Below are 57671 nucleotides of genomic sequence, written 5' to 3'. Positions count from 1 at the left end.
ATTACGTGCAGCGGTTCGTCCTGACGGTGTCCAGCTCTGTCGGTTGACGCGCTTCCTCGCCGCGGAGGTTTCTCGCGGACGCCCGACCGCCGGTACGGGCCGACCCCAGTCGCACAGCGACAGACGGGGGACGGGCCCGCCGTGTCGTGTCGCCGGGTTCAGGTCCCCGGAAGCGAGCCAATCTCAGTGGGTACGACCCAGAAGCGGTTCATCCGCCGCGGCGTGACCAAGGTGTTCTTCCTGGACGCGATCAGCGCGGCGGCGAACGTTCCCAGCCGTACGGAGCTGACCGGCTCCACGGACCTGTCCGATTCCATCGCGGACTTCGCGGGCTGGTCGCTGACCAACACCCCTGTCGACACCCCGGATCTGGGGACGACGCTCACCACGTCCATTCCGGGTGAGGACAAGGCCGACTCCTCGTCGCTGACCTTCTACGAGGACCAGTTGGACGACAGCGTGGAGACGCTGCTGGCGAAGGACACGGAGGGGTTCGTCGTCATCCTCCGCAAGGGCGACATTCCGGCGTCCAAGTCGATGGACGTCTTCCCCGTGCGGGTCGCGAGCCGGGCGCCGGCCTACTCGACGGGTTCGGATCCGGCGAAGTTCACGGTGACCTTCGCGATCAGCGACGAGCCCGTCCTGGACGCGGCCGTGCCGGCGGCGCTGTGATGGGCGGGAGCGGCGGGGCGGTCCCGGCCACGCCGGCCGCGGCGACTCCGATGTCCTGGCCGCCGTACGCGCCGAGCGCGACCTGCCGGTCGACGACAAGGCCGACACCGACGGCAACCCGCACTTCTACGGCGCGGAGTTGATCAACCGGGGCGGCGGCCAGGACCCGTGGCCCGAGGCCCAGGTCGACGCCGCCGCGCGCTGGGCGGCCGCCCTGTGCCGCGCGCACGGCTGGAGCGAGCGGTCGGTGATCGGACACCGCGAGTGGCAGCCCGGCAAGGTCGACCCGAGGGGCTTCACCATGGACGACTTCCGCGCCCGGGTCGCCCGCCACCCGCAGATGCCCGCCCGCAAGCCGGCGCCCCGACCGCAGCCGTACACGCCGCCGCTGTTCCCCACCGGCCTCGCGCCGGGCAAGTCCCGCCCGTCGGCGAAGCCGCTGCAGAGGGCGCTGCGAGCCGTCGGCTACCTGAAGATCAGCGACGGCGACCTCGCCGACACCTACGGCCCGCGCACCCAGGAAGCCGTCGCGAAGTTCCACAACGCGCACCCCCGCTTCCGAGCCCAGGGCAGCCGGCACGACCCGGCGATCGGACCCCGGGGCTGGGCCCACCTCTTCACCCTCGCCTACGGCAGGAAGTGAACGCCCGGTGAGCGCGGACGACATCATCCGCCGCTTCGTCTTCCACCCGGCCGACACCCCCCAACGCCGCCAGGCCCACGAGGACATCCACACCGCGTGCCTGGACCTCGCACTGTCCCTGCACACCGCGCTGCCCGCAGGCGCGGAGAAGCAGGCGGCTCTGTACCGCCTCGAAGAAGTCACGTTCTGGGCGACCGCCTCAATCGCCAGCCAGCCCAAGGAGTAAACGTGCTCTACAACTACCTGCTGTCCCTGGTCAGAACCCTCGCCCCGATCGCCGCCGGCTGGCTCCTCACCCAGGCCCTACGCCTGGGCGTCACCCTGGACAGCGCCACGGCGACATCGTGGCTGACCGCCGCGTTCTCGGCCACCTACTACGCGACCTTCCGCTGGGCGGAGCTCCACCGCAACCACCGCTTCGGCCGGCTTCTGGGGTATGCGACGCCGCCGCAGTACCGACGCGGTGAACCTCAGCGGGCGCCTGGGCTCGGGTGAGGGAGTGTTACGCGTGGGTGCCCCGACGGTGGCGATACCGTCGGGGCGGCGAATGTCAGCCGCATATTCTCGAATCGAAACGGGGCTGACGATCACTCTCGGGCCATCGAGGATGGTGTCAAGAGGTCGCGATCACTAGATCTGACCCAGCTCATGGAACGTTCCGGAGCTGTTGCACGCGCCCTCACTCAGGAATATGTCGGAGGACGTCGGGTAACGACCCTCGCAGATAACCATGACGTATTCACCGGAGGTGCCGATGTCGGAGCCCTGGTAGACCGTGACGTTCGAGAGGGTTCCCACCTCCCCGCTTTCTGCGGCGACGGACGGCTGCGCCGAAACGGCAATCATTGCGGCAGCGCCCGCGACTGCCATTACCATACGCGTGAACCTGGATACAGACATGAGATCCTTCGATTTCGGCCGACGAAATTTAGGCCGAATTCATTTCTGGTTTGCCGAGGTGGGAGGCTTCCACGAGTTGATCATCCTCGCAACTCCATCAATCCCGACGTGATGCACGTCACGTTCTTCCCACTGTTTTTGAATTCTAAGAACCGAAGGAAGGCGACTTGAGTGGATTGGCTCCATGTGGATTGCTATCGAGCGTATGTCTCCGGGGGGCATGAGTGCTCTCTGGCGGCGATGGTCGACCAACTAATTTTCCTTGTAGGGAAATTGGGGGCCGGTCATGGATATCGCCTTGTCGAAACCGGCATGACTGCCGGCCGCCCTGATCGGATTCGAGAACCTCTGCCGTGATCTCGCCACGTGCGATCCGATGGCAGCAGCCGTGGAGCATCACAGTCCCTGCCGACGGACCGACCCGTGGTACGCCGACTTCACGACGTGTGAGGGCGGTGGGCGAGAGGTGACGTGGCCGGCGGATGGGCGGGTGTGTGCGGCCGGGGCGGGCGGATGACGGCAGCGTCGTCGGCGGAGCCCGGGAACACGGTGCCGGGCAGCATGGCCGGACAGGTCCCCCTGCCCCGCCGCCTGCGCGGGTGAAACGCTTCTGGTGGCTGGGTGCATCGAAGGGTACGGAGAGCAAGCACGTCACGTCCTTTACTCCGATCCAAAGGGTTCCCCTTCATGTCTCTTTCCCCGCCCCGCGCCGCCACCGCCCTTGCCATCGGGCTGGTCGCGGTCATCACCACCGCCGTCTCGCCTGCCAGCGCCCTCACCCACGACTGGCAGGACGTCAGTCCGCCGGACAGCACCAACAGCGTGCTGTTCGACGTCGAGAGCGCCAGAGGTGGGACCTGGGCGGTCGGAGGGCGCCGGGACCCGGCCACCCGCCTCTTCGCGCCGGTGGCGCTGCGCTGGACCGGCACAGGCTGGCAGGCGTTCCCGCAGCCCGCCGACCACGGCAGCCTGGAAGACGTCGCCGTCGGCGCGCCCGACGAGGTGTGGGCCCTCGGCACCCGAATCGACGCCGTGAGCAATCAGGGCAGCGCGCTGCTCCAGCACTGGGACGGCACCGCGTGGAGGGAGGTGACGCTGCCGTTCCCGCAAGGCGCGAGCGAGGTGTCACTGTCCGCCGTCGACGTGGACGCGGGCGGCTCGGTCTGGGTGTACGGCGATTACGCCGACACGAGCGGGGACTACCACTCGGCCCTGTTTCGTGGGGAGGCGGATGGAAGCGGCGGTTGGACCTCGCTGCCCGCGAGCACCGGACTCACCTGGGTCTCCCGACTGGAGGCGGGCCCCGGCGGCGTCGTCCACGCCGTCGGCGACGGCGTATCGCGCTTCGACGGCACCTCGTGGACCAAGCAGAGCCTGCCGCCCTCGCTCAACGAAGCGATGTTCGACGGCATCGAGGTAAACGCGGCGAACGAGATCTGGGCCGTCGGCCACGCCAGGGACAACCACCTGTGGCGGCGTCCCGTCATCGTGCGCTACGACGGTGACGCGTGGCGCACCGTGCGTACCCCCATGGAGACCGGTCAGCTCTTCGACATCGTCTTCGACAGCTCCGGCTCCCCGGTGGCAGTGGGCGAAACGTCGAACCCCGCCGTCAACCCCGCCGGGAACTACGTCCTCACCCCCGGCCCCCAGGGCTTCCTCACCCGTACCGAACAACCACCCGGAGCGGCCTACCTGTACGCAGCCGCAACCGACACGACAGGCCGGGTGTGGACCGTCGGCGGCGCGGCGGGGGCGGAGGGAGGCGCCTACCCAGCCGCATACGCAGGCATCCGCCACTAACCCAGCACCTTAAACCGGACACGCCACCGGCCGGAGTGGGGCTGGTCGTAGTCCTACTGTGATCTGACGGAGCTGCTACGGCAGCTCGTCGCAGTACTTCACTTTGAGCGCGATGACGCCGTTCGTGATGGCGCTTGCCACCTCGTCGAGCAGATCGGTGAACTGTCGAAGACCTTCCGGGGATGAGAGTGGCGCCTGCTTGGCTGTCTGTTCTGCCTCGAATCGGACGCGCAGGTTGCTCTAGTTGTCCGCCTCGCGCGCCATGCCGCATACGGTGTCGCGGTTCACTCTGGCATCACCCTGGGACTCCAGAGAACAGATCGACTCCGCGATACGCCTCAGGTTCCGTCCTCCCCGGACGATCTTCCCCATCGCCAGAAGGGTTTCGCCGTTCAACGAGGTCGCGGCTAGGAGCGCGTCATCGGACCGGCCCGTGCTTTGCAGCCCCCAGAAGGAGGCGTCGAAGGCGCGGAGGATGGTGTCGATACCGTTGTCGCTCGAACGTCGCGACCACTCGATGGGGTGGGTGCGGCGTCCTGCCGCGTTGGCGCCAGGCAGCTGGAGACGCAAATGACCATCAGCAACGACAAGATGATCCGACGCATGAGGCCCCCCAAGGACTTGCGGCCGTACCTGTGACACCTGGGTTGCTTCGAGCGCGAGGCCGAAGTGCTGGCCATGGTTCCCGGCGCGTACACAGCCCGCGTCTTCGACTCCGGAGTGGACACCGGACCGCCCCTCCTGGCCATGGAACTCCTCGACGGCCGCCCCCTCGACGGCCGCCCCCTCGACGCCCACCTGCGCGAACAAGGCCCGATCCACGCCCCGCAGGCCCTGCGCGCCCTTGCCCTCGCACTGGCGGCGGCGCTGGGCGCCATCCACCACCTGGGCCTGGTCCACCGGGACCTCAAGCCCGGCACCATCATGCTCACCAGCGACGGCCCGTGCCTTCTCGACTTCGGAATCGCGGCGATCGTGGACCGCACCGGGCTCACCCGCACCGGCGGCACACCGGGAACGCTGACCTACATGGCCCCCGAGCAGTTCGAGGAGAGTCAACCCGGCCCGCCCGCCGGCATCTGGGCGTGGGCCTGCTGCGTGGTCGCCGCCATCCACGGGGACGGTCCGTTCGCCGCGACCAGCATCGGTGCGGCGTACCGCAAGATCACCGAGAGTCGAACCCGCGAGCCGTTCGCGAGGAGATCACCCCGGGCCGGCAGGCCCTGGCGCGACAGCCGACGGCGGGGGGCTCTTCGGATCACCGGAGAGCCCCGACATCTCGGGCGTTACTGCTGGTCGGTGTCCGACGGCTCGTACCAGAGGCTCGCCATCGGGGAGTGCGTGGTCCAACCCAGCGAGGAGTACAGCGCCCGGCCCTCGGGCGTGCCGACCAGGAGGCCCGTCCTCGCGCCGGCCTCGTACGCGGTGTTGTGCAGGGTGCGCATCACCAGGGCGCCGAGGCCCTTGCGCCGGTGCTCGGCGGCGGTCTCGACCTGGTCGACCACGACATGGGCGCCGCTGTGGGCGACCTGTCCGCGGGCGGCGAAATGCCCGTCGCGCGTACGGACCAGCACGCGGCTGACGCCGCCCCGGGTCCAGCCGGTGAGCGTATAGCCGGCCGGTATCCCGGTGCGCTCCGGTGCAAGGTGGCGGGTCATCAGGAAGCCGGGGAGGTCGCGCCGCCAGCCCGGCCCGATCCAGGGCAGCACCGACTTGTCCTCGGCGAACAGCTTCAGCCACGTCCCGGGCGCGCTCGTCGCGGCGACGATCTTGCGTACGTCGGCCTCGGTGGGCTCCGGCAGCACGTGCCGGGCGACGTGCTTGGGCTGTCCGACGTCGATCGTCCATCCCCACGGCTCCTCGACCGGCTCCGAGCTGCCGCGCGAGACGATCCAGCCGTCGATCCACATCCGCACGAGTTCGCTGATCCTGGTGCCCGGCATTGCCGCCGCCCCCCGAATGGTAATGGGTGATAATCCATAGTGAACCTTACATGCTGGGGGTGGGCCTGACCAGAGGAGTCGCGCCGGAGCAGGGTCGCATCGCGTGGACGAAGCCACGAGGACGACCCCGCCCACGCGGAGGGTGCCTTCATCAACTCCTTGCGCTCTTGCGCTCTTTCGCTCGCAGGGGTCTGACAATTGAAGGGGCCGACGGCGCGCCGCACGGCCGACCGGCGGCGACTGTGGAAATCGCTGTCCGGTCACCGGGGTGCGGTGGTAGACAGTCGGCGTGGAAAAGAATCTTGAGTTCCCTGACCTGCTGCGTCTGATCGATGAACGGTCGACCGCCTTCCGCGCCGCGGTCGCCGCCGCGCCCGGTCTCGACGCACAGGTGCCGAGCTGCCCCGGGTGGACGCTGTTCGATCTGGTGAAGCACCTGGGTGGGGGAGACCGTTTCTGGGCCGCCATCGTCGGTGCGGGGCCCGCCGACGCGCCCCCGGCCGAGGCCGCCGCTGCGCGTGCCGCGCTGGAAGTGCCGCGGGAGCGTGAGGCCCTGCTTGCCTGGCTGGCCGCGTCGACGCAGCTTCTGCTGAGCGCCCTGCGCGAGGCGGGACCGGAGAGCGGTTGCTGGACGTGGTGGCCCGCGTCGCAGTCACCGCAGACCTCCGGCGGTGTCGCCCGGCACCGGGTCCAGGAGACCGCGGTGCACACGTACGACGTCCAGCTCACCGGGGGCACCCCGCAGCCGCTGCCGGTCGAGGTGGCACTCGACGGTGTGGAGGAGTTCCTGTTCACCGTCTGCGCAACGCGGAGCCCCTGGCCGCACAAGCCCACGGCCTTCGACTTCCACGCCACCGAGGGCCGCTCCTGGCGCCTCACGGTCGACGGCGACGGCGCCCGTTGCATCCGCATCCCCGCGCCCACTGCCGCGACCGGCGAGGACCCGGACGCAGCCGGCGCCTCCGTCCAGGGCACGGCCAGCGAGTTGGTCATCTACCTGTACGACCGTATTCCGGCCGCCTCCCTGCACGTTGGCGGAGACGCCGGGCTGTTCGACCTGCTCCGCGCCTGGGAACCGGAGGACTAGTGCTGCGTCAGGCAACGTTTGCCCTGTCGATGACGGTGCGTAGGCGCCGGTTGTCGGCGTGGTCGGTGCCGTCGGGGGTGGAGTAGCGCAGGGTGGTGAACTGGGCCTCGGTCCGGTTGAGCCGGGAGGAGTTCGTCGGGGTGTAGGCGATCTCCACGTTGTTCGCCGCGGCCCAGGTACCCACGCGTTGGCGCCGCTTGGTGGTCAGGTGGGGGGAGAAGTTGTCGCAGACGATCGCGATGCGGACCTCGGGCGGGTAGAGGCTGCGCAGGTAGCGGCAGGACTCCAGGAGCTGGGTGTGCTTCTTGACCGGCTTGATGTGGTCATAGAGCCGGTCTTGGGTCAGGTCCAGGGCGGCGGACAGGTGCCGCACTGCGCCGTAGCGGTGGTAGGTCGCCCGGCGCCTGCGGCGGGGCTCCCGCTCGGAAGCCTTGTGCCGGCCGCCGCGTTCGGCCCACTGCCGCCCGGGGTGGGGCATCAGGTTGAGGGGGGCGAACTCGTCCATGCAGAAGATGACTTCAGGCTCGTCTGCCTCGGGTACGACCTCGCCGTCGGCTGTCGCGTAGGGGTGTTCGACGCGGGCCTTCTTGACCGCGTAGTCGGGGTCGCGGGAGGACGTCCAGGTCTTCAGGCGTTGAAAGGAGACGCCTTCCTCGCGGAGCAGGATGCGCAGGCCCTCGTGGCTGATGTCGTCGACCACCCCCTCGGCGACCAGGAAGTCCGCCAGCTTGGTCAGGCTCCAGGTCGAGAGCGGCAGGTCGTGCTCGGTCGGTCTCGACTTCGCGATCTTCTTGATCTCGCGGCGCTCGGGCAGCGTGAAGACCTTGGGCCGGCCACCCTTGTACTTCGGGTAGAGCGAGGCGAAGCCGTCGGCGTTGAAGTTGCGGATCACGTCGCGGACCCGGTCGTCGCTGGTGAACGACACCTCGGCGATCTTCGCCACCGGCATGCCCTGCGCGGACAGGAGCACCGTCTGGGCCCGCCGCCAGGTCAGCACCGACCCGGTGCCCCTGCGGATGATCCGCAGCAGTTTCCGCCCCTCTTCGTCATCGATCTCGCGTACACGCACACGTTCAGCCACCCGAGCATTGTGATCGCGTGATGCCGCCCGAGAAACCCCCCGCCACGGCCGCCGACCGCCTTCCAGAACCACCTGGACCAGCACCAGATCCCCCGGCCCTGCCCCTTCCCGTCGCGTCCCGCACGCCCGGCAGGTCACTCACGTACTCCTGCGAGCTCCACCGGCCTGTGCCGCAGCGAGAGCCCCGCCGGGGCCACTGAGGCGAGCACCGCCAGCACGGCGCAGACACCCACCGCGGCGCCCAGAGTGCTCCAGGGCAGCACGATCGGGGACCATACGTGGAGGATGCCGAGGGCGCCCCAGATCCCGACCAGATTCAGGCCGGCCACCAGGAGGCCGAGCACCGCGCCCACCGCCACGACCATCAGGGACTCCGCCGCCACGACCCGCAGCACCTGTGCCTTGGTCGCGCCGGCAAGCCGCAGCACCGCGAGATCGCGCACCCGGTCGGAGGTCGCCATCACCAGGGTGTTGGCGAGCGCGATCGCCGTATAGAGGAGGGCGATGCCGAGAACCAGGATGAAGCCGACGCGCGTCGTCGAGTTGGTCTGCGGGTAAGTGGCCCGCACCCATTGGTCCTTGGTGTAAACGGAGCCGCCCGTCTCCTTGACGGCCGAACGCAGTCCCGCCGCCACCGCGGCCGGGTCCGCCCCGCTGTCGAGCTTCACGCCCACCTCGTCGACGCTCGCGCCCGGCGCGTTGCGCGGAGTGACGTAGACGCCGTTGTCGCCGGTGCCGATGTGCATCACCGCGGCGATCCGCAGCGACTTCTTGCTGCCGTCGCCCAACCAGACGTCCACGCTCTGCCCGACGGTGTGCTGCGCCCACTCCTCATTGACGATGATCGAGTCGTCGTCGAGGTCGCTCACCCTGCCCGCGGCCAGCGGGAGGCGGGTGGTGCGGGCGAGCATGGCGGGGTCCGCCGCCCGGGCATCGCTCCTGATCAGCGCCACGCCTTCCTCCAGTACGAACACGGCACTCTCCGCGCTGGCCGAGATCCGGGCTCCGGGGACCTCTCGCATCCGCCGCAGCGCCGCCGCGTCGAAGCCCGCGTCGCCGCCGCCGGAGACCATGAAGTCGGCGGTGTTCTGCTGCCGCGCTTCGGCGGCCTTCGCCGCGTTCAGCGTGGCCGTGGCCCCGAGCAGTGACCCCGCCAGGGCCACGGTGACCAGGACGGGTGCCGCGATGGCGGCGGTGCGCCGCACTCCGGCGGCCGCGTTCTCCCGGACCAGCATGCCGCCGGCGCCCGGCAGCTGAGCCGGCAGCCAGGCGATCAACCTGGTCAGCGGACGCACCAGGACCGGCGCGAGCAGTGCGCACGCGGTGATCAGAAGCATCGGGCGGCTGATGTACGTCTTGCGGTGCAGCAGATCGACCGGTTCGGTGAACAGCGTGAAGGCCAGCATCCCCAGACCGGTCAGCAGCAGCCCCGCGCCGAAGATCCACCGCCCCCAGGTCATCGTCCTGGCGTCCACGGATGCCTCGCGCAGTGCCTCCGCGGGGCCGGTCCGGCCGGCCCGCCAGGATGCGGCGACCACGCCGCAGAGCGCCACCAGCAGACCCGTCCAGAAGGCCATGTGGTACGGCCAGGTGTAGTCGCCGATCTTGAACCAGCGCGGTGCGATACCGCCGTCCACCACCCACTGGGCCAGCTTCGGCGCACCGTACGCGCCGAGCACACAGCCGGCGGCCGAGGCGAGCACCCCGACCAGCAGGGCCTCCGCGAAGACCATCCGGCGGATCTGTCCCGGTGTGGCGCCGGCGGTGCGCAGCAGACCGAACTCGCGGCGCCGTTGGGCCACCGCGAACGCGAAGGTCGAGGCCACCACGAACACCGAGACGAACCCGGTGACACCGCCGGCCGTGCCGAACATCGCGTTCATGGCCACCAGCGCCTCACTGTCGCGGTCCGGGGCGGCGTCGGCCAGCCTGCGGTCGTCGCCCGTGAGGACCCGCACCCCCTCGGTGCCGGCCGCCTTGCCGCGTACGGCCGCTGCGTCCGCATCCACCACGAGGCGGTCGGTCCGGGGCGAGAGCTGGGCGGCCCGGGCATCGGTGTAGAAGACGGCGTCCTCGAAGCCGAGCCCCGCGACGGTCCCGACGACCTTCACCGTGCCCGTGGCCGTCCTCAACTCCTGCCCGGGAGCAGCCCAGTCGCCGGTGGTCACCACTTCGTCGACGGCCCGGGGCGCACGCCCCTGGGCGATCCTGTACGGAGCGAACGCGGCTGTCGACCAGGGATGACCCACCAGGTCACCGGGGGCGCCATCGGCCCGCACCGTGAACGAGCGGTCCTCGACCGTACGGCCGAGTTCGCCCAACTCCTCGACCAGGGACGGGGGTACGGGCCGCGGATGAGCCAGCTTCTTGACCCGGTCGCCGATCGGTGAGGGCACCCGCAGAGTGTCCGCCCCCTCGACGACCACCGGTGCGGCGGCGAACCGCTCGGGCTCGCGCTGGGGTGCGTCGAGGGACGAGGCCAGGGCGAGACCCATGACCGCGATCAGCGCGACCCCGAGCGCGAGTGCGATGAAGCTGCCGACGAAGGTGACCCAGCGGGTCCGCAGGGTGTGCAGGGCGATGCTCAGCACGGCACGGTCTCCAGCTTCGTCATACGGGCGGCGATGTCCTCGGCCGAGGCGCCGACGAGTTCGCCGTTGACCCGGCCGTCGACCAGGAACACGATGCGGTCGGCATGGGAGGCGGCCACCGGGTCATGGGTGACCATGATGATCGTCTGGCCCTCGTTGTCGACCATGCCGCGCAGCATGGTCAGCACCTCGCGACTGGTCCCCGAGTCCAGCGCGCCGGTCGGCTCGTCGGCGAAGAGCACCTCGGGGCGCGTGATCAGCGCCCGGGCGAGGGCGACCCGCTGCTGCTGGCCGCCGGACATCTCCGAGGGCCGGTGTCCGGCCCGCTCACCCAGCCCGACCTGCTGCAGCACCTCGCGCACCCTGCGCCTCGGGGGCCTGCGGCCCGCGAGGCGCAGAGGCAGCGCCACGTTCTGTTCGGCGGTCAGCGAAGGCAGCAGATTGAACGCCTGGAACACGAAGCCGATGTGCTCGCGGCGCAACAGCGTCAGCTTGGTCTCGCTCAGCTTCGTCAGCTCGGTCCCGCCCACCGTGACCGAGCCCGAAGTGGGCCGGTCGAGGCCGGCCGCGCACTGCAGCAGCGTCGACTTGCCGGAGCCGGAAGGTCCCATGACAGCGGTGAAGGTGCCCCGGGGAAAGGAGAGCGAGACCTGGTCCAGGGCGGTCACCGCGCCGCCACCTGACCCGTAATGCCTACTCACAGAGCGCAACTGGATCGCATCGTTACTCATATGTCCACTCAATCAGTGTCGGCCCTCCTGTGCGGCAGGGCAGGACGGAGTCTTCGGGGTATGCCTGGCCATACCCTCCGGGTCGGTTCACTGATGGCCGCCCCGTACATGCTGGCAACGTCCTGCCCGGGCAGGACGTTGCGAGGCCGCCGTCCGGGCTCAACAGCGCGCGCCCACCAGCGAGCGGGCGAACACCAGCACCACCTCGTGGAAGCGGTACTGCGGCAGCCCCGACGCGTCCACGCCCGCCATCTCCAGCAGGGAGACATCGGTCAGCCGCTCCAGGAAGTCCTCCGCCGCCTGCTCCGGGATGCCGACGAGCCGCCCCGCCGCGACCGCGGGGAACACCCCGCGGCCGAGCGCCGTCAACTCGGCGAGGAGGTCATGCTCCCGGGCGCTGAATCCGCGCATCGAGGACAGCACCGACCGCCGTACGTCGAGGTCGCCGAAGCGCAGTTCGTGCAGACGTGTCTCCTCCGTCGCGAGCCGGTCCGCCAGCCGCTTCGCCGACCAGTGCGGTCGGGAGGCGAGCCTGGCGCCGGCGACCCGCAGGGCCAGCGGCAGCCCCCCGCAGGCATCCGCGATGGCGGTGGCGGCCTCGGGCTCGACCGCGATCCGCCGCAGGCCGGCGACCGCCGCGAGCAGGGCGAGGGACTCGCCCCGTGCCATCGGTTCGCACGCCAGGGTGTGCGAACCGGACACGGCGCAGAGCCGGGCCCGCGCGGTGACGAGCACCGCGACCGTGGCACTGCCCGGCAGCAGGGGGTCGAGCTGGAGGTCGCCCGCCGCGTTGTCCAGGAGGATCAGCAGCCGTACGAGAATCTCGGCCGGGTCCTTGGGCGTGCCGTCCGCGTGGCACAGGTTCGCGTACAGCTGCCCGTCCGGGAAGTGCCGGGCGGCGGCGTGCGCGGCGTGCAGGGCGAGCGCCCCCCCGCAGCAGCTCGTGCGCGTCCTCGTAGCGCCGCTCGGCCAGCGCCGTTTGGCCGAGCCGGCCGAGTCGCTCGAACTCCGCGGTGTCCAGGCGCGCGTCGTTGGTGAGGATGAGGTAGCCCGGTGGGCGGCGGACCAACTGCACGTCGGGACCGAGGACTTTGCGCAGCCGCGAGATGTACGTGTAGATCTGCGCGCCCATCGTCGCGGGCGGCTCCCACCCCCACAACAGCGCACTCAGCCGGTCGTCGGTGACGATCCCGCCGCGGGCGAGCAGCAGGGCGGCGAGCACGGTGTGCACCTTCGACCCCGACATGGAGATGCGCCGCTCGCCCTGTCTGGCTTCCACCGGGCCCAGAAGTTGAAAGTCCATGAGTCCCCCACTCACTGCCGTGTACTGCTGTCGGTAGGGCCGGCGGGATTGCCACAGCCTCCTGTCGAACCATTCTTCGAGTCCGTGACCTGGGAAGTCATCAGCGTCGGATGGCAAGAGGCTGCGGTGGCAAGACACTGCACGGGTGCTCCCGCCGTCACGGACCCGGCCCCAAGCCCATGCCGTAACCGAGGAGCACGAAGGCCGGCGCCCGGGGGGATGGCTCCGGCAGAGAACCGCCTTCTACGGTGAGCCCATGCGCTCACTCAACGTGTGGCAGGCCCTGCCCCGCTCCGGCTACCTGCTCTCCGCCTGGCCCTGGCGGGCCGCCGGCTATCTCCTGAGCAGCGCCCCGGTCGGCATCCTGGTGCTGCTGGCGATCGTGCTCGGTGCGGCGGTCGGCAGCGCTCTGGCCGTCGTGCTCATCGGGCTGCCGCTGCTCGCGCTGCTCGCCCTGTCCGGGCTGCCGGTGGGGGCCCTGGAGCGGCGGCGACTGCGCCTGGTCGACCGGCGGCCCGCGCCCACGCCGCACCGGGTGCCGGACGAGCCGGGGCTGCTGGCCTGGGGGCGTACCCGGTTCCGTGAGCAAGCGACCTGGCGGGAGCTCGGGTACACGCTGGCGTTCGCCACGGTCCTGTGGCCGTTCGATCTGCTGGCGTTCGCCATGGTGCTCGGTGTGCCGGCGGGGCTGGTGGCGACACCGGTCCTGATGGCGACGGTGGGCGACGGCGAGGAGGCGCCCGTACTGAAGATGTGGATGGTGACCAGCTGGCCCGAGGCGTTCGCCGTCGCCGTCGTCGGCCTGCTGCTCTTCGGTGTCAGCGGCTACGTGATCGGCGCCGTGGCGGTGGCCCGCGCCGAACTCGCCCGCCTTCTCATCGTCCCCCAGGAGGCTGACCTGGGGGAGAAGGTCACCGAACTCGCGCGCTCCCGCGTCCGGTTGGTCGACGCCTTCGAAGCGGAGCGCCGCCGGATCGAGCGCGATCTGCACGACGGGGCCCAGCAGCGCATCGTCGCCCTGACCATGGCGCTCGGACTGGCCCGTCTCGACGCCCCGCCCGGCCCTCTCGCCGATCAGCTCGCCAAGGCCCACGACGAGGCCGGCAAGGCACTGGCCGAGCTGCGGGAGCTGATCCAGGGCATCCACCCGAAGGTACTTGCCGACTTCGGGGTGGGTGCGGCCGTCGCCGACGCCGCGGACCGGTCGGTCATCCCGGTGGACGTCTCGGTGGACCTGTCGCAGCGGCTGCCCGAAGCCGTCGAGGCCGCCGCCTACTTCGTGGTCTGCGAGGCGCTGGCGAACGTCGCCAAGCACAGCGGTGCGCGACGCGCCGAGGTGGTCGGCCGGCACGCCGGCGGATGGCTCACCTTCGAGGTACGGGACGACGGGTGCGGCGGGGCGGCGGCCCAACAGGGCAGTGGACTGACAGGACTTGCGGACCGGGTGTCGGTGCTGGATGGCAGACTGACCCTGTCCAGCCCTGCTGGCGGCCCGACCCTGCTGCGTGTGGAGATCCCTTGCGAGCCGACCGAGCGCTCCGTGTAGTCCTCGCTGAGGACAGTGTGCTGCTCCGTGAAGGCCTGATCGGCCTGCTCAGCCGGTTCGGCCACGAGGCGGTCGCGGCGGTCGGCGACGCGCAGGCGCTGGTGGCCGCCGTCGAGGAGCACACCCCCGACATCGTCGTCACCGATGTGCGGATGCCCCCGGACTTCCAGCACGAGGGGCTGCACGCGGCGGTGCGGCTGCGGGAGACGCGGCCCTCGCTGCCGGTCCTGGTGCTGAGCCAGTACGTACAGCGCAGTTACGCCTCCGAGCTCCTCGACTCCGGGGACGGATCCGGTGTCGGCTACCTACTCAAGGACCGGGTCGGCCAGGTCCAGGAGTTCCAGTCGGCACTCCTGGAGGTCGCCGGGGGCGGCACGGTCGTGGACCCGGAGGTCGTCCGACAGCTGCTGCGCCGCCGCCGTGACCCGCTGGAGCGCCTCACGCCCCGTGAGCGCGAGGTGCTGGCCCTGGTGGCCGAGGGCAGGTCCAACACCGCGGTCGCGCGTCAACTCGTGGTCTCCGAGGCGGCGGTGGGCAAACACATCGGCAACATCCTGGCGAAGCTCGACCTCCCGCAGGCGGATGAGACACACCGCCGTGTCCTCGCGGTCCTGGCGTTCCTGCGGGCCTGATCCGATATGGCTGCGCCATAGCCCCCCGCGGCCGGGCTGTGGCCGTCCAGGCCGCGCCCGTCCAGGCCGCGCCCGCCGCACCGCGTCATGATGAAGAAATCAGTGGATACTTCCCCGTCTTTCCGGGCCTGCTCTCCGGAAAGAATCATGCGAGGAATTCCCCGAATCCGAAGAACGGGAACGAGGGGGTTCCCAATGAAAGAGCGACCGATATCCGGACGGTGACGCCCATTCGGCCGACGCGCGTCCACGCGGCAGGGCGAAGGCCCAGACCGAATATTCCGGTGCCGGGCCTTTCGCGGCTGCGGCGGCTGCCTGCGCGCGCCGGGTCAGTCCCAGCTGGGGTCGCCCGGCGGCGGCGTGATGCTGTCCCAGCTGGGGTCGCCGGGTGCTGCCGGAGTCGCCTGCGCAGTCCGGTCGCCAGCCGACTGTGCGACCGTGGCCGCGCCCGCGGCCGGCGCGCCGAGCACCATGGCGATGGCGATGGCGGCGGTGGCGACGAAACCTCTGCGCAGAACGCTGACCTTCATGAAGAGACTCCCTGAATAGTTTTTCCGATACATCGAAGGACACCGGTTCTCCGGAATGTCACTTCGAAATTTCGTGACGCTCTCCGTGTTCCCGGTGAGCGCCTCCCGATGAATAAGATTCTTGTCGCTCGTGGCTCCTGCCACCAGGGTGATCGCATGTCAGGGTGCTGCGGTGGCAGCAGATTGACAGCGGACGACTCAATTCCGATTCGGCGGCCGGAGGCATTCCGCTTCCGCCCGGTGTAGAAGAAGTAGAGGTGAAGGGCCTACATCTGGTTCTGACGTGCACTCCTGAACTCTTCCGAGGAGTACTCAGATGAACCTCGCCACCGAGCCGGCCACCGGCCCGCCGCTGCCCCGGCTCGCCGAAAGGCCGGATCTTGCCACGCGTACCGCACAGGTGCGCAACCGCCACGAGGAAGCACGCCGCGGGCCGGACGAGCAGGCACGGGCCGTCGGCTTCGGCCCCGAACCATCTCGCTGGTGGAGCGGGGGCCCGCACGCTGAGGCCGCACCGGGTGTCCCAGGTCGCACGATCACGTTACGCCGACCAGGCCAAGGCCCCGCAAGCACACATGCCGACCAGCACGAAGCATGCCCCGGTACCGGAACGCGAGTACGGCAACCACCTGTACAGGAGACGCATTGACCACCTCCCCGCACCGCCCCGCGCACCCCTTGTTCACCGTGGAACGCGGCACTCCCGATGCCACCGAACTGGCCGCGCTCACGGCAGTCCTGCTCACCCGCGCGCGACGTGCCCGCCCGTCCACCGCATCCGCACCGGTCCCGCAACGCCCGAACTGGCCCCACCCGTCCTACCGGGGCCCCGGCGCCTGGCGCCGCTGAGAGGCCGACGGGTCCGTGGAGCCGCCGCCCGGGCGCCCCGCCATCGGAGGACTCGACCTCAGCGCCACGCGTACGGGCGGCGGCGCCGAGATCCGGTGTCCCAGTCGCCTACGCCACCGTGGACTGGCGTCCTCTCAGCAAAAGTCCGCCGCGTGGTCCACCGTCCACTCCCGGAAGGACCGGGCCGGGATGCCCGTGATGCGCTCCACCTCATCGTTGACCGGCTCCGGGTTGCCGAGCATCTCCGCCTGGGCCGGCACGATGGCCGCCACCAGCTCTGCCGGATAGCCCGCGGCCCTCATCTGCTCGGCGGCCTCGTCCAGCGAGATCTCCTCGAAGCGCACCGGCCGCCCGATCGCCTCGCCGATCAGGGCCACCTGCCGTTCCTGGGTGACCAGTTCGGGGCCCGTGATCAGGGGGCGGGCGCCGAGCAGGGTGTCGGTCGTCAGCGCCTGGACGGCGACCGCGGCCATGTCCGCCTCGTGGATCAGCGGGCGGGCCAGCCGCGCCAGCGGCGCCCGTACGGTACCGGTGGTACGGACCTCCTGCGCCCAGCCCAGCGTGTTGCCCGCGAACCCGGTGGGCCGCAGCGCCGTCCACTCCAGGCCCGAGGCCTCGATCAGCCGCTCCAACTCCGTGTGGAACATGGTGATCGCCTCGCCGGGCTCCTCCTTCCCGTCCCCGACCCCGGCGGACGACAGGTACACCACCCGTCGAGCGTGCTTCCCGATCACGTCGACCACGTCCGACGCGCCCTGGGCGCTCAGGAACGGCCACACCAGGAAGACCGAATCGACCCCCTCCAGCGCCGCGTCCAGCGACGCGGGATCGCCGAGATCGCCGCGTACCGCCTGCACGCCCTCCGGGAAGTCCGCCTCCCGTCGTACCAGCGCCCGCACGGGCACGTTCGCCGCGTGCAGTCGGGCCACCACCGCGCCGCCGACCTTTCCGGTCGCGCCGGTCACCAGGATCCTGGGCTGCGTCATCGAATCTCCTCATCTCGCCGTTCGATGACACGACTCTCGTACCTCAACCAAGGTTGAGGTCAAGCACCGGCCGGCGGACGGGAGTTGAAGGCGCAACGCTGAGGGGGCGCCGCTCCCCAAGCGGTTCGGATATTCGGTGGTCTGTTCGCCCCCGAGGACACAAGATGGTGCGCATGACTTTGGCCACCCCCGTACTGAACACCGCCCGCCTGCGACTGCGCCCCTTCACCGAGGCTGACGCGGACTCCCTCTTCGCGCTGCACAGCAGCGCCTACGTGATGCGCTACTGGGACTCCCCGCCGTGGACCGAACGGGCCCGCGCCGATCGCTTCATAGCGATGTGCCGGACGATGGCGGAGGAAGGCACCGGGGCGCGGGTGGCCATCGACCGCGCTGTTGACGGGGCCTTCGTCGGCTGGTGCGGTCTGACCGGATGGGACCCGGACTACCGCAGCGCGTCGCTGGGTTACGCCCTCGACGAGGCGATGTGGGGCCAGGGCTACGCGACGGAGGCCGCGCACGCCGTGCTGCGGTGGGCGTTCGACACACTGGACCTGAATCGGGTGCAGGCCGAGGCCGATACGCGCAACGCGGCGTCCGGCCGGGTGCTGGAGAAGGTCGGATTCGTGCGGGAGGGGACGCTGCGGGAGGACTGCATCGTCAACGGCGACGTATCCGACTCGTGGGTGTTCGGGCTGCTCAGGCGCGAGTGGCAGCCGTCGGCGGTGCCGGCTCCAGTCGGCTGAGAACGACTACGGCACCGCGCCGTGGGCGCGGTCTCGGCCACCGTCAGCGCCGGCCCGCCGATCGCCGCCGTGACCGCCACGTACCGCGTTCAGTGCGGTGGGGGCGCCGGGTTCTTCCACGCCGGCGAGGACGCGGCGTACCGGGGAACCGCTCGCGTACGCAGAGCGGCGCGGCCGGTCGTACTCAGCCGGTTCGCTGCATGAGGGCCGTGGCGGCCGAACCGGGCCCCGCGCTCTACACGACGATGCCGGCGGCGCGGGCGGCGTCGAGCCAGCGGGGGTACTCGCCCAGGAGGCGGTCGTAGAGGACGGCGTCGCCCACGGCACGCGGGTCCTTGCCGGCGTGGAAGAACCCGGCGTTGTCGACCGGGCGCCTGCCCGGGACGGCGAGGTCGTCGAGCTTGCGCAGGAAGGCGAACTCGTTGTCGTCGGGGTCGCCGAAGGCGATGAACTGCCAGAACAGCGGCAGGTGCGCGGCCTTGCACACGAACCGCTCGGCGGCCGCCCTGCTGCTCGGCCCGCCGTCGGTCTGGAAGACCACCAGGGCCGGAAGGCGGTCACCGCGCGCGAGGTAGTGGTCCAGGACGGCGTCCATGGCCCAGTGGTAGTTGGTGCGCCCCATGTGGCCCAGCCCCTCGTGGAGGGCCTGGATACGGCCGGGGTAGTTGTGCAGGTCCAACTCGGCGGTGGCGTCGACATCGGTGGAGAAGAACACCACCGGGACGCTGCCGTCGTCGTCCAAGTGCGCGGACAGCCCCAGGACCTGCTCGGCGAGATGCTGCACGGTGCCGTCCTTGTAGTACGGGCGCATCGACCCCGACCGATCCAGCACCAGGTACACGCACGCGCGCTCACCCAGCAGCGCGTTCTTCTCCAAACTGACCCCGGCCTGCTGGAAGTGGTCCACCAGGCCGGGAGCCGCCTGCTGGACCTTGACCAGACTGAGGGCGGAACTCGAAGCGCGCACACTCTCCCCCTACGGGCGTGAAGGCACCGGGAGCGCGAAGAGGCCCCGGCGGGCACGGTCGCCCGCCATCGCGCGCTCGCGACATCCCCGCGGTCGGCCTCCAGCGTACGAAGCGCCCCGCCTCCGCGGAGCCCGTCCTCGGCCGCGGCGACCCCCATCGGATCCGAGAAGGAGTTCTAAGGGTGGTCCCGCACCGGGGCGCCGGGTGCGAAGTGGGCGGCAGCGGCGACCAGTCGGTCCCTGTCGAAGCGCCACCCGGTCACCGCCCGGGAGGTTGCCGCGGCAGCGCGCCTGGTACGCGGGTGAGGTCGGTTGCCCATAGCCGGATCATGGCAACGGCCGGCCGGCAGGGGAAACCCCTGTCCGAAGCCCACTGCCGAAAGTCGTGGTGGCGCTGTGCCGATCGGCACAGGACCTGCCCGGGCTCGCTCGATCGAGGACTCCGCCGGACCACCGCGACCGGGCGCCGGCGCAGGGGAGTGAACCAGTGCAGCACGGCACAGAGGCGCTTGTGCCGCTCCCACCCTTCGCCGAGGTCGAAACCTTCCGGGAACGCATACGTGACGGAAGCAAGGAACCGGCCTCCTGCGTAGGGCCCGATCGCGGGAAGCCCCGCTGCCTGTACGCCCCGTCCCGCTCAGGGGTTTCCCCAACGGCAACGTGGGGAGGTGGCCATGACAGTCCCGCACGCCGTCGTGCGGCACATCCGTACACCGCGTGCACAGCGGATTCTCCACGGGGGCACAGATGGCACATGGCGCGCCGAGCGATGCGGGGCAGCGGATTCTCCACGGGTACGGAAAGGTGCTGGAATCCTTCGTGCCCCGGGCTGTGGGCCTGGACGCACGGGGCAGGGGCGTCGCTCCGGCCTATCCCCGGGGCGGCCCGGTGCTGCGGATCTACGGGGGCCGCGGTACGGGGAAGACCTCCGTGTGCCAGCGGCTCCACGACACCTACGTCAACCGTCTGCACGTGGCCAAGTGGCCGCGCCGCGACGCGGACCCGGCGCTGAGCGCGTCGGGTCCGCAGACAGGGCTGATCGCCGCACGCCCGCTCGCGGCCCTGGCGTGGCTCGTCCACGAACTGAACGCACCGGCGGGCAGGTTCGGGCGGATGGAGTTCCCGCGCTTCACCTACGGACTGCTCGCCGCCGCCACCCTGGAGGACGTCCCGCAGAGCCGGGACGACGATGCGGGCGCCATGCGCCAGCGCCACTTCGTGCAGCTGCAGCGCTCGCTGGAGGAGGCTCTTGACGACAACGCCGACGGGGCCAGCGTGCGGGCCCGTTTCAAGCCCCTGGCCCAGCAGCTGGTTCCGCTGCTGGGCTGGATCGCTCCCGGGCTCACTCCCCTGACGGGGCTGCTCCAGCAGGTGGTCGGCGATGCGTTCGGGGGCGGGGGCGGTGGCGGGCAGCCCGACGCGGCCGCCGTGAGGTGGTGGGACGGGCAGCTCGACGGCATAGCCGGCGCCGGAATCGGCAAGCTCCTGGACTATGTCATGGGCCTGCGCCAGCAACTTCCCGCACAGGCCAGAAACGATCTCGAGCAGCGGCTGGCGGCCGCTTTCCTCGCGGACATGGACGCGCACTACGACCGCAGGCACCTGCGGATATGGCCACTGCCACTGATCATCCTCGACGACACCCACACCCCTACCGGTGAACGCCTGCTCAGCCTGCTCCTGACCGCGTACGCACAGGCCGCCGGACACAACAACGCCCAAGGCGGGCGCGTCAGACGACCGGTGATCGTCTGCGCCGGTCTCGGTCCGCCGAGCCGGGCGGCGAGCGTACGTGACCGGATGCCGCTGGAAGCAGCGGAGATCGACCAGCTCGACTGGCGCAGTCCGGACACCCAGGACGTGAACGCATGGCAGGTGTGGCTCAGGGCGCCGGCCATGGAGGCCGGCGGTATCGCCACCGCGTTGGGCAACCGCGCCCCGCGGGGACTGCCCAACCTGATCGAGCAGATCAGCGCCGGACGCGGGGGTCTGGCATGGCCGTTGATCACGGCGGCCCAGGAGGACCTGCGCCTCAGGGGCTCGGGGAGGCTCAACCAGTGCACGCCGCACGAGTTGGGCCCCACCCTGCTCGCCCTGCCCCCGGCCGGCACCGCGGGCGAGAGGCACGTCGCCGACGTCCTGCTGCACTTCCTCGTCCCTGACCGGGGGCTGATCGAGCCCCTGCTGCCGTGGGCCGTGGCACTGCGCCTCGATGACGTGGCCGACCTTCCGGCACCCGGCGGCGCGCCCCCGGACGGCGTGGAGGGCCGGATACGGGACTTCCTGCGGGAGGAGCACTGGTCCCGGTCCCGATGGGCGGGCGAGGGGGGATTCGTACCCGTGGTCGCCGACCGGGTGCTGCGGGAGCTGCTGCTGCACCGGCTGCGTACCCGGTGCAGCCCGGAGGCCGCCGGTCCGGACGCGGAGGAGGCCCTCACGTACTGGACCCGGCTGCACACCGCTGCCCGCGGGCGCTACAGCGCTTTCGCCCATGACCGCGAGGGCGTCGGGCGCAGCGCCTACCTGCACCACTCGCTGGCGCTCGGTGAGCGCGCGGCGGTCGTCGCCGCGCTGCACGCCATGTTCGAGGAGGGGGACCGTCCGCGCTGGCTGGCCGACCTGCAGTTCATCTGCGCGGCACCGCGGCCGCCGGACGGATACGCGCGACGGCGGCCCGAACCGCCGGACGTCCCCTGCACGGCCTGCCGCGGCCCGCAGCCCGACGCGCGGCACAGCGTTCTGGGACACCTGGTGGACCTGCTGTGGAGCCAGTCGACGCTGGCCTCGCTCTACACCGACGACCCGGAGGGGCCGAACAACCGGCTGCGCAGCTTCCTCGGCAACATCGAGATCGCCTACGACGACGACGCCGCCACGGTCAACGCGACCGCCCTGTGGCCGCACGAGCTCGCCGGCGGACGGCGGGTGCCCCAACTCCCCATCACCGAAAGGGGGCACTGAGGTGCCGACTCCCCAGTTCTGGCCCGCACCGCTCCTTTTCGCCGTGTTCGGCGCACTGCTCGTGGCCGTGGCCCTCGCCGCGTGGCGGCTGTGGAACGCCGGCCTCGTCGACGCGGTACGCAACACCTCGGCACTCGTCTGCCTCGTCCTGGCCGGCGGTGCGATCGGGGGCATCTGCTGGACGTGGCAGCTGCCCGCGTACTGCCAGAGCGGCAACGGGCAACTGGTCGAGGAGGGCGGCGAGTGCGTGGGCATCAGCGACGGCAGCTATACGTTCATCGACGAACTCGCCCCCGTATCGGCCCGTATCGAAGAACTCAACGACCGGGTGGAACAAGGCGACAGGCCGTACGCCACGATCGCGCTGATGATCCCGATGACCCCGGCGAAGGACGACAGGGCCGGCCGGGCCCAGCTCCTGCGCGAGGTCCAGGGCGCCTACCTCGCGCAGTACCGGGCCAACGAGGTGGACAAAGAGGACGTGCCCGTCCGGCTCGTCCTCGCCAATCCGGGGCGCGGCCTCGACCACGGCAGGCAGGTCGCCGACTGGCTCGCCGAGAAGGCCGCCTCCCCCCAGGATCGGCTGCGGGTCGTCTTCGGGTTCAACCTCAGCAAAACGCAGACCGCCGACACCATCAGCCGACTCACCAAGGACATGGGCATACCGGTGGTGGGCGGCCCGATCACCGCCACCGACCTCGCCAACAACGGCAACGGCCGCTATCCGGGCCTGGCGAAGATCGTGCCGTCCAACCGCGACCAGGCCTACGCACTGCACCACCACCTGAGGGAGGACGAGAGCAGGACGTTCCTCATCGAGGACGTCAGCGACAGCGACCTGTACGCGCGCTCCCTGCGCGAGGCGTTCACCGAGGTCACCCGGGGGGCTGCGAGCGGACCGGAGCGCTACAACGCGGACAAGGTGACGAAGAGCGACTTCAAGCTGATGGTCAACAACATCTGCGACTCCGAAGCCCGCACGGTCTACTTCGCCGGCCGCCCGGACGCGATGGCCCAACTCGTCAACGCACTCGGCGCGCGCGGCTGCCGGGACCGGCACCTGCGGCTCGTCACCGTCTCCGGCGCCTCGACGATCGCCCTGGACCCGGACCTGGACTGGGGCGCGCTCACCCGGGGCAAGGGGCTGACCGTCGAATACGCCACCATCACGCACCCGGACGCCTGGAGCAGCTCCCGTACGCCCGCGCCCCCCGCGACCGGCGGCTCACCCGAGTACCTCGCGACCCTGACCGGCCTGCTGGCGGACGACTCCGCGCACCGGCCCGGCGACATCGGCCCCACCGACCTGTCCGACGGGCGCACGATCACCATGTACGACTCGGCGCTGACAGCCATCACCGGCATCGTGAACCGGGTGCGGGAGAAGGGCCACGTACCCGAACTCGCGGACATCGCCGAAGCCTGGAACAGGCTGCACGGCGTCAACCGGGTGCCCGGAGCGAGCGGTTGGATCTGCCTGGACGGCAACGGCACCCCGTACGACAAGGCGGTGGCGATCGTGCGCCTGGTGGCCGGGGGCAACGGCGCTCGTGGCCACCTGGCCTTCCAGGGCGTCGCGTGGCCCACCGGCGCGCCGCTGACCGAGAAGAGGTGCCTGGACACCAAGGGATGACGCCCCTGCCCCTTGCACCCTCAACGCCCGCGCAAGGGTGTGCGCGTCGCCATCGCCGCCGCCATCGGACGCCTCAGCGAGCAGGATCCCCCGCTTCGGCGCAGGCCGTGGCCTCGGCCACGTAGCGCGCCACCGGGCCCAGGGTCAGCATGGCGCCGGCGGCGCCGGCGTGCTCGGCGCGGGCAGGGCGCAGGGCGGCCGCGGCGCGGGCGGCGACGGTGCGCTCGCCGAGGCGTGCGGCGGCGCGGGCGGTCAGGCACCACAGTGCCTCCTGCATGTGGTCGCATGGTGGTTCGGGCGCCGTGCCCAGGGCGGTACGGGCCTCCTCGACCCGGCCTTGGGCGAGCAGTACGAGGGGGCGTGCCCAGGGTCGGTAGGGGCCCCAGTCCAGGTGCGGGTCGGTGGGCGCGGGCCGGTCGTGCAGCAGGCGCAGCCCCAGGAGGGCGAGCGGGAACAGGCCGCGGTGCAGCCCGGGCATTCCGGCCCCCCGGAGGGCGTCCTCGGCGGCGCGGTAGTGCGCTGCGACGGCGGCGGCGGTCGGTCCGCCGGGTTCGGTGCTGCGGGCGGCCGCGGCCCGGGCCCGAAACCACCCGGTGAGGACGGGGACGAGGGGCGCCTCGGTGGCGGCGGCGAGCTGTTCGGCCGCGGTGGCGTGCGAGGCCGCGGCGTCGAGGTCGCCGAGGGCCGAGGCGGACTGCAGGCGCACGAGTCGGCCCAGGACGGCGAAGTTCGCCAGTTCGTGCCGGGTGGCCAGGTCGAGGATCTCGGCGCCGATCCGGTCGCGTGGCGCCGCGAGTCCGGGGCGGGTGAAGGACTGCAGGAACACCCCGTTGAGGGCGAACGCCAGCAGGGCGGGATCGGCCAGGCCGCGGGCCAGCGCCTCGGCCCGGCGTGCCGCCTGCCGCGCGCGCGTGAGCTCGGCCGGGGACAGGTCGGCGCCGCGGCTCTCGACGGCGATCGTGGCCAGGAGGCGGGCGGCCAGGTCGGCGGGGGCGTCGGGGCCCAGCGCGGTGAGGGTGTGCTCGGCGGCCGCGACGACGGCGCGGGACTGCTCGGGGTTGTCGGCCCGGCTCCACAGGGCGGGTACGTCGTAGGCGCCGATGACCCGGGCGGTCAGGGGGAGGTCCCCTGTGCGCCGGGCCGCCTGGATGGCGGCGAGGCGCTCGCGCCGCGAGTGGACGAGGGCGTCGCCGCCCGCCAGCGCGAGGGTACGGGCCAGCTCCACGGTGGTGCGCGGGCCGAGACGGACACCGGGGCCGCTCCACGCGGGGGGCGCGGGCGTGGTGAGGAGGTCCGTCTCCAGGCGCTGGAGGTCGCCACCGGGGTCCAGCCCGAGTTGGTCGGCGAGCATCGTGCGGGCGCGGCGCAGGGTGGCCAGCGCGTCGGCCTGGCGGCCCGCGCGGTGCAGTGCGCGGGCCAGCAGCTCCCAGGCCGGCTCGCGCCACGGGTGTTCGGCGACGTGGGCGCCCAGTTCGGCGACGAGATCGGCTCCCTCCCCGCCGTCCAGGAGGATGCGGGCGCGCAGTTCCACCCCCTCCAGCCTCAGCTCCTCCAGCCGGGTCCGCTCGCGCTGGGCCCATCCGGAGGCGGTCACCTCGGCGTAGGCGGGTCCGCGCCAGAGCGCGAGTGCCGCGGTCAGGTCGCCCACCGCGTCGGGGTGGCGCCGGGCCCGGGCCAGGGTGTCCTGGAAGCGGTGGATGTCCACGTCCTCGCGCGGCAGGCGCAGCGCGTAGCCGGGGCCTTCGGTGAGGAGGAGGCGCGGCGGATCGCGCGGTGGCCGGTCGGGTTCGAGGGCGCGGCGCAGCGCGGCGACGAACGTACGCAGAGCGCCTAGGGCGCGGGGCGGGGGATCGCTCCACAGGTCCTCGACAAGGTGGTCGGTGGTGACCAGGTGCCCCTCGGCGGCGACGAGCCGGGCGAGGACCTCGCGATGGCGCGGTCCGCCCAGGTCAACCACGCTGCCGTCGTCGCGGAAGGCCCGCACGGCACCGAGTACGTCGATTCGCATGCCCCCATCCTGCGCGCCGGGGGCCGGCTGCGCCCAACCGTACTGATCGGCTGCTGATCGCCGTCGTCCACGCTGGTCCGGTCAGCCCCCATCCCCGAAAAGGCGGCCCCCATGACGCTCACCATTCCCGACTTCGTTCCCGGCTTCGACCACGTCCGCCTGCCCGGTGCGGACGGCGTGGAGCTGGCCGCCGCCGTCGGCGGCAGCGGCAGTCCGGTCGTGCTGCTGCACGGTTTCCCCCAGACCCACCTGATGTGGCGGCACGTCGCCGAGCGGCTCGCCGACGGGCACACGGTGATCTGTCCCGACCTGCGGGGCTACGGCGCCAGCGGCAAGCCCGCGGCCACCGGCCCCGACGTGTACGCCAAGCGCACCATGGCCGCCGACGTCGTGACCCTGGCGGCGGCCCTCGGCCACGAGCGCTTCGCCCTCGTCGGCCACGACCGCGGCGCCCTGGTCGCCTTCCGGGCGGGACTGGACCACCCCGAGACCCTCACCCACCTGGGCATCCTCGACATCGTGCCGACCCTCGACATGTGGAACGTCCTGCGCGGCGCCCCGGCGGCGGTCGGCTACCACCTCTTCCTCATGGCGCAGCCCCCAGGGCTGCCGGAGGCGATGATCGCAGGCAGCGCGGACGCGTTCTTCGGCTCGTTCCTCGACGCCTGGGCAAACGACCCCGCCGCCCTGCCGCAGGAGGTCCGCGGCGAGTACCTGCGGGCGAGCGCCGCGGCGGTGGTGTCGATCGTCGCGGACTACCGGGCCTCGGCCGGCATCGACATCACGCACGACCAGGCGGACCTGGACGCCGGATCGCAGCTGGCCATGCCCGTGACGGTCGTCCAGCAGGACTGGGGCGCGCAGCTGGGCTACGACGCCGCCGCGGTGTGGAAGGTGTGGGCACCGGACCTGGACCACCGGCTGACCCGGGCGGGGCACTTCATGGCCGAGGAGGCACCCGAGGAGACCACGGCGGCGATCCGGGACCTGCTGACCCGCTGACCCCAGACCGCCGCGACCCGCCCTTCCCGCACCGCGCCCATGGGCCTACGTCTCCCGCACCGCGCCCATGGGCCTACGACGTCGCGCCGCCCTGGACGCCGTGAAGGACGCGCCCGAGGGCCTGCGGTGAGCAGCCCGATCGTCTACGCCGACGACCCCGGATGGCTCCGCCCCGGACGGCCTGACATCCTCGTTCCCGCCTCCGCAGGCACCCCTTGGACCGCGCACCACCAGGAGGAACCAGTGTCATCCCCGCACCTGCCCACCCCCGAGGAGAAGCTCGCCGACGCGAAGAAGCTGTTGGGCCTCCCGCGTATCGTCGTGATCTGCGGCTCCACCCGCTTCATGGCCGAGATGGCCGAGGCGGAACTGCGGGAGACCAAAGCCGGAAGGATTGTCGTCAAACCGGGCTGTGACATGAAGTCGCCGCACGGACTCTGGTCCGATCCCGGCGAGGCCGAGGCGCTGAAGGCACGACTCGACGAGCTGCACCGGGCGAAGATCCGGCTCGCTGACGAGGTGCTCGTGGTCGGCGACTACATCGGGGACAGCACCCGAGCTGAGATCGCCTACGCCCGGTCGCTGGACAGGCCCGTGCGGTTCACGCACCCCGAAGTCGACCCTGGCGTCTGACGGTCCGCCGCCACCGTCCGGTTGGCTTTCCCGCTTGTCCCCGGGCCGCTCAGCGCCGCGTCGTCGCCAGTGCCACCAGCAGTACGACCACCCGGCCGGCGCAGGTGGTGGTAGAGCCGGCCGGTGGCCGGGTCCGCAGCGACGGGCTCGGCGTGGTCCAGCAGCGCGACGTGGCGGACCTGTACGTACGGGGTCCGGCCGCCCTCGCGCACCAGATCGACTCATCCACACGCCGCAGCCTCGCCACTCGCGCCATGAACCGGCCCGTCAGACGTCCGCACCGGCCGCCCGCACGATGACCTTGCCCCGGTTCTCGCCCCGCAGCATTCCCAGGAACGCGTCCACGATGCTGCCGAAGCCCTCGGACACCGTCTCATCGAGTGTGACGCGTCCGCTCTGCAGGTGCGGCACGACGAACTCGTACAACTCCTCCTGCACCTCACGGTAGTCGCGCACCAGGAAACCCTCCATGCGCAGGCTCTTCTCGACGATGTCGGGAAGGTTGCGCAGGACGTGGGGCGTGCCGGTGCTGTTGTACTGGGCGATGGTGCCGATCCGCACGATCCGCCCGTACTCGCGCAGTGAGGAGATCGCCGCTTCGAGGTGTTCGCCGCCGACGTTGTCCATGTAGAGGTCGATCCCGTCGGGCGCCGCCTTGGCGAGCAACTCGGCCGGCGGGCCCGCGCGGTAGTCGAAGACCTCGTCGTAGCCGACGTGCCCGGTCAGGTAGGCGGCCTTCGCGGCGCTGCCCGTGCTGCCGATCAGCCGTCCCGCGCCCATCAGCCGCGCGAGGCGCCCGGTGGCCGTGCCCACGCCGCCGGCGGCCGCCGAGACGAACACGTCCTGTCCCTCGCGCAGTTCGGCGATGCGGGTGAGACCGACGTAGGCGGTCAGGCCGGTGCCGCCGAGGATGCCCAGGCGTGCGCGCAGCGGTACGCCGTCGAAGCGGGGGACGGTGTGCGCCTCGTCGGGGGTGACGACGCAGTGGGTGCGCCAGCCCCGCCGGTGGAAGACGATCTCGCCCTCGCGCAGCGCCGGAGTGCGGGAGGCGACGACCCGGCCGAGGGTGCGGCCCTCCAGGGGGGCGTTCAGTGCGAACTCCCCGTCCATCATTTCGCGGTGGTAGGGGTCCACCGACCAGTACAGGTTCTCCACCAGCGCCGTTCCCGGGCCGGGTGCCGGCACCGCGGACTCGACGAAGGCGAAGTGCTCGGCGGCGGGGAAGCCGTAGGGGCGGGTGGTCTGGTGCACGGTGAGCGCGGTCTCGGTCATGACGGCGACCGTACGGAGGAATGCGAAGGCGGGGGGAGGGGGTTGTGCTCATGGAACGACCCGATCCATGAAGAGCCCTCATAGAAGCAGGTGGACCCCTGTGGCAGGCGCAGCATCCCAGGCCCCCTCAACCACTGCGGCCGCTCCCGTCGACCTCGCCCCGCACGAGCTGCGCATCCTCGTGGCCGTCGACCGTGAACGCGGCTTCTCCGCGGCCGCCAGAGCCCTCGGACTGACCCAGTCCGCCGTCTCGCACTCCATCCGCGGCACGGAACGCAAGGTCGGAGCGGTCCTCTTCGAACGGGGCCGCAAGGGCGCGACACCCACCGCGGCGGGCGTCGCCGCCGCCGCCCACGCCCGCCGGGTCCTGCGACTCCTGGACACCCTGGCCGCAGAGGCCCGCGGCGCCGCCCGGGGCACGGTCGCCGGCCCGCTGCGTATCGCCGCCTTCCGCAGCGCCGCCCTCTTCCTGCTGCCGCCTGTCCTGGAACGCCTCACCGCCCGCCACCCCGGCATCGAACCGCGGGTGCACGTCGTGCGCGAGCTGGGCGCGGGCACCGCGGGAGAGGTCGCCGAGGGGCGCGCGGACCTGGCCATCGCAACAATCGGCGCCACCTCGCCGGTGCCCACCGGGCTCGTCGGCGACGTGCTCGTCGAGGAGCCCTACTCGCTGGTCTACCCGGCCGGCCACCCCGCCCCGCGCTCCCTGCCGCTGGTGGACTGGCACGAGAACTGCGGCTCCTACACCCGCCGTTGGTGGGCGCGGCAGGACTGGATTCCGAAGGCGACCGTCCTGGCCGAGGACGACGGAGCCGTCCTCTCCCTGGTGAGCAGAGGCCTCGGCATGGCGATCATGCCCGCGCTCTCGCTGACGGAGGCACCGGACGGCATCGAGACCACCGACCTCGGCCCGGACCGCCCGACCCGCTCCGTGGGCTACGTCACCACCCCGGAACTGGCCGCCGGCGCCTCCGTCCGCGCCCTGATCCGCGAGCTCAGAGCACCCCGCCGGTAGGAGGTCGGCGCGGCAGCACCCGAGACCACCCCGAGGAAACGGGCCAGGGACCTGTCCACCAGCCGGGGCTGGGTCGTCCCCGCCGTCCCGAGCCAGGAATCCGTTGACACGGACACGGACACGGACACGGACACGGTCCGCGTCAAGGAGATCGAGGCACAACTGACCGTGGATTCGCGACGGGTCCAGGGCCCCTCCGCTATCGTCGGAGCATGATGGACCCGGCTCCGCTGTCCGCGTGGCCACTGCGGATCGACGGTGCCATGCCGCAGGGATTCGACCACACGTGCGCGGTGTGGCTGCTGGACCGGCGATTGGATGGCGGGCGGGCTCAGGAGCTGGCCTGCCGGGTGCTCGATGTCCACGAGCGGCAGCGGCTGGGGGCACTGCGGCGGGACAGCGACCGCAGGACGTACGCTCTCGCGCATGTCGGGCTGCGGATGCTGCTCGGCGGGGTGTTGGGCGCAGCGCCCCGCGACATCGTGTTCGGCCGGGATGCCTGCCCCGAGTGCGGGGGGCCGCACGGGCGGCCGGCGGTGGCGGACGCGCCGGTGCACTTCTCCCTCTCGCACAGCGAGGGGTACGCCATGATCGCACTCGCCCGGACGCCGGTGGGCGTAGACCTGGAGCGAGTGCCCGGGCGGCAGGTGCTGGAGGTGATCCAGGCCCTGCACCCCGACGAGACAGCGGAGTTGCTCGCCGTGCCCGAGGCGCTGAGGCCGGCTGAGTTCACCCGGGTCTGGACGCGCAAGGAGGCGTATCTCAAGGGTCTCGGCTCGGGACTCGGCCGCTCGCCGGCCCTGGACTACGTCGGCGCCGGACACCCCGACGGGCCCCCGGCCCAGGTGCCGGCCTGGCGGCTCGCGGAGGTCAGCGCTCCGCAGGGGTACTGCGCGGCGTTGGCGACGATGGAGGGAGAGGGCGGCGCTTGATCCTCATGGCGCGGCGCCGCACCATGGCCGGCAGGCGGTGCTGCCCGTGCTTGGGCGCCCCCGCGGCCGCTGCCGTCCCGTCAGATCACGAAGTGCGACTGGAGTACCGGGAGATCGGACTCAAGCTCGACGGGGAGTTCCTTCCGGCTCTTCACGTTCAGTTTGCGGAACACCTTGGTGAGGTGTTGCTCGACCGTACTCACGGTGACGAAGAGTTTCTCGGCTATCTCCCTGTTGGTGTAGCCGAAGCCGGCGAGCACGGCCACGTTGTGCTCGGCGAGGGTGAGGATGTCCGCTGCCGACGGGGGCTTCCCGGCCTCTCCCGCACCGCCTTCGGGCATGGGGGGCGCCGCCGTGTCGTCCTTCTCCGCGGGGGCCTGCTGCGACGCGCCCTGCACACCGCACATCGTGGCCAGCCGCCTCGCCCTGCGCAGCAGCATCCGGGCTCGTTGGAAGCTGCCCGAGGACTTGTGCGCGCTGCCGAGATCGTGCAGTGCCTGAGCCAGTGTCAAACGCGAACCGGTGGCCTGGAGCACCTCGATCGCATCCTTGAGCATGTCGATCCTGTCGCGGGGGGCGACGGTCTGGGCCAGCAGCCGCAGCGAGGCGCCGTAGACGGCAGAGCTGCGCGAGTCCAGGCGGTCGATCTGCTCCTCAAGGCACCTGCGGGCCTTCTCCCGGTTGCGGAGGTGCAGGTACGCCTCGGCCAGGTCGTTGCGCCAGGCGATGAACGCCGGGGCGTCGATGCCCCATGCGGTCATGAGCTCACCGCAGCGGCGGAAGTCCTCAAGCGCGGCCTGCGACCGGCCGCTGGCCAGGTAGTAGTGGCCGCGGGCCTGCAGATAGTGCAGGCCGTACCGGGTCTGGAACGTCGCCTCGGGCACGGGTGTGCGCAGGTGCCGGCGTGCGGCGGCCAGATCACCGCGCGCGGTGGCGGCGCGTACGAGCGTTCCGAGCAGGAAGCCGGCCCCCACGCCCCAGCTGCCCGGGCCGACGAGGTCCAGCGCGTACGTGGCCCTGCGCTCGGCCTCGGCCAGGGCCCCCCGGTGCAGGTCGATCTCGGCCCGGCAGGCGGACAGCACCGCCTGCCACCAGCGCACTTTGCGCTGCTCGGCCTCGTCGATCAGGTCGTCGCACCAGCGCTCGGCCTGCGTCAGCTCCCCGGCGTAGATCAGGGTCTGGAGCACTGTCATGACGGCTTCGAAGGACTGGTCGGACAGCGGCATGTTGTGCAGGAGCTGCTCGGCCAGCCGGCTGCACGCGACGTCGTCGGTGCCCGCCTCCTGCCCGAGGAGGGTGCTGAGCAGCTCGGCGGCCTGGGCCCGGAAGCCGGGAGGCAGGGGTACGCCGCCGGCCCGGGCGGTCCCGAAGTGGCCGTGGCGCGGCAGGAAGTGCGGGTAGGAGTGCCTGAGCCAGTGCCAGGCGCTTCCCAGCGAGCCGTCGGGCCGCTCGCCGGTCGGGCAAGTCGGCTGCCGCAGCTGGTCGATGAGCTTCTCGGCCTCCTGGGTGGCACCGTGCCACATGAGCATGCGCAGCAGTTCCGCGGTCTGCGCCGGACTGAGCAGCCCCTGGCGCTGCGCCTCGATCAGCGGCCCCCAGTGCCGCGCCACCGCCGCCGGGTCGCTGCGCCACATCGCCACGGCGAGCTGCAGCATCAGGTCGGCGCGCGTCTTGCCCTCGGCGGAGGTGCACAGCCCGAACTCGAGGTATCTGACCGCGGCTTCGTCGTTGTCGTCGGCCAGCGCCTCCTCTGCCGCCAGCCCGAGGTAGACGCCGGCCCAGGAGGCGTCGTCACGCCCCGCCGCCATCAGGTGCTCCGCGAACCGGCTGTGCGAGGAGCCGCGGTAGATCCGCAGTGCCGCGTCGTAGTGCAGGTCCGCGAGGACGGCCGGGTCCATGTCGTCGTAGACCGCTGCCCGGGCCACCGGATGCCGGAAACGGCCGTGCACGGTCAGGCCAAGTCTGCTCAGCGTCTGCAGCGCGCGACTGACGTGGTGCGGCGGTGCCCCGGTCAGCAGCGCGATCTGCTGGGCCGAGCCGTCGGTTCCGAGCACGGCAAGGCCCCGTGCCACCTCCAGCACCTCGGGACCGCAGCGGTACAGGCAGGTCAGCACCGCCTGCCGGTAGCCCTCCCCGACCCGCCGCCCCTCCTGGGGGAACTCAAGCGAGTCCATGTAGTCCTCGCTCAGGGCCCGGACCAGGAGCTGGTTGCCGCCGGTGATCCGGTGGGCCTCCTGGGCAAGCTGCGCTGCCGCCGCCGCATCCAGGTGGTTCTCAAGCGCCTCGCGGACGCCGGCGACCGACAGCGGCGCCAGCCGTAAGCGCCGGAAGTGGGTCTGCCTGACGAGCTCGATCCGGTACATGGGGTGGACCGACCAGTCGGAGCAGGACTCCGCGAGCACCACCAGCACACGTCTGGACCTGCTCTGGTTCGCGACGTCGGCCAGACAGCGGATCGAGGGTTCGTCGACAAGGTGGACGTCGTCGACGACGATGGTCAGCAGCTGTTCTCCGGCCAGTTCGAGCAGGGCCGACGCCACGCGCTGGACGACTTCGTCCGTCTTTTCTTCGAGCTCCCCTTCGAGGAGCGACCTCGCCCGCGCTGCCGGACCGGGCCGCTCCTCAAGTAACTGCCGCAGTACGCCGAAGGGTTGGGCGCGGGCCTGGCGCGTCGCGGTGGCGAAGAGGAGGATCCCCCTGTCCTCCTGGCCGTACCGGTCGCCGAACGAGCGCAGGAACGCGGTCTTCCCGCTCGCCACGGTCCCGCTGATCAGGACCAGCCTGCCCTGTCCCGAGGAGCATTCGGCGTAGAGGCTGTCCAGTACTCCGAGCTCGCGTTCCCGTTCGGCGACTAACACGTGCGAAGCACTCCCCATTCCAGGAACCACAAGGCAGGCAGTCCGGTTGTGGTCGACCGGTGGACGGATCAGCCGCCCGATGCGTGGACACCGTGGCCTCGACCAGCCTGCTCGAAGTCCACCATGCCGTCCTGAACACCGATCGCAGTCCGGTTGAACTCCCCGGGTCCCGTATGTCCCGCGTTCACCCGCGACGACGCCTGCGGTGGACGCTCACCGGGCGAACGGAGGCGGGTCTACCGGGGCATCGGAGTCCGAGCGTGCGCGGACCGGATCCCTGGCCTTCCGGGGGCGTGGCCGTCGACCCCCGAACACGGGGGGTCCTCCGGCGGCTGCCTGGGGTTCCCCCTGGTAGGGGGCGCGCGGTGCAGAACACATACGCAACCATTCGTCAAAGCGGTGGGTCGCTCAACCTCTGGGGGAGGCTAGGTGCATGTATGTTCGACACGCAAGATGGCGTCCCCTGCCGTGGCGCGGGGGATCACCCGTCGGTGGTGCTGGGGAGGGTCGTCGTGTCGGCGCCGGAGCCGCGGCGGCGCCCGTCGGCGGCGGACCTACGGCACCCTCGGCTTCCGGCTCACGGTGAAGAGCGTTTCCCCGAACGGGAGTGTGCTCGTGGCTGTGACCGAGAAGCCGTAGGGCTCGTAGTAGCGGATGTTCTTCTCCAGGCACTCACCGTGGGCGGTGAGGCCGTCGGCATCGCAGCGTGCCAGGTGGGTGCGGATGAGCCGGTCGCCCAGGCCGGAGCGCTGGGAGCCCGGTTCGACCGCGAGCTCGGCGAAGTACCAGTGCGGCTCCGCGGGACGTGTCGAGGTCACCGTCCGCATGACGTCGTTCAGCCGGCCTATGCGGCGGCCTGTCAGCTGGAGCATCCGGGGCAGCAGCCGTATCTGCACGGACACCGGAACACGGCGGCGCTCCGGTGGAACCCAGAGCGCGGTGGCGCACAGGGCGCCGTCGCGGACGGCGACGTAGGCGACTCCGTGCGGAAGGAACCAGTTTCGCAGCTGGACGGCGTAGGCGTCGCGCACGCGGCGGTCCCGATGCTCGTCGTCAGGGAACACCCAGTGCAGGATGGGGTCGTCATGGAACGCGCGGCTGAGCACCGTGGCCATGTCCGGGATGTCGCGCGTCTCGGCGCGGCGGATGATGGTGCGGTCGGTGGGAACGCCCTTCTGCCGCACGGCTACTCCCCTTCCGGCGCCGCGGTCGCGGGGAACTCCACGCGCAGCTTGCCGAAGGCGTCGAGGGCGTGGTCCAGGTGATCTCGCGTGTGGGTGGCCATCACTGCCAGCCGCAGCTGGGCACGGCCCTGCGGGACCGCCGGGTGCAGGGCGGCGTTGACGTACACGCCCTTGTCGTACAGGCTCCGCCACATGGTGGCGGTGAGTTCGTCATCGCCCACCGGTACGGCGATGATCGGGGTGGGCAGTTCCTGTCCGCTGTCGAGGCGCAGCGGCTCACGAGCCTCGAAGCCCAGCTCGGCGAGGCCCCGGCGCAGGTAGCCGGCGTTGCTCAGCAGCTGTTGCGCACGCTGTGCGCCCTCCTGCGAGCGTACGATCTCCAGCGATGCCAGCGCCGCCGCGACGGAAGCGGGCGCGGTCGCGGCGGTGAACAGGAAGGCACGCGACTGGACCCGGAGGAAGTCGATGGCATCGGTGGGCCCGGTGATGAACCCCCCGCAGGCGGCCAGGGCCTTGGAGAAGGTGCCCATGCGCAGGTCGACGTCGCCGTCGATCCCCAGCGCCGCACAGCTCCCGGTTCCCTGCGGTCCGAGCACTCCGACGGCATGGGCCTCGTCCACCAGCAGCGGGACCCGTCGCTCGGTGCACAACTGGACCAGCTCGGGCAGCCGGGCGACGTCGCCCTCCATCGAGTAGATGCCGTCGACCACCACCAGCACTCCGCCGCCGTGCGCGATCGCGCGGTCCAGCATGGCCCGGAAGCGGTCCATGCGGTTGTGCTGGAACGGCAGGAAGCGGGCGCCGGACAGGCGCACGCCGTCGAGGATCGAGGCATGGTCGCCGGCGTCGCAGACGACCGCGTCGCCGGGGGAGAGCAGTGCGCTGATGCACCCGACGTTGGCGTCGTAGCCGCTCGGGTAGAGCAGGGCGGCGGCTTCGCCCATCCAGTCGGCGACTTCTTCTTCCAGGCGCAGGTGGAGCGGGGTGGTGCCGTTCATGACGCGGGAGCCGTTCATGGCCGTTCCGTAGGTGCGCAGCGCCTCTTCTGCGGCCTGGGTCACCCGTGGATCGCCGTTGAGGCCGAGATAGTTGCTGGAGCCGAGCATGACGCGCTCGGCTCCGTCCAACCGCACGGCAGGTCCGCCGCGCTCCTCCTGGATCCGGAAATAGGGCAGCCGCTCATCCGCGTCGTGCGGTCTGGCGTACCTGAGGCGGGGGCTGGCCGCAGCCCTTTGGAGAATGTCCTGAATCATGGAATACCCTGTCTTCCGACCAGGCCGGCGATTTATTTCCGTTCACAGCTGACGGGCCTCGCATGCGGGCATGCGAGGCCGGGGTGGTATTCATTCGCAGTGCAGTTTTTCCAGTCGCCGCGGCCCCGTCGATACTCCGCCCCGAAATTTAGGGCTTCCTCTAGTGTCCTGCGATCCGGTCTGTATTGCTTCACGTTGTTTCGAACGAGTTCCTTGACGTCGGCCGCGACGGGGACGGGGCGGATCCTCGCGAGGATCCCGTCGGCAGTACCGGAACATCCCGATAGCTCGCCAATTGCCGTAGTTTGTCCAGCTGGCCAGAGGGGGGATCCATGTCCGGCGCGGCGAGCCGACCGCCAGTGGGCAGCGCCCCCTAGGGGGGTCTGATTACGCATAGGGGGGGGACGAGTGTTGACCCGCGTATATGTCCCTGAATATTTTGGTCGCCGGATGCCGGATCCGACACGGGGAGCTGTCACTACCATGTACGCAGCCAACTCACTTGCACAATTTCCCCTGTCCGCGGAATTGCAGGGGCTGCCGACTCGGTCGGGTTCGGAGATCAGCGGTCGAGAGTACGGTGATGTGCTGCTCACCTTGTTCGAGAGGTCGGGCATCGGCCTCGCGGTCCTCGATCCGGCGCTCCGGGTGCGCGCACTGAACGACGTGTTCACCGAGCACTGCGGGCGCAGCCGCGAGTTCATCAGGGACCGAAGCTTTCTGGAGTTCCTGCACCTCAGTGTGCGGCAGGGCATACTGCGCCATTTCGAGCGGCTCGTCCAGGGGCATCACACGCCGGTAGCGTGCCACTCCCTCGCGATGCGCTTCGAGGAGACGGGCACTCCCGGAAAGCTGGCTGCTTTTCCCGTGGACGACGGCGACGGGAAAGTCCGCATGCTCGTGGTGCAGTTCGCACCCGATCGGGAGGAACTACCGCCAGTGGTCAGGGAGCAGCGAAAGCTGACCGCCCTCACGGCCAGAGTCCTGGAAGGCGTGGCCGCGGGCGACTCGACCGTACGACTGGCCGCCAAGCTCTACCTCAGCCGGCAGGGGATCGAGTACCACGTGAGTATCCTCCTGCGGCAGTTCAAGGTGCCCAATCGCACCGCGCTCACCGCGAAGGCGTACTCGATGGGGATGTTCGGCATCGGCTGCTGGCCGCCCAAGGTGCTCCCCGAGTACGTACGCTCCTGAGCGCTTCGCCGCACCGGGCCGGGGCCAGGCCCTAGGAATGACCCTAGCCCGTGGCGGCTTTACTGGGTCGCATGACCGCTACCAGCTACGGCGGCGCCCTGGGCGTCCTGGGTGGGATGGGCCCGGCGGCCTCGGCCGGATTCCTCCAGACCGTGTACGAGACGGCGGCCGAGCAGGCGGGTTCCTTCTCCGAGCAGGCCCTGCCGCGCTGTCTGCTCGACTCGGACCCGGCCTTCCCCGACCGCACCGAGGCGATCCGCGCCGGAGGCGAGGCGGAGTTCACCCGGCGGCTCTCCAGCCGCCTCGCAGGTCTGGAGGCCCTCGGCGCCACCTGCATCGTGGTCGCCTGCGTGACCGCCCACCACTTCCTGCACCGGCTCGAACCCGCCCGGCGGGCACGGGTGATCTCACTCGTGGACGTGATCATCGACGAACTCGAGGCCCTCGGCGGGGACGAGCGCCTGCTGCTGGTCGCCACCCACGGCACCCGCGAGGCCCGGATCCTGGAGCAGGCCGGCCGCTGGCCCGCCGTGGCCCACCGGGTGGTGTTCCCGCGGCCGCAGGCGCAGGAAGTACTGCACCGACTGCTCTACCGGCTCAAGGGTGAGCCCGTCACCGACGAACTCGCCGCGCGCTTCACGGAGATCGCGGCCGAGCACGGCTGCCAGGGCCTGATCGCCGGCTGCACCGAGGTCCACCTGCTCACCCGCAGGCTGCGCGGCAGCGGACCCAGGATCGTCGACCCCCTGCTCACCATCGCCATTCAACTGAAGTCCCTGCTCGCCGGTTGACGGAACGAAGAAGGAGAACCCGTTGGACACGGAGCAAGCACTGCGGTACTGGCGCGGGCAGCTCGCCGGCGTCACCCAGCCGACCCGGCTGGGCGTCGAGCGTGCCACCGCCTGGGGCCCGGGCGAGCGCGGCCGGGCCCTGCTGCCCTGGAACCCGCCGCGGGTGGCCGGCCTCCAGGCCGCAGCGGCCGCGGCCGGGCTGCGCCCCGAGCACCTGGTGTTCGCCGCCTGGGGGCTGGTGTTCGCCGCCCACGCCGGGGAACAGGACGTGGTCTGCGGTGTGCTCACCGACCGGCTGGACGACCGGCCGCTGCCGCTGCGCATCCGAGTGGACCCCGGACAGCGCGTCGGCTCCTACCTCGACACCGTCCGCGACACCTGCGAACGCGCCGGCGCACACACCGGGCTCACCCCCGCCGAGCTGGCCGCGTGCGCCGAACTCGCGGACGGCGCCGCGCTCTTCGGCACCACGATCCGCTGCACCGGCACCGCCGCCCCCGGCCTGGCGGTGTACGGCATCGAGGTCAGCGCCGTGCTGGGCGGCCCGCACCCCGGCCTCTGCCTCGACCACGCCGAGGAGCTCCTCGCCGACGCCGACGCCCGGCGCCTGCTCACCCACGTCGACCGCATGATCGCCGTCCTCGCCGGCGCCTCCCCCCACGAACTGCTGGGCAGCATCGGGGTGCTGTCGGAGAGGGAGTGGGCCCAGGTCGTCGAGGAGTGGAACAGCACGGACCGCGACCTGGGCGAACCGCGGTGCCTGCACGAGCTGTTCGAGGAGCAGGCCGCCCGTACCCCCGATGCCCTCGCCGTCGTCCAGGGCCCCGAGCGGCTGAGCTACGCCGAACTCGACGCCGCCGCCGGGCGGTTGGCCGCCCGGCTCGCCGCCGCGGGGGTCGGCCGCGGCGACACGGTGGCGCTGTGCCTGCGCCGCACCGTCCATGCCGTGGTGGCCCTCCTCGGCGTCCTCAAGGCCGGCGCCGCCTACGCCCCGGTCGACCCGGAGCTGCCCGCCGAGCGGGTACGTTCCCTGGTGGCCGCGCTCGCCGCGCCGATCGTCCTCACCGACCCCGACGCCGTACCCGAGGTGCTGCGGCGCTGCGACGGGCTGCCCGCACTGCGGGAGGTGCTCACACCGGCCGGCGGCGTCGGCGGCGACCTGCCCGCCGTACCGCCCCCCGGCGCACCCGCCCCCGCTCGCGCGTGTCCGGACGATCCGGCGTACACCATCTTCACCTCGGGCTCCACCGGAGACCCCAAGGGCGTCATGATGGCGCACGCCCCCGCCGTCAACCTCATCCGGTGGGTGAACGAGACCTACGCGATGGGCCCCACCGACCAGGTCCTGTTCACCGCCTCCCTCAGCTTCGACCTCTCGGTCTACGACGTCTTCGGGCTGCTCGCCGCGGGCGGCAGCATCCGCGTGGCCGCCACCGGGGAACTCCGCGACCCGCAGCGGCTGCTGGCGATCCTCGACCGTGAACCGGTGACGTTCTGGGACTCCGCCCCCGCCGCACTGCAGCAGCTCGAACCCTTCCTCGCGCTGCGCGAACCGCCCCTGGCGCACTCGCTGCGCCTGGTCTTCCTCAGCGGCGACTGGGTGCCGCTGACCCTGCCGGACGCCGCCCGCGCCGCTTTCGCCGACCCGCAGGTCGTGGCGCTGGGCGGCGCCACCGAGGCGGCGATCTGGTCCAACCACTTCCCCGTGGTGAAGGTCGACCCGCAGTGGCCGAGCATCCCCTACGGCCGGCCGATCGCCAACGCCCGCTACTACGTGCTCGACCCGGGGCTGCGCCCGGTGCCGGTGGGCGCCCCCGGCGACCTCTACATCGGCGGCCGCTGCCTGGCCACCGGCTACCACGCCGACCCGCGGCTGACCGCCGTCAAGTTCGTGCCCGACCCGTACGGCCGCGAGCCCGGCGGGCGGCTGTACCGCACCGGCGACCGGGCCCGCTTCTGGGCGGACGGCACCATCGAGTTCCTCGGCCGGCAGGACGACCAGGTCAAGATCCGCGGTTTCCGCGTCGAGCTCGGCGAGGTCGAGGCGGCCCTCGCCACCCTGCCCGGCGTGGCCTGTGCGGTCGCCGCCGTGCACGGCACCTCGCCCGGCCTGCGTCTGGTCGCGTACGCCGTGCCGCGCCCCGGAGCCCTGGTGGATCCCGCCGGGCTGCGCGCCGACCTGGCCGGCCGGCTGCCCTCGTACATGGTGCCTGCGCAGGTGATGGTGCTGGACGCGCTGCCCGCCACCGCCAACGGGAAGCTGGACAGGGCCGCGCTGCCGGCGCCGGACTTCTCGGACGCCGCCCGCACGGACTACGTGGCGCCGCGCACCCCGGTCGAGGAGGCCGTGGCCGCGCTGTGGGCGGAGGTGCTCGGGGTCGAGCGCGTCGGCGTCGACGACGGCTTCTTCGAACTGGGCGGCCATTCGATGCTCATACCGCAGATGCTGGCGCGGCTGAAGAGCGATCTGCAGGTCGACGTGGCGCCGTTGGCGATGCTGAACCACGCGACCCTCGGCGGGTTCGCCGGCGTGGTCGAGCAGGCGCTGCTGGAGGATATCGAGGCAGCAGAGGCAGCAGAGGCAGCAGAGGCAGCAGAGGCAGCAGTGGTAACAGAGGCGGCAGTGGCGAGCGGGACGGGGGACCGGGATGCCGGCCGGCGGGGTTGACGACCGCGCGGACAAGCTCCGCGACCTCGTCACCCGGCGCCTGGCCGCGGCCCGCCGCGGCGACGGGCCGCGCCCCGCCGTCGAGCGCGGCAGCGGACCCGGCCCCGTATCCCTCGCCCAGGAGCGGATGCTCTTCCTCGAAGAGCTCGAACCCGGCAGCTCGGCCTACCATTTCAGCTTCACCCTGCGACTGGAGGGCCCGCTGGACGGTACGGCGCTGGAGCGCGCGCTGCGCGGCGTCGAGGAGCGCCACGAGGTACTGCGCAGCGTGTACGAGCGGCGGGACGGCACCGAGACGCTGGTGGCGCGCGCGGCGTCGTTCGTGCTGCGGCGCACCGAACTGCCCGACGATCCGGACGCGTTGGAGGCCCTGCAGCGCGAGGACGGCGAGCGCCCCTTCGACCTGCGCGGGGGACCGGTCTGGCGGGGGGTGCTGGCACGCACCCACGACACCCTCCACCACCTGGTGCTGACGGCGCACCATATCGCCGTCGACGGCTGGTCGATCGACATCCTGCAGCGGGAACTGGCCGACGGCTACCTCGCCGAGCTCGGCCGGGGCCCGCACCCGCCCGCACCCGCCGTCCGCTACGCCGACCACGCGGCCCGCGAGCGCCGCCGGCTGGCCGCCGGCGACTACGAGGCGCAGCTCGCCCACTGGAGGCAGCGGCTGGCCGACCCGCCGCCCGCCCTGGAGCTGCCCGCGGACCGCCGCCCCCCGCAGCGGCGCACCCGGCCCGGCGGTGTGGTGCGCGGCCTCGCCGACGCCGAACTGGCCGCGCGGGTGCGGGCGTTGGCACGGGAGGCCGCCGCGACACCGTTCATGGTGCTGCTGGCCGGCTTCCAGACCCTGCTGCACCGCTGCTCCGGCCAGGGCGACTTCGTCGTCGGCGTCCCCGTGGCGGGCCGGACGGAGCCCAGCACGAGGCCGCTGATCGGTCTGTTCGTCAACACCGTCGCGCTGCGCGCCGACTGCCACGCCGCGCTCACCTTCCGCGAGCTGCTCGACCGGGCGCGCGGCGAGAGCGCTGCCGCGCTCGCGCACCAGGACGCGCCGTTCGAGCGCGTGGTGGAGGCGCTGCCGCTCACGCGGGACCTCGCCGCCACCCCTCTCTTCCAGGTGATGTTCAGCTGGAACGCGGTCGACCAGAGCCCGACCCTCCTCGGCGACGCCAAGGCCGTACCCGTGCCCTGCGCCGCCGCGGGCACTGCCCAGTTCGACCTGACCCTGGAGGTCACGGATGCGGGCGACACGTACGAACTGGCGCTGGAGTACGACCGCGAGCTGTGGGACGAGCCCTCGGCCGCCCGGCTGCTGGACCACTTCCTCACCCTCACCCGGGCCGCCCTGGCCGACCCCGACCGGGCGATCGGCACGCTGGCGCTGCTCGGCCCCGAGCAGCGCGCGCTGGCCCTGCGGCACGCCGCCGGCCCGGTGCGCGACCACCCGGGACCGGTCGATCTGGCCGCCATGGTCGCCGAGCGGGCGGCGGCCGCGCCCGAGGCCGTCGCCCTGGTCCTGAACGGCGAGGAGCTGACCTACCGGGAGTTCGACCGGCGCGCCAACAGGCTCGCCCACCACCTCCGGGCCCTGGGCGCAACGCCGGACCGGCCCGTCGGCGTACTGCTGGAGCGCTCCTTCGACCTGCCGGCGGCGATCGTCGGGATCGTCAGGTCCGGCGCCCCCTACCTGCCCCTCGACCCCGAGCACCCGCGGGCACGCCGCACCGCCGTCCTCCAGGACGCCGGCGCCCGGCTCCTGGTCACCGACGCCGCCCACGCCGACGCGGCGGAGGCAGCCGGCTGCGTCCCCGTACTCCTCGACGCGCACGCCGCATCGATCGGCTCGCGGCCGGACACCTGGGAGCAGCCCCCCGCGTCGGCGGACCACCTGGCCTACGTCTTCTACACCTCCGGCTCCACGGGCCGCCCCAAGGGCGTGATGATCACGCACCGGGCGGCGCACAACCAGATCCGCTGGCAGATCGACTCCCTGGGCCTGGGCCCCGGCGCGACCATGCTGATGAAGACGAACGTCACCTTCGACGACTCCGTCGTCGAGGTCTTCGCCACGCTCGCCGCCGGCGCCCGGCTGGTCATCGCGCGGCCCGGCGGCCACCGCGACCCGGAGTACCTGCGCGCCCTGATGGCCCGCGAGGGGGTGACCAGCGCGGTGTTCGTCCCGACCATGCTCGTCGCCCTGCTGCGGCACGGCGGCGACGTCCCGCTGCCCGCACTGCGGATGCTGCAGCTCGGAGCCGAACCCCTGCCGCCGGAGCTGGCCGACCGCTGCCTGCGCACGTTCGGCGCGGAGCTGCACAACGCGTACGGCCCGACCGAGGCGGCCGTCGCCGTGACCGACGGGCGCTGCCTGCCGGACGAGCCGGTGGTCCCGATCGGCCTGCCCATCGACAACGTGCGGTGCTACGTCCTGGACGGGGAACTCGCCCCGCAGCCCGTCGGCGTGCCCGGCATACTCCACATCGGCGGGGTGCAGCTCGCCCGCGGCTACCTCGGCCGCCCCGGCCTGACCGCCGAGCAGTTCGTCCCCGACCCCTTCGGGCCGCCCGGCGGACGCCTCTACCGGACCGGCGACCTGGTGCGCCGCCTCCCGGACGGCCGGCTCGACTACGTGGACCGCGCCGACCGGCAGGTCAAGGTCCGCGGCATGCGGATCGAGCTCGGTGAGATCGAGTCGGTGCTCGCCGGGCACCCCGCGGTCGGGCAGGCGGTGGTCACGGCGCACGAGGACCGGGCCGGCGGCTCGCGCCTCGCCGCCCATCTGCTCCCCGGCGCCGCCGGCCCGCCCGCCGTCGCCGAGCTGCGCGAGTGGCTTGCCGCCCGGCTGCCCGAGCACATGGTCCCGGCCGCCTTCGCCGTGCTGGACGAGTTCCCGCTGCTGCCCAGCGGCAAGGTGGACCGCAGGAGCCTGCCGGACCCGCGGCCGCAAGAGGCCGCCGCCGGCGGGGGGTACGAGGGGTACGAGCCCCCGGAGGGCGGACCGGAGCAGGCCGTCGCCGCGATCTGGGCCCGTACCCTCGGCGTCGCGCACGTCGGCAGGAACGACAGCTTCTTCGCCCGCGGCGGCCACTCACTCCTCGCCCTGGAGGCGCTGCTGGCCGTTCGCGAGGAACTGGCCCGCACCGTCCCGCTGCGGCTGCTCTTCGAGGCGCCCACCCCGGCGGCGTTCGCCGCCGCGCTCGCCCAACTGCCCGCCGCGGAACCGCAGTACGCTCCGTCCGACCTTCTACGCCCGCGCGGTGAAGGCGAGGCCGCCGAGGCGCCGGGCGAGGTCGGCGGCGAGGTCGGCGGCGACGTCTCCGCCGAGGAGGCGCGGATCTGGCTCGCCGACCAACTCGACCCCGGCGACCCCGCGTACACCATGCCCCTGGTCTGCCGCCTGCGCGGCAACGTGGACACCGAGGCGCTCCGGGCGGCGCTGCGCGCCCTCCCGGCGGCGCACGAGGCGCTGCGCACCTCCTTCCCCGCGGCAGACGGGGGACCGGTGCGCGTGGTGGCCCGGGACGGCGAGCTCCCGCTGCGCCTGGTGGACCTCGGCGGCGGCAGCGAGGAGGAGCGCAGCAGCGCGCTCAGGGCAGTCCTGGCGGAGGAGACCGGCACCCGGTTCGACCTGGCCCGCGGGCCGCTGGCCCGGGCCGCCGCCATCTCCCTGGGCCCCGACGACCTGGTGCTCGCCCTCACCCTGCACCACATCGTCGCCGACGGCTGGTCGCTCCAGGTCCTCCTGGAGGACCTGGGCACCGCCTACCGCGCCGCCCGCGCCGGCCGCCCCGCGCACCTGCCCGCGCGTCCGGGCGCCGGTGCCTACGCGAGCCTGCGCAGGCACCAGGTCACCGACGAGGCACGCACGGCCGAACTGGACTACTGGCGCGAGCAGTTGGACGACGCCCCGGGCGCCCCGCCGCTGCCCGCCGACGCCCCGCAGGACACCGGTACCGCCGGCGCCGCCGTGCACTTCACCGTGGAGCCCGCGACCGCCGAGCGCGTACGGGCCCTCGCCCACGCCGAGGGCTGCACCCCCTTCATGGTGCTGCTGGCCGCCTGGGCCGCCGTCCTCGCCCGCCACTGCGCCACCGACGAGGTGATGCTGACCACCCATGTCGCCGACCGCGGCCGCCCCGACCTCGACCGCATCGTCGGCCTCCTCCTCGACACCGCCGTCCTGCGCATCCCCCTCCACGTGCGCGACTTCCGCGTCCTGCTGCGCGAGGTCCGCACCGCCGTCCTCGACGCCCGGGAGCACCGGCTGCTGCCCTTCGGCGAGGTGGCGGCCGCGCTGGGCCTCGACGGCCGCGCGCTCTCCCGCTACGCCGTGTCCATGAACCCGCCGCAGGCGGGTACCGTGCGCTTCGCCGACGGCGTGACCCTCGAACCGGAGGCGCTCGGCCTGGAGCACTCCACCGCCGACCTGCTGGAGCACGCCAAGGCCGATCTGAGCGTGTTCTTCGAGGACGGCGACCAGGGCCTGGGCGGCCTGGTCGTCCACCGCACCCCGCTGTTCTCCGGCGAGCGCGTCGCGCGGATGACCGGCCATCTGCTGACCCTGCTGGACGCGGCGAGCCGCGCCCCGCACACCCCGCCGGCCGAACTCACCCTGCTGACCCCCGCGGAACGCGCGGACCTCACCCCCGGCGTCCCCACCCGCGACACCGCCCCCGCCCCGGAGCCCGCCTGCCTGCACACCCTGGTCCTCGACCAGATCGCCCGCACCCCCGAGGCCGTCGCCCTGGTCACCGACGAGGGGGAGTGGACGTACCGGCGCCTGGGCGCGCAGTCCGCGCGCCTGGCCCGGCACCTGGCAGCGCAGGGCGTACGCCCCGGCATGCTGGTCGGGCTCTGCCTGGGGCGCGGGGCGCAGCAGCCGGTGGCGGTCCTCGCGGTGCTGCTCGCCGGCGCCGCGTACGTCGCCCTCGACCCCGCCCATCCGCCCGCCGGGCTCCGGCGCGTACTGGCCGACAGCGGCGCCGCCTTCGTCGTCACCGACCGGCCCTGGGCCCGGGCGTGCGCCGGCAGCGGACTGCCGACCGTGGTGCTCGGCCGCGACGAGCCGGCCATCGCCGCGCACGACCCCGCCGTCCCCGCCACCGCCGCCGCAACCGACCCGGCCGCCCTCGCCTACCTCGTCTACACCTCGGGCACCACGGGCCGGCCCAAGGGCGTACGCACCCCGCACGCCGCCGCGGCCGCCTATCTCCGCGACTACCTGGGCGACCCCGCCGGCGGGTTCGGCCTCGGCCCGCAGGACACCGTGCTGCAGCTTGCCGGGCTCTCCTTCGACGCCTCCGTACGCGACCTGCTCGGCCCGCTGACCACCGGCGCCCGCGTCGTCCTCCTCGACGACGAGCGCGCCGCTGACCCCGCGGCCGTGCTCGCGGCCGTCGAACGGCACCGGGTGAGCTGTGTGCTGAGCGTCGTCCCCACACTGCTGCGCGCGCTGCTGGCGGTCGCGGAGGACCACCGCCCGGCCCCCGGCGGCCGGCTGCGCCTGCTGCTGACGGCGGGCGAGGCGCTGGACCTGGCCGACTGCACCCGCAGCGCCGCGGCGTTCGCCGGGCGGCCCGCCGTGGTCAACCAGTACGGCCCCACCGAGGCCACCATGACCACCACGAGCGCCCGGATCACCGCGGCGCCGGGCGCCCGCGGCCCCGCCCCCCTCGGCCCGCCCGTCGCGGGCGCCCGGCTGTGGATCGTCGACCGGGCCGGCGGCCTGGCGCCCGTGGGCGTTCCCGGTGAGGTGTGGATCGGCGGCGGCCGGCTCGCCGAGGGCTACCACGGCCGACCGGCGCTCACCGCCGAGAGTTTCGTACCCGAGCCCTTCTCCGGCGAGCCCGGCGCCCGCGCGTACCGTACGGGCGACCTCGCCCGGCGCGAGGCCGACGGCACGCTGACCTTCCTGGGCCGCGGCGACGACCAGGTCAAGATCCGCGGCCGGCGGGTGGAGCCGACCGGGATCGAGAGCGTGCTGCGCACCCTGCCGGGTGTCGAGGAGGCCGCGGTCGTGCCGGTACGCCCCGACATCCCCGCCGGCAGCGTCCGGCTCGTCGCCTGTGTCGCCCCCGCGGACCTGGACGCCGACACCGTCCGCGCGCAGTTGCGCGGCCTGCTCCCCGAGCACCAGGTGCCGACCGTCATCCGGGCGCTGCCGGCGCTTCCCCGCACGCCGAACAACAAGGTGGACCGGCAGGCGCTGGCCGCGCTCGACCAGCCGGCCGGGCGTTCGCAGCCGCCACGCACGGCCACGGAGGCCGCCCTCGCCGCCGTCTTCGCGGAGGTGCTCGGCGACGAGTGCGCCGGCGCCCGGCCGATCGGCCGCGACGACGACTTCTTCGACCGCGGCGGCCACTCGCTGCTCGCGGCGCGGCTCGCCGCCCGGCTGCGCCGGGCCACCGGCCGGGAGGTGCCGCTGCGCCAGATCCTCGACCTGCGCACGGTCGCCGCGCTCGCCGGCTGGCTCGACGCCACCGGCAGCGTCGCCGTGCCCGGCCCGTACGGCACCGCAGCCGTGCCCGCCGGTGCGGGCAGCGCCCCTGCCGCCGCCCACGGCCTCACCCCCGGGCAGGAGTCCATCCGGCGGCACTGCGGACGCGAGCCGCACACCGCCGCGTACAACGTCGGCTTCGACGCCCGGGTCGCAGGACACGTCGACGACGTCGCCCTCGCCCGCGCCCTGGACGCGCTCGCCGCCCGGCACCCGGCGCTGCGCACCCGCTTCCCCGCCACCGACGGCCGACCGGGCGCCGTCGTGGAGCCGCAGGTGCTGATCCCGCTGGCCCGGTACGACGTCTCGCAGGCCGTCGACCCGCAGCGGGCGGCGCTCCAGCGTGCGACCGCCGCCCTGCGGACGCCCTTCGACCTGGAGGACGGGCCGCTCGCGCGCGCCGTCCTCATCCGCTGCGGCCCGCAGGAGTACGTGCTGGGGCTGACGGTGCACCACATCATCGCCGACGGCTGGACCCTGTCGCTGCTGCAGCGCGAACTCGCCCTGTTCTACGGCGAGTTCGCCGCCGGCCGGGTGCCGCAGCTGCCGCCCGTACCCGGTTTCGACGGCTACGCCGCACAGCAGCTCGCCCGGCTGGAGACGCCGCAGTCCGCGGCGGACGCCGCCTACTGGCGGGAGCGGCTGAGCGGCTTTCCCGCGCTGCTGCCGCTGCCCGCGGACCGGCCGCGGCCGCCCGTGTGGTCGACGGCCGGGGCGGTGGAGGTGTTCGACATCGCCCCCGAGGTGGCCGCCGGCGTACGACGGCTCGCGGACGACGCGGACGCCACCGTCTTCGTGGTGCTGCTGGCCGCTTTCGCACGCTGGCTCCACCGGCTCTCCGGCGCCGAGCGCCTGCTGGTCGCGGTCCCGGTCGCCAACCGGCCGGACCCGGAGTCGGAACAGGTCGCCGGGCCGTTCGCCAACATCGTCCCCGTACCGGTGGACACCACGGGGGAGCCGGCGTTCCGCGAGCTCGTCGCGCGCGTACGGGAGACCTTCCTGGAGGTGTGGGAGCACCGCACCCTGCCCTACGAAACGCTCGTGGCGGCGCACGCCGCGCCCGACGCCGCCCGGCCGCCCCTGTGCCAGGCGATGTTCGCGGTGCAGAACCTGCCGCCGGGCGGGCAGGACCTGGCCGGTCTTTCCGTCACCCCGCTCTCCCTGGACCGCGGCACCTGCCGCTACGAGCTGCACATGCGCTGCTACGAGACCCCCGAAGGGCTCTCCGGCTGGCTGGAGTACAGCACCGCACTGCACGAGCAGGAGGCGGTGCGCGAGCGGCTGCACGGCTTCCTGAGCCTGCTGGCCGAGGCGGTCACCGATCCCGGCGGCCCGGCCCAAGGAGCATGACGTGCGCGTCTTCAACCTGATCTGGTCCGGGCAGGCGGCCTCGCTCATCGGCACCGCGATGACGACCTTCGGCATCGGCGTGTGGGTCTTCACCAGGACGGGGTCGCCGACCGCGTTCGCGACCCTCATCCTGGCGGGCTCGCTGCCCGGCCTGCTCACGCTGCCGTTCGCCGGGGTGCTCGTCGACCGCTGGGACCGGCGCCTGGTGATGCTGCTCAGCGACACGGCCGCCGCCGTGGTGCCGCTGACCGTCCTCACGCTCAACTCCGCGGGCATGCTGCGGCTGTGGCACGTCTACGTACTGGTCGCGGTCGGCTCGGTGTTCAAGGCGTTCCAGTTCCCGGCCTTCTCCGCCCTGGTGCCGCAGCTGGTCTCCAAGGACGACCTCGGCCGGGCCAACAGCCGCGAGAGCGTCGCCGAGGCCGGCGGCATGGTCTTCGGCGATCTGCTCGGCGGTGCCCTGTACGGGGTGCTCGGCCTCAACGGACTGCTGCTGATCGACCTGGGGACCTTCTGCGTCGCACTGTCCACCACCCTGCACTCCTACCGGCTGCGGCCCGCGATCCCTCCCGTCCGGGCGAAGGACGCCCCGCCCCGCAGGATGCGCGCCGACATGGCGGAGGGCTGGCGGTTCATCAGGCAGCGCTCCGGGCTGCTCGGCCTGCTCGTCTTCTTCGCCTTCTACAACCTGATGATGGAGGTGGCGCTCGTCCTCCTCGCACCCCTGGTGCTCAGCTCGAACCCGCCGTCGACGCTCGGCGCCGTCAACGCCGCGGGCGCGGTCGGCATGATCGTCGTCAGCGGCGTCATGAGCTTCACCCGCCAGCCCCGCCGCCTCGTCCGCGCCGTCCTGGCCGTGGCGGTCCTGCACGGCGTGCTGCTGCTGGTCATGGGCGTCGGCCACGCCGCGCCCCTGCTGCTGGCGGTCGGGATGTTCGGCGTACTGGGCGGCTACGCGGTGACCAACTCCGCCACCACGACGCTGTGGCAGCGCAAGACCCCGACCGGCCTGCAGGGCCGGGTCTTCTCCGTACGCCGGCTGCTCGCCTGGTCGGCCGACCCCGTCGCCTTCGCCCTCGCCGGTCCGGTCGCCGCCTACGTCGGCACACCGCTGGCGGACGCCGGCGGGCCGCTGCCGGACACCGTCGTGCGGCTCACCGGAACGGGCACCAGCGGCGGGATCGCCATGGTGTTCCTGCTGTCCGGGGTGCTTCTGACGGGCGTGGTCGCGGCCACCTGCCTGCTCAGGTCGGTGCGGCGGCTGGAGCGGGAGCTGCCGGACGCGGACGAACCGGAGCCCGCGGTCAGCGCGGCGGCGCCCTGACCGAATCCCCCGACCGGGGGCCCCTGGTCAGCGCGCGCCCGGCAGGCCGAGGGCGTCCAGCGGTGTGCCGGGCCGCGCGGCCACCTGCCGCATGACGTCCACGAAGCGGTCCTGGAGCATCCGCAGGGTGGATTCCGCCAGCAGCCCGGAGCGGTACTTCCACACCGCGCCGTAGTCCCGGCCGCGCCGTCCGAGGCTCACGGTCAGGTCCAGCGCGGACTTCTCCGCGAAGAGCTGCCGGTAGGAGACGTCGACGCCGGGGAACTCCGGCTCCGCGAACCCGGTGTTGTCCAGCTGGAGTATCACCTGCACCAGTGGCAGCCGGCCGGGCGTACGGGCGGGCCTGACCGCGTCGACGATGCGCTGGAAGGGGACCTCGCCGTACGCGAAGTCGTCCAGGGCGCCCTCCCTGACGCGGCGCAGCAGCCCGCGGAAGGACTCCTCGGGCCGGATGCGCACCCGCATCGGCAGGGTGTTGGTGAACACGCCGATCAGCTGCTCGGTCTCGGGCAGTTCGCGGCCGGCAACCGGTGATCCGATGACCAGGTCGCACTGGCCCGAGCCGCGCCACAGCAGGACCGCGAAGGCCGCGAGCATCCCCATGTAGCCGGAGGCTCCCTCCAGGGCGGCCGCCTTCTCGAGCCCGTCCGCCACGTCGCCCGGTATGCCGGCGAAGGCGGTGCCCGACTCCAGCGCGGTGTCGTGCCCGGGCGCGCGGTCGAAGGGCAGCGGTACCGTCGTGGGCGCCCCGGCGAGCCGCTGCCTCCAGTACGCCAGGCCCCGCTCCAGCGCGGCACCGGACTGCCTCTCGCGCTGGCCGATCGAGAAGTCCGCGTACTGCATGGCCAGTTCGGGCAGAGCGGCCGGCCTCCCGGTCGCCCGGGCCCGGTAGAGCAGCGACAGATCCCGGTTCAGTACGCCCTCCGACCAGCCGTCGGCGGCTATGTGGTGCATGCGCAGCACCAGATCGTGCTCATCCGCGGCGTGGCGCAGCAGCGACCACGACACCGGTGGCTCCGCGGCCAGGTCGAGCTTGCGCAGCAACTGCTCGCGGGCGAAGGACTCGACGGCCCCGGCGCCCGGGGGCAGGTCGACGGCGGGCAGCGGGACCTCCGCCGGCGGCAGGACCCGCTGGACGAGCCCGCCGTCCCCGGGCCCGACCACCGTGCGGAGCACCTCGTGGCGGTGGGTCAGGTCGGTGACGGCGGCGCGCAGCGCCGCGACGTCGAGGTCGCCCCGCAGGCCGATGACGAAGACCGTGCTCTCCGTGGACGCCTCGGGATCCAGCCAGTCGGACAGCCACATGCGCTCCTGTCCGAAGCTCGCCGGTACGACGTCGGGCCGCCGCCGGCTTTCGGCAGCCGGGCCGCCCCGCCGGCCGGCCGCGGCGCGGGCCAGCAGCCTCTGCTCGAAGGCGATGCGCGCCTCGGACACTCCCGCGGACGTACCCGTGTCACCCATGCCGTACCCGCTTCCCGTCCCCGGCCGCGGGCCGCAGGGCGACCACGGCCTCCTCGTATCCCGCGATGTGGTTGGACCGCACCCTGCGCACCGGACCCGCCACCTCGACCTCCGCCACCCGCTGCCTCAACTCGCCGAAGAGCACCCGAAGTTCACTTGTCGCCAGGGCGCCGCCGAGGCAGTAGTGGGCGCCGTGGCCGAAGGTGAGGTGGCGGTTGGGCCTCCGGTCGAGACGGAACTCGTCCGGCTCGTCGAACACCGACTCGTCCCGGTTGACCGAGGCCCCCCACGCCACGACCGACTGCCCCGCCCCGATCCTTTGGCCGGCGAGTTCGGTGTCGCGGACCGCGGTGCGCAGCGTGTGCGCGCCCGGCGAGGTCCAGCGCAGGATCTCGTCGACGGCCGTGGGCAGCAGGCCGGGATCGCCGCGCAGCGCCTGCCACTGGTCGGGATGCGCGGCGAGGGCGAGGAGCCCGCCCACCGCGGCGTGGCGGGTGGTCTCGTTGCCGCCCGAGATCAGCCCGTCGCAGTTGAGGAGGATCTCCTCGTCGGTGAGCGCCCTGCCGTCCACCTCACCCCGCACCAGCGCGGTGACGACGTCCTCGCGGGGCCGGCGCCGCCGTTCGGCGACCAGCTCCGCGTAGTACACCAGGATCTCCGCGTGAGCCTCCACGGCGGCGGCGGTCGGGCTTCCGTGCTCGTCGACGGCGCCGAAGGCCACTGTGGTGCGGTCCAGCATGAAGTCCCAGTCCGCGCGGGGGACTCCGAGCAGGTCGCAGATGACGGAGACGGGGAGCATGGCGGCGATCTCGACGAAGTCGCAGGCGCCCTGCTCCAGGGCCCGGTCCAGGGCGGCGGTGACCGTCTCCTTCATGTTCTGCTCAAGCCGCCGCACCGTACGCGCGGCGAACGCCGAGGCGATGATGCGCCGGACGGCGCCGTGCCGGGGCGGGTCCGTGACGATGAGCATCTTGCGGGAAGCCGCCGCCGCCGCGCGGGGATCCCCGCCCAGGCGCATGCCGCGTTCCGAGGAGAACGTCCTGCTGTCGCGCAGCACCTGCACGGCCTCGGCGTGGGTGGTGACGGACCAGTAGCCGCCCCCGCTGGGGTGCGCGCTCCACCGCACCGGGTCGTGGTGGCGCAGCCAGCGCCACACCGGGGCCAGCACGTCGTCGCGGTGCAGCCGGGGATCCGCGACATCCACGCGCTCGGGATCCGCCGGGCCGTACGCCGCCACCTCGGTCGTCCCGGTCATCCCACCACCTCCCGGGGCTCCTCGCCGACGGGGTCGGCGGCCAGCAGCCCGGACAGGTAGGGGAGCAGCCCCGACCCGGGGTCCAGGTGGAACAGATGGCCGCCGGGGAACATCCGCCGCTCGTACGGTGCCGAGACGTACGCCCGCCACCCCTCCAGGTCGGCGGGGCCGACGCCGTCGTCGTCGGCCCCGCCGCACACGGTGATCGCGCAGGGCAGCGGCGGGCCCGGCCGGTGGCGGTAGTCGTGGCACACGGCGTAGTCCCCGCGCAGCGGCGGCAGCAGCAGCGTCTGGACCTCGGTGTCGTCCACCACCCAGGGGGGCAGCGTGCCGTCGTCGACGAAGCGCCGGACGACCTGCGCGTCGTCGTAGCGGCGCAGGTCCAGATCGACCTGCCGGCGGTCCGGGGGGCGCGACGCGGAGACGATCAGCCGCTGCGGCCACCGGGCGTGCCCGGTGCCCAGGCGCCGGGCCAGCTCGTACGCCACCAGCCCGCCCATGCTGTGGCCGAAGAGCGAGAAGGGCAGGTCGAGTCGGGGCAGGAGGGCCTCGCACGCCTCGGCGACGATCTCGTCCATGGCGAGCAGCGGGGGTTCGCCCCAGCGGTTCTGGCGTCCGGGGAGCTGCAGTGCCAGCACCGTGGTACGCGGCCCGAGCCGCTCCTGCCAGCGATGGAACTGGCTGGCCCCGCCGCCCGCGTGGTGGCAGCACACCAGCACGCGCTCGGCCGCCTCCGTGGCCGGCCACTCCATCAGCCAGGGTGCCGTCGGACTCACAGGCCGCCGCCCTGCTGCTCCTCGCCGAGGGCGAGTTCCATGACCGCTTCCGCGAGGTCCGCCAGCACCCGGTGCTCGAAGAGCAGCCGGATCGAGACGTTCACGCCGCTCGCGGCCTTGAGGCGCGCGATGACCTGGGCCGCGAGCAGGGAGTGCCCGCCCCTTTCGAAGAAGTCGTCCCGGACGCCGATGCGCGGGACGTCCAGGACTTCCCGCCAGATGTCCGCGATGATCTCCTCCAGCGGGGTGCGCGGCGCCTCGTAGTCCGCGCCGGCGGACTCCCCGCCGTCGCCCGCCTCGGCGAGCAGTGCGGCCAGCGCGGCCCGGTCCGCCTTCCCGTTGCTGGTGAACGGCAGGCTGTCCAGGAAGAGGTAGCTGGCGGGCCGGAAGTGCGCCGGAAGCCTCCCTTCCAGGTGAGCCCGCAGCTCCTCCGCCGCCACCGCCGGCCGGGCCGGCTCCCGTACGACGCAGGCCGTGAGTCCGACGGCGCCCAGGGAGTCCTCGCGGGCCACGACCGCGCACTCGCGCACCGAGGGGTGTGCGGTGAGCGCGGACTCGACCTCGCCCGGCTCGACACGGAAACCGCGGATCTTGACCTGGTCGTCCGCCCGTCCGGCGAACACCAACTCCCCGTCTGAGCGCCGCCGGGCGAGGTCGCCGGTCCGGTAGAGCCGGCCGCCGGGCTCCCGGGACCAGGGGTCGGGCACGAAGCGCTCCGCGGTCAGCCCCGGCCGGCCGAGGTAGCAGCGGGCCGTTCCGACGCCTCCCACGTACAGCTCGCCTACCACGTTGACCGGCACCGGGCGCAGGTGCGCGTCGAGCACCAGTGCGCTGCACCCGGGGATCGGGGTGCCGATGGGCAGGGGACCGTCGGCGTCCGGCGTACGGACCTCGTGGCCGGTGGACCAGATGGTCGCCTCGGTGGGGCCGTAGAGGTTGAAGCACCGCGCCTGGCCCAGCCAGTGCCGGACCGTCCCGGCCGTGAGCACCTCGCCGGCCCCGATCACCACCCGCAGGCTCGGCACCTCCGCCTCGCCCATCGCGGCGATGGCGGACGGCGGGGCCGTCCAGGAGGTGACCCGGTGCCGGCGCATCAGCGCGGCCAGCGGCTCACCGGGGACGAGTTCGTCCGGGGAGCCCAGGGCGAGGGAGGCGCCGGCGCCGACGGCGAGCGCGAGTTCGAAGACCGAGGCGTCGAAGCTGGGCGAGCAGAACTGCAGCACCGTGTCCTCGGGGCCGTGCGGCAGTCGGGCCCGCTGCGCGGCGAGGACCGCGGCGAGGGATGCGTGGGTGATCTGGACGCCTTTGGGGTGGCCGGTGGAGCCGGAGGTGTAGATGACGTAGGCGAGGTTGTCGGGGGTGGGGGTTGGAGTGTGTGTGGGTGTGTGTGGGGGGTGGTCGGTGTCTGTGTGGGGTGGGATGAGGGGTGTGTGGGTGGTGTGGGCGAGGTGGTGTGCGGTGGTGCCGGTGCCGATGAGTGCGGTGGCGTGTGAGTCGGTGAGCATGTACTGCAGGCGTGGGGTGGGGTATTGGGGGTCGAGGGGGACGTAGGCGCCGCCGGCTTTGAGTACGGCGAGGATGGCGACGATCCAGTCGGTGGTTCGGGGGAGGCATACGGCGACGCGGTGGTCGGGGCGGATGCCGTGTGCGCGTAGGCGTGCGGCGAGGTGTTCGGCGCGGGCGTCGGTCTGGGCGTAGGTGAGTGTCTCCCCGGCGCTCTTCACCGCTGTCGCGTCGGGCCGCTCCCGCGCCCACCGCGCGAACACCTCGTGGAGCAGCGGCGGATCGGCCGTGGCCGCGGGACCCGGGGCGACCAGCGCACCGTGCTCCGCCTCCCCCAGCATCGGCAGTTCCGACAGCCGCAGCCCGGGGTCCGCGACGGCCGCCTCCAGCAGCGTGCGGAAGTGCACCTGCATGCGCTCGATGCTCTCGGCGTCGAAGAGCGCGGTGTCGTACTCCCAGGCGGCGGCCAGACCGGAGTCGGTCGGTACGAGCGTCAGGGCCAGGTCGACGCCGGGTGCCTGCGTGTCCATGCGCACCACGTCGACGTCGAGTCCGTCGAGGCGGACGCTCCCCAGCGACACCTCCGCCAGGTGCAGCACCGTCTGGAAGAAGGGCTGCCGGTCCCGGTCGCGGTGCGGACGCAGCTCCTCCACGAGCCACTCCAGCGGCACCTCCTGGTGCTCGATCGCCTCCAGGGACACCTCCCGGACCCGGGCCAGCAGCTCCTCGAACGTCGGGTCGCCGTCGAGGTCGCCGCGCATGACGAGGGTGTTGACGAAGCAGCCGACCAGCTCGTCGAGTCCGGGCTGGGCGCGGTTGGCCACCGGGACGCCGACCATGACGTCGGTGCGACCGGAGTAGCGGTGCAGCAGGGTGTCGAAGGCCGCCAGCAGGACCATGAAGACGGTGACGCCCCGCTTCGCCGCATAGGCGCGGATGTCCTCGACCAGGTCTCCCGGCAGCGCGGCGAGCAGCATGGCGCCCCGGGCGGCGGTGTCGGCGCTGCGGGGCCGGTCGGCGGGGAGTTCCGTCCCGTCCCCCGCGCCCTTCAGCCGCTGCCGCCACACCTCCATGGACGGCTCAAGCGTCTGCGGCGTGAGGTTCTCCCGCTCCCAGACGGCGAAGTCCGGGTACTGGATCGGCAGATCCTCCCCGAGGGGCTGTTCCCCGTTGCGCAGCCGCCGGTAGTTCTCGACCACCTCCCGGTAGAGGATCTGGAGCGACCAGCCGTCGGCGATGAGGTGGTGCAGGCCCAGGGCCAGCCGGTGCTCCTGCTCGCCGAGGCGCAGCAGGGCGGCGCGGAACAGCGGCCCGGCCTCGATGTCGAACGGCCGCTGCCAGGCCTGCGAGAGCCAGGTGTCCGCGGCGGCCGCGGGGTCGCCGCCGCCGTCGCACGACACGGTCTCCAGCTCGATGCCGGACCACGCCCGCACCACCTGGAGCGGGTCGCCGTCCTGGGCGGTGAACGTCGTACGCAGCGCCTCGTGGCGCCGTACGACCGCGTTCACCGCGGACCGCAGCAGCTCCGGGTCGAGGACGCCGCGCAGCCGCAGCACGGCCTGGATGTTCCAGGCGGCGCCACCGCCCTCCATCTGCTCGAGAAACCACAGCCGCCGCTGGGAGTACGACGCCGGGACGGCGAACTCCTCCTCGGTGAGCTCCATGCCCACTCCTTCACCTGGTGCCTCGTCGGAAGAGCGCCCTCAGCCGGGTGCGCCGGGCGCTGTGCGCCGGGAAGGGCGCCGGATACGGGTGATGCGCGGGCGGGTGCCGGCGCCGCAGGTCGCCCGGGACACCGCGCCGGCGAGGTCCTCGACCGTACGGCCGTGCGCCAGCAGCGTCTCGAGCGTCAGACGCACGCCATGGGACTTCTCGATCCGGGCGACCAGCTGGGCGGCGAGCAGGGAGTGGCCGCCCAGCTCGAAGAAGTCGTCCCGGATCCCGATCTCCTGCTGCCCCAGCACGTCCTGCCAGATCCGCAGCAGGTCCTTCTCGACCGCCGTGCCGGCCGGCACGGGAACCCGGTCGCGCCTGCGCGGGGCGAAGTCCTGGGAGAGCAGCGCCTCGTAGTCGATCTTGTGGTTCGCCGTCAGCGGGAACTCCCGCACCAGGGCGATGGAGTTGGGGACCATGTAATCGGGCAGCTCGCCGGCGAGCCGGCGCCTGAGCGTGCCGCCGGACACGGTGGGCGCGTCCGCGGCCCCGTCCCCGGTAGGCCGTACGAACGCCAGGACCTGCGGGCCCACGAGTGCGGCCTCCGCGACCACGACCGCCGCCTGGCCGACCTCGGGTTGGCGCTCCAGCGCCTGCTCGATCTCGTTCAACTCGACGCGGTACCCGCGGATCTTGACCTGCCGGTCGGCGCGGCCGCGGAACTCCAGGTTCCCGTCCGGGAGGATCCGGCCGAGGTCTCCGGTGCGGTACATGCGCGCGCCCGGCACACCGGAGAAGGGGTCCGGGACGAACGCCGCCGCCGTCAGCGCCGGGCGGTCCAGGTAGCCGCGGGCGACCCCCGCGCCGCCGATGCAGATCTCGCCCGTCGCTCCCTCCGGCACCGCCTGCGCCAGTTCGTCCGCGACGTACAGCGACACGCCCTCCACGGCCCTCCCGATGGGCACCGGGGCCACGTCCCGCATGTCCGGGGGGACTGGGAAGAAGGTGGCGCCGATCGTGGTCTCGGTCGGGCCGTATCCGTTGATGAAACGGTGCCGGGACGCGAAGCGGGCCGCGAGCGCCGGCGGGCACGCCTCTCCTCCGGAGACCACCACGGCGAGGTCCGGGAACTCCCGGTCCGGGAGGGTCGCGAGCACGGAAGGCGGCAGTACCACCGTCCGGATGCGGTCGGCCAGCAGCCGGGACGCCAGCCGCTCGGCCGAGGACACCTCGTCCTTGGCCGCGATGACGAGGGTGCCGCCGTGCGTGAGGGTGGCCAGGGTGTCCAGGACGGAGATGTCGAAGCTGAACGACACGCACTGCAGGGTCCGCCGCCCGGGGCCGACCTCCAGCGGGGCCGCGAAGGCGGCCAGCGTGCTGCCGAGGGATGCGTGGGTGATCTGGACGCCTTTGGGGTGGCCGGTGGAGCCGGAGGT

Annotated in this window: 42 protein-coding genes and 3 pseudogenes (1 of these 45 running past the window's edge); 23 read left to right on the top strand and 22 right to left on the bottom strand. The window is 72.5% G+C overall.

Annotated elements, in window-relative coordinates; all coding sequences use genetic code 11:
* From ACFQLX_RS16045 to ACFQLX_RS16025, 5 genes and pseudogenes are all read left to right on the top strand, one after another.
* Positions 1-47, top strand: the end of a protein-coding gene (locus tag ACFQLX_RS16045; RefSeq protein ID WP_386415615.1) for a hypothetical protein. 397 nt of this gene lie to the left of the window's left edge; the window shows 47 of its 444 coding nt (coding positions 398-444); the start codon falls outside the window, past its left edge; its stop codon occupies positions 45-47.
* Positions 48-186: 139 nt separating this feature from the next.
* Positions 187-672, top strand: coding sequence for a phage tail tube protein (locus ACFQLX_RS16040; protein WP_386415614.1), 486 nt, complete (start codon positions 187-189; stop codon positions 670-672).
* 31 nt (positions 673-703) lie between these two features.
* Positions 704-1315: pseudogene (locus tag ACFQLX_RS16035) on the top strand (peptidoglycan recognition protein family protein); the annotation flags it as partial.
* A 7-nt stretch (positions 1316-1322) separates the two neighbouring features.
* Positions 1323-1541, top strand: coding sequence for an Acb2/Tad1 domain-containing protein (locus ACFQLX_RS16030; protein ID WP_386415613.1), 219 nt, complete (start codon positions 1323-1325; stop codon positions 1539-1541).
* Positions 1542-1543: 2 nt separating this feature from the next.
* On the top strand, positions 1544-1810 hold the full coding sequence (locus ACFQLX_RS16025; protein ID WP_386415610.1) for a hypothetical protein: 267 nt from the start codon (positions 1544-1546) through the stop codon (positions 1808-1810).
* Positions 1811-1945: 135 nt separating this feature from the next.
* Here ACFQLX_RS16025 and ACFQLX_RS16020 read toward each other — a convergent pair whose 3' ends face one another.
* Complete coding sequence (locus ACFQLX_RS16020; protein WP_386415609.1) at positions 1946-2215, bottom strand: hypothetical protein; 270 nt, start codon at positions 2213-2215, stop codon at positions 1946-1948.
* 687 nt (positions 2216-2902) lie between these two features.
* On the opposite strand from ACFQLX_RS16020, the gene ACFQLX_RS16015 reads away from it, so the two are divergent.
* Positions 2903-4018, top strand: coding sequence for a beta propeller repeat protein (locus ACFQLX_RS16015; RefSeq protein WP_386415607.1), 1116 nt, complete (start codon positions 2903-2905; stop codon positions 4016-4018).
* 240 nt (positions 4019-4258) lie between these two features.
* Here the strand turns inward: ACFQLX_RS16015 and ACFQLX_RS16010 are convergent, their stop codons facing one another.
* A complete protein-coding gene (locus ACFQLX_RS16010) occupies positions 4259-4588 on the bottom strand; it encodes a hypothetical protein (protein ID WP_386415605.1) in 330 nt (109 codons plus the stop codon).
* Between the two features lie 108 nt (positions 4589-4696).
* On the opposite strand from ACFQLX_RS16010, the pseudogene ACFQLX_RS16005 reads away from it, so the two are divergent.
* Positions 4697-5134: pseudogene (locus ACFQLX_RS16005) on the top strand (protein kinase domain-containing protein); the annotation flags it as partial.
* 170 nt (positions 5135-5304) lie between these two features.
* On the opposite strand, the gene ACFQLX_RS16000 reads toward ACFQLX_RS16005, so the two are convergent.
* On the bottom strand, positions 5305-5961 hold the full coding sequence (locus ACFQLX_RS16000) for a GNAT family N-acetyltransferase (protein WP_386415604.1): 657 nt from the start codon (positions 5959-5961) through the stop codon (positions 5305-5307).
* A 289-nt stretch (positions 5962-6250) separates the two neighbouring features.
* Between ACFQLX_RS16000 and ACFQLX_RS15995 the strand changes: the two genes are divergently transcribed.
* Positions 6251-7048, top strand: a complete 798-nt coding sequence (locus tag ACFQLX_RS15995) for a maleylpyruvate isomerase family mycothiol-dependent enzyme (protein WP_386415602.1) — start codon at positions 6251-6253, stop codon at positions 7046-7048.
* A 7-nt stretch (positions 7049-7055) separates the two neighbouring features.
* Here the strand turns inward: ACFQLX_RS15995 and ACFQLX_RS15990 are convergent, their stop codons facing one another.
* The 5 genes and pseudogenes from ACFQLX_RS15990 to ACFQLX_RS15970 all read right to left on the bottom strand — a co-directional run.
* Positions 7056-8129, bottom strand: a complete 1074-nt coding sequence (locus ACFQLX_RS15990) for an IS630 family transposase (protein ID WP_386415600.1) — start codon at positions 8127-8129, stop codon at positions 7056-7058.
* Between the two features lie 134 nt (positions 8130-8263).
* Entirely contained in the window at positions 8264-10720 is a 2457-nt protein-coding gene (locus ACFQLX_RS15985) for an FtsX-like permease family protein (protein WP_386415598.1), read from the bottom strand.
* Positions 10714-11451, bottom strand: a complete 738-nt coding sequence (locus ACFQLX_RS15980) for an ABC transporter ATP-binding protein (RefSeq protein ID WP_386415597.1) — start codon at positions 11449-11451, stop codon at positions 10714-10716. Before ACFQLX_RS15980 ends, ACFQLX_RS15985 begins: the two co-directional genes overlap by 7 nt.
* A 159-nt stretch (positions 11452-11610) precedes the next feature.
* Positions 11611-12120 carry a hypothetical protein gene (locus ACFQLX_RS15975; RefSeq protein WP_386415676.1) on the bottom strand — a complete coding sequence of 170 codons (510 nt, stop codon included), beginning with the start codon at positions 12118-12120 and terminating at the stop codon, positions 11611-11613.
* A gap of 415 nt (positions 12121-12535) precedes the next feature.
* Positions 12536-12697: pseudogene (locus ACFQLX_RS15970) on the bottom strand (AfsR/SARP family transcriptional regulator); the annotation flags it as partial.
* 313 nt (positions 12698-13010) lie between these two features.
* Between ACFQLX_RS15970 and ACFQLX_RS15965 the strand changes: the two are divergent.
* Both ACFQLX_RS15965 and ACFQLX_RS15960 read left to right on the top strand, forming a co-directional pair.
* Positions 13011-14300 (top strand): sensor histidine kinase, encoded by a 1290-nt coding sequence (locus ACFQLX_RS15965; RefSeq protein WP_386415595.1) that lies wholly within the window; start codon positions 13011-13013, stop codon positions 14298-14300.
* Complete coding sequence (locus tag ACFQLX_RS15960; protein ID WP_386415594.1) at positions 14273-14932, top strand: response regulator; 660 nt, start codon at positions 14273-14275, stop codon at positions 14930-14932. The genes ACFQLX_RS15965 and ACFQLX_RS15960 overlap by 28 nt, the downstream gene beginning before the upstream one ends.
* Before the next feature lie 329 nt (positions 14933-15261).
* Here the strand turns inward: ACFQLX_RS15960 and ACFQLX_RS15955 are convergent, their stop codons facing one another.
* The gene (locus ACFQLX_RS15955; protein WP_386415593.1) at positions 15262-15462 is read right to left on the bottom strand and encodes a hypothetical protein; all 201 of its coding nucleotides are present in this window, start codon (positions 15460-15462) and stop codon (positions 15262-15264) included.
* Between the two features lie 645 nt (positions 15463-16107).
* Here ACFQLX_RS15955 and ACFQLX_RS15950 point away from each other — a divergent pair.
* Complete coding sequence (locus tag ACFQLX_RS15950) at positions 16108-16311, top strand: acyl-CoA carboxylase subunit epsilon (RefSeq protein ID WP_386415592.1); 204 nt, start codon at positions 16108-16110, stop codon at positions 16309-16311.
* A gap of 134 nt (positions 16312-16445) precedes the next feature.
* Here ACFQLX_RS15950 and ACFQLX_RS15945 read toward each other — a convergent pair whose 3' ends face one another.
* Positions 16446-17297 carry an NAD(P)H-binding protein gene (locus ACFQLX_RS15945; RefSeq protein WP_386415590.1) on the bottom strand — a complete coding sequence of 284 codons (852 nt, stop codon included), beginning with the start codon at positions 17295-17297 and terminating at the stop codon, positions 16446-16448.
* A gap of 173 nt (positions 17298-17470) precedes the next feature.
* Between ACFQLX_RS15945 and ACFQLX_RS15940 the strand changes: the two genes are divergently transcribed.
* The gene (locus ACFQLX_RS15940; protein ID WP_386415588.1) at positions 17471-18043 is read left to right on the top strand and encodes a GNAT family N-acetyltransferase; all 573 of its coding nucleotides are present in this window, start codon (positions 17471-17473) and stop codon (positions 18041-18043) included.
* Positions 18044-18278: 235 nt separating this feature from the next.
* On the opposite strand, the gene ACFQLX_RS15935 is transcribed toward ACFQLX_RS15940, so the two are convergent.
* Entirely contained in the window at positions 18279-19010 is a 732-nt protein-coding gene (locus ACFQLX_RS15935; RefSeq protein WP_386415586.1) for a vWA domain-containing protein, read from the bottom strand.
* Positions 19011-19829: 819 nt separating this feature from the next.
* Here ACFQLX_RS15935 and ACFQLX_RS15930 point away from each other — a divergent pair.
* On the top strand, positions 19830-21971 hold the full coding sequence (locus ACFQLX_RS15930) for a hypothetical protein (RefSeq protein WP_386415584.1): 2142 nt from the start codon (positions 19830-19832) through the stop codon (positions 21969-21971).
* A gap of 1 nt (position 21972) precedes the next feature.
* The gene (locus ACFQLX_RS15925) at positions 21973-23604 is read left to right on the top strand and encodes an ABC transporter substrate-binding protein (RefSeq protein ID WP_386415581.1); all 1632 of its coding nucleotides are present in this window, start codon (positions 21973-21975) and stop codon (positions 23602-23604) included.
* Between the two features lie 73 nt (positions 23605-23677).
* On the opposite strand, the gene ACFQLX_RS15920 is transcribed toward ACFQLX_RS15925, so the two are convergent.
* Entirely contained in the window at positions 23678-25612 is a 1935-nt protein-coding gene (locus ACFQLX_RS15920; RefSeq protein ID WP_386415580.1) for a BTAD domain-containing putative transcriptional regulator, read from the bottom strand.
* 111 nt (positions 25613-25723) lie between these two features.
* On the opposite strand from ACFQLX_RS15920, the gene ACFQLX_RS15915 reads away from it, so the two are divergent.
* Positions 25724-26614 carry an alpha/beta fold hydrolase gene (locus tag ACFQLX_RS15915; protein WP_386415577.1) on the top strand — a complete coding sequence of 297 codons (891 nt, stop codon included), beginning with the start codon at positions 25724-25726 and terminating at the stop codon, positions 26612-26614.
* 243 nt (positions 26615-26857) lie between these two features.
* On the top strand, positions 26858-27247 hold the full coding sequence (locus tag ACFQLX_RS15910) for a hypothetical protein (RefSeq protein ID WP_386415574.1): 390 nt from the start codon (positions 26858-26860) through the stop codon (positions 27245-27247).
* A gap of 49 nt (positions 27248-27296) precedes the next feature.
* On the opposite strand, the gene ACFQLX_RS15905 is transcribed toward ACFQLX_RS15910, so the two are convergent.
* Positions 27297-27476: a hypothetical protein gene (locus ACFQLX_RS15905; RefSeq protein WP_386415572.1), complete on the bottom strand. Its 180-nt coding sequence runs from the start codon at positions 27474-27476 to the stop codon at positions 27297-27299.
* A 38-nt stretch (positions 27477-27514) separates the two neighbouring features.
* Positions 27515-28519 (bottom strand): NADP-dependent oxidoreductase, encoded by a 1005-nt coding sequence (locus ACFQLX_RS15900; protein ID WP_386415570.1) that lies wholly within the window; start codon positions 28517-28519, stop codon positions 27515-27517.
* A 100-nt stretch (positions 28520-28619) separates the two neighbouring features.
* Between ACFQLX_RS15900 and ACFQLX_RS15895 the strand changes: the two genes are divergently transcribed.
* Together ACFQLX_RS15895 and ACFQLX_RS15890 are read left to right on the top strand one after the other, a co-directional pair.
* On the top strand, positions 28620-29534 hold the full coding sequence (locus ACFQLX_RS15895; RefSeq protein WP_386415567.1) for a LysR family transcriptional regulator: 915 nt from the start codon (positions 28620-28622) through the stop codon (positions 29532-29534).
* A gap of 212 nt (positions 29535-29746) precedes the next feature.
* Complete coding sequence (locus ACFQLX_RS15890) at positions 29747-30466, top strand: 4'-phosphopantetheinyl transferase family protein (RefSeq protein ID WP_386415566.1); 720 nt, start codon at positions 29747-29749, stop codon at positions 30464-30466.
* An 80-nt stretch (positions 30467-30546) separates the two neighbouring features.
* Here the strand turns inward: ACFQLX_RS15890 and ACFQLX_RS15885 are convergent, their stop codons facing one another.
* The 3 genes from ACFQLX_RS15885 to ACFQLX_RS15875 form a co-directional block, all read right to left on the bottom strand.
* A complete protein-coding gene (locus ACFQLX_RS15885; RefSeq protein ID WP_386415564.1) occupies positions 30547-33324 on the bottom strand; it encodes a helix-turn-helix transcriptional regulator in 2778 nt (925 codons plus the stop codon).
* 554 nt (positions 33325-33878) lie between these two features.
* A complete protein-coding gene (locus ACFQLX_RS15880) occupies positions 33879-34508 on the bottom strand; it encodes a GNAT family N-acetyltransferase (protein ID WP_386415562.1) in 630 nt (209 codons plus the stop codon).
* Between the two features lie 2 nt (positions 34509-34510).
* Positions 34511-35761, bottom strand: coding sequence for an aminotransferase class I/II-fold pyridoxal phosphate-dependent enzyme (locus ACFQLX_RS15875; RefSeq protein WP_386415560.1), 1251 nt, complete (start codon positions 35759-35761; stop codon positions 34511-34513).
* Positions 35762-36244: 483 nt separating this feature from the next.
* Here ACFQLX_RS15875 and ACFQLX_RS15870 point away from each other — a divergent pair, with 483 nt between their 5' ends.
* The 5 genes from ACFQLX_RS15870 to ACFQLX_RS15850 all read left to right on the top strand — a co-directional run bounded on the left by ACFQLX_RS15870 (position 36245) and on the right by ACFQLX_RS15850 (position 49587).
* A complete protein-coding gene (locus tag ACFQLX_RS15870; RefSeq protein WP_386415558.1) occupies positions 36245-36955 on the top strand; it encodes a PAS domain-containing protein in 711 nt (236 codons plus the stop codon).
* A 71-nt stretch (positions 36956-37026) separates the two neighbouring features.
* On the top strand, positions 37027-37746 hold the full coding sequence (locus tag ACFQLX_RS15865) for an aspartate/glutamate racemase family protein (RefSeq protein ID WP_386415557.1): 720 nt from the start codon (positions 37027-37029) through the stop codon (positions 37744-37746).
* A 22-nt stretch (positions 37747-37768) separates the two neighbouring features.
* On the top strand, positions 37769-40414 hold the full coding sequence (locus ACFQLX_RS15860) for a non-ribosomal peptide synthetase (RefSeq protein ID WP_386415554.1): 2646 nt from the start codon (positions 37769-37771) through the stop codon (positions 40412-40414).
* Entirely contained in the window at positions 40395-48263 is a 7869-nt protein-coding gene (locus tag ACFQLX_RS15855) for an amino acid adenylation domain-containing protein (protein ID WP_386415551.1), read from the top strand. Before ACFQLX_RS15860 ends, ACFQLX_RS15855 begins: the two co-directional genes overlap by 20 nt.
* Before the next feature lies 1 nt (position 48264).
* Positions 48265-49587, top strand: a complete 1323-nt coding sequence (locus ACFQLX_RS15850) for an MFS transporter (RefSeq protein WP_386415549.1) — start codon at positions 48265-48267, stop codon at positions 49585-49587.
* A 27-nt stretch (positions 49588-49614) separates the two neighbouring features.
* On the opposite strand, the gene ACFQLX_RS15845 is transcribed toward ACFQLX_RS15850, so the two are convergent.
* The 5 genes from ACFQLX_RS15845 to ACFQLX_RS15825 form a co-directional block, all read right to left on the bottom strand.
* The gene (locus ACFQLX_RS15845) at positions 49615-51048 is read right to left on the bottom strand and encodes a condensation domain-containing protein (RefSeq protein WP_386415547.1); all 1434 of its coding nucleotides are present in this window, start codon (positions 51046-51048) and stop codon (positions 49615-49617) included.
* Positions 51041-52303: a cytochrome P450 gene (locus ACFQLX_RS15840; protein ID WP_386415545.1), complete on the bottom strand. Its 1263-nt coding sequence runs from the start codon at positions 52301-52303 to the stop codon at positions 51041-51043. Before ACFQLX_RS15840 ends, ACFQLX_RS15845 begins: the two co-directional genes overlap by 8 nt.
* On the bottom strand, positions 52300-53079 hold the full coding sequence (locus ACFQLX_RS15835) for a thioesterase II family protein (protein WP_386415543.1): 780 nt from the start codon (positions 53077-53079) through the stop codon (positions 52300-52302). Before ACFQLX_RS15835 ends, ACFQLX_RS15840 begins: the two co-directional genes overlap by 4 nt.
* Positions 53076-56246 carry a non-ribosomal peptide synthetase gene (locus ACFQLX_RS15830; protein WP_386415541.1) on the bottom strand — a complete coding sequence of 1057 codons (3171 nt, stop codon included), beginning with the start codon at positions 56244-56246 and terminating at the stop codon, positions 53076-53078. Before ACFQLX_RS15830 ends, ACFQLX_RS15835 begins: the two co-directional genes overlap by 4 nt.
* A gap of 39 nt (positions 56247-56285) precedes the next feature.
* A partial coding sequence (locus ACFQLX_RS15825; protein ID WP_386415539.1) for a non-ribosomal peptide synthetase occupies positions 56286-57671 on the bottom strand: 1386 nt, incomplete at its 5' end.

The sequence above is a fragment of the Streptomyces polyrhachis genome (genome assembly GCF_042663125.1).
Classification (GTDB): Bacteria; Actinomycetota; Actinomycetes; order Streptomycetales; family Streptomycetaceae; genus Streptomyces; species Streptomyces polyrhachii.
Note: the sequence above shows the minus strand (reverse complement) of the source record. Positions and strands in the feature narration are given on the sequence as shown.

What these genes read in the sequence shown, in the direction of transcription:
- ACFQLX_RS16020 (WP_386415609.1), bottom strand. Translation starts at nt 2,215, where the DNA reads ATGTCTGTATCCAGGTTCACGCGTATGGTAATGGCAGTCGCGGGCGCT.
- ACFQLX_RS16015 (WP_386415607.1), top strand. Translation starts at nt 2,903, where the DNA reads ATGTCTCTTTCCCCGCCCCGCGCCGCCACCGCCCTTGCCATCGGGCTG.
- ACFQLX_RS16000 (WP_386415604.1), bottom strand. Translation starts at nt 5,961, where the DNA reads ATGCCGGGCACCAGGATCAGCGAACTCGTGCGGATGTGGATCGACGGC.
- ACFQLX_RS15980 (WP_386415597.1), bottom strand. Translation starts at nt 11,451, where the DNA reads ATGAGTAACGATGCGATCCAGTTGCGCTCTGTGAGTAGGCATTACGGG.
- ACFQLX_RS15975 (WP_386415676.1), bottom strand. Translation starts at nt 12,120, where the DNA reads ATGGCACGGGGCGAGTCCCTCGCCCTGCTCGCGGCGGTCGCCGGCCTG.
- ACFQLX_RS15965 (WP_386415595.1), top strand. Translation starts at nt 13,011, where the DNA reads ATGCGCTCACTCAACGTGTGGCAGGCCCTGCCCCGCTCCGGCTACCTG.
- ACFQLX_RS15955 (WP_386415593.1), bottom strand. Translation starts at nt 15,462, where the DNA reads ATGAAGGTCAGCGTTCTGCGCAGAGGTTTCGTCGCCACCGCCGCCATC.
- ACFQLX_RS15945 (WP_386415590.1), bottom strand. Translation starts at nt 17,297, where the DNA reads ATGACGCAGCCCAGGATCCTGGTGACCGGCGCGACCGGAAAGGTCGGC.
- ACFQLX_RS15940 (WP_386415588.1), top strand. Translation starts at nt 17,471, where the DNA reads ATGACTTTGGCCACCCCCGTACTGAACACCGCCCGCCTGCGACTGCGC.
- ACFQLX_RS15920 (WP_386415580.1), bottom strand. Translation starts at nt 25,612, where the DNA reads ATGCGAATCGACGTACTCGGTGCCGTGCGGGCCTTCCGCGACGACGGC.
- ACFQLX_RS15915 (WP_386415577.1), top strand. Translation starts at nt 25,724, where the DNA reads ATGACGCTCACCATTCCCGACTTCGTTCCCGGCTTCGACCACGTCCGC.
- ACFQLX_RS15900 (WP_386415570.1), bottom strand. Translation starts at nt 28,519, where the DNA reads ATGACCGAGACCGCGCTCACCGTGCACCAGACCACCCGCCCCTACGGC.
- ACFQLX_RS15890 (WP_386415566.1), top strand. Translation starts at nt 29,747, where the DNA reads ATGATGGACCCGGCTCCGCTGTCCGCGTGGCCACTGCGGATCGACGGT.
- ACFQLX_RS15875 (WP_386415560.1), bottom strand. Translation starts at nt 35,761, where the DNA reads ATGATTCAGGACATTCTCCAAAGGGCTGCGGCCAGCCCCCGCCTCAGG.
- ACFQLX_RS15870 (WP_386415558.1), top strand. Translation starts at nt 36,245, where the DNA reads ATGTACGCAGCCAACTCACTTGCACAATTTCCCCTGTCCGCGGAATTG.
- ACFQLX_RS15865 (WP_386415557.1), top strand. Translation starts at nt 37,027, where the DNA reads ATGACCGCTACCAGCTACGGCGGCGCCCTGGGCGTCCTGGGTGGGATG.
- ACFQLX_RS15855 (WP_386415551.1), top strand. Translation starts at nt 40,395, where the DNA reads ATGCCGGCCGGCGGGGTTGACGACCGCGCGGACAAGCTCCGCGACCTC.
- ACFQLX_RS15845 (WP_386415547.1), bottom strand. Translation starts at nt 51,048, where the DNA reads ATGGGTGACACGGGTACGTCCGCGGGAGTGTCCGAGGCGCGCATCGCC.
- ACFQLX_RS15840 (WP_386415545.1), bottom strand. Translation starts at nt 52,303, where the DNA reads ATGACCGGGACGACCGAGGTGGCGGCGTACGGCCCGGCGGATCCCGAG.
- ACFQLX_RS15830 (WP_386415541.1), bottom strand. Translation starts at nt 56,246, where the DNA reads ATGGAGCTCACCGAGGAGGAGTTCGCCGTCCCGGCGTCGTACTCCCAG.